The sequence below is a fragment of the Mycobacterium sp. OTB74 genome (genome assembly GCF_029892685.1).
Lineage (GTDB): Bacteria > Actinomycetota > Actinomycetes > Mycobacteriales > Mycobacteriaceae > Mycobacterium.
The window spans coordinates 283,947-341,617 of the sequence record NZ_JARXVD010000002.1; the positions used below are offsets into that span (position 1 = coordinate 283,947).

Annotated in this window: 53 protein-coding genes and 2 pseudogenes (2 of these 55 cut by a window edge); 25 read left to right on the forward strand and 30 right to left on the reverse strand. The window is 65.7% G+C overall.

Annotation, left to right across the window (positions count from 1 at the left end):
* A protein-coding gene (locus M2432_RS04510; RefSeq protein ID WP_280825555.1) for an MT-A70 family methyltransferase crosses the window boundary here: on the forward strand, window positions 1-792 show its 3' portion. Its footprint begins 72 nt before the window's first position; only the last 792 of its 864 coding nucleotides appear in the window; its start codon lies beyond the left edge, outside the window; its stop codon occupies window positions 790-792.
* A gap of 71 nt (window positions 793-863) precedes the next feature.
* Here the strand turns inward: M2432_RS04510 and M2432_RS04515 are convergent, their stop codons facing one another.
* The 4 genes from M2432_RS04515 to M2432_RS04530 form a co-directional block, all read right to left on the reverse strand.
* Window positions 864-1,706 carry a glycoside hydrolase family 16 protein gene (locus M2432_RS04515; RefSeq protein WP_280825746.1) on the reverse strand — a complete coding sequence of 281 codons (843 nt, stop codon included), beginning with the start codon at window positions 1,704-1,706 and terminating at the stop codon, window positions 864-866.
* Between the two features lie 341 nt (window positions 1,707-2,047).
* Entirely contained in the window at window positions 2,048-2,494 is a 447-nt protein-coding gene (locus M2432_RS04520) for a hypothetical protein (RefSeq protein ID WP_280825556.1), read from the reverse strand.
* Window positions 2,495-2,527: 33 nt separating this feature from the next.
* Window positions 2,528-2,788, reverse strand: a complete 261-nt coding sequence (locus tag M2432_RS04525) for a hypothetical protein (RefSeq protein WP_280825557.1) — start codon at window positions 2,786-2,788, stop codon at window positions 2,528-2,530.
* A gap of 113 nt (window positions 2,789-2,901) precedes the next feature.
* Window positions 2,902-4,908 (reverse strand): Hsp70 family protein, encoded by a 2,007-nt coding sequence (locus M2432_RS04530; protein ID WP_280825558.1) that lies wholly within the window; start codon window positions 4,906-4,908, stop codon window positions 2,902-2,904.
* 146 nt (window positions 4,909-5,054) lie between these two features.
* On the opposite strand from M2432_RS04530, the gene M2432_RS04535 reads away from it, so the two are divergent.
* The gene (locus M2432_RS04535; RefSeq protein ID WP_280825559.1) at window positions 5,055-5,516 is read left to right on the forward strand and encodes a nuclear transport factor 2 family protein; all 462 of its coding nucleotides are present in this window, start codon (window positions 5,055-5,057) and stop codon (window positions 5,514-5,516) included.
* 46 nt (window positions 5,517-5,562) lie between these two features.
* Here the strand turns inward: M2432_RS04535 and M2432_RS04540 are convergent, their stop codons facing one another.
* Both M2432_RS04540 and M2432_RS04545 read right to left on the reverse strand, forming a co-directional pair.
* Window positions 5,563-6,216 carry a L,D-transpeptidase family protein gene (locus M2432_RS04540; protein ID WP_280825747.1) on the reverse strand — a complete coding sequence of 218 codons (654 nt, stop codon included), beginning with the start codon at window positions 6,214-6,216 and terminating at the stop codon, window positions 5,563-5,565.
* 63 nt (window positions 6,217-6,279) lie between these two features.
* Entirely contained in the window at window positions 6,280-6,975 is a 696-nt protein-coding gene (locus M2432_RS04545) for a phosphatase PAP2 family protein (RefSeq protein WP_280825560.1), read from the reverse strand.
* 255 nt (window positions 6,976-7,230) lie between these two features.
* Here M2432_RS04545 and M2432_RS04550 point away from each other — a divergent pair.
* From M2432_RS04550 to M2432_RS04560, 3 genes and pseudogenes are all read left to right on the forward strand, one after another.
* Window positions 7,231-8,061 (forward strand): annotated as a pseudogene (locus M2432_RS04550) (hypothetical protein); the annotation flags it as partial.
* 24 nt (window positions 8,062-8,085) lie between these two features.
* Complete coding sequence (locus M2432_RS04555; protein WP_280825561.1) at window positions 8,086-8,571, forward strand: hypothetical protein; 486 nt, start codon at window positions 8,086-8,088, stop codon at window positions 8,569-8,571.
* A gap of 30 nt (window positions 8,572-8,601) precedes the next feature.
* Window positions 8,602-9,321: a CoA pyrophosphatase gene (locus M2432_RS04560; RefSeq protein ID WP_280825562.1), complete on the forward strand. Its 720-nt coding sequence runs from the start codon at window positions 8,602-8,604 to the stop codon at window positions 9,319-9,321.
* Window positions 9,322-9,366: 45 nt separating this feature from the next.
* Here the strand turns inward: M2432_RS04560 and M2432_RS04565 are convergent, their stop codons facing one another.
* Window positions 9,367-10,140 carry a trans-aconitate 2-methyltransferase gene (locus M2432_RS04565; RefSeq protein WP_280825563.1) on the reverse strand — a complete coding sequence of 258 codons (774 nt, stop codon included), beginning with the start codon at window positions 10,138-10,140 and terminating at the stop codon, window positions 9,367-9,369.
* A gap of 51 nt (window positions 10,141-10,191) precedes the next feature.
* Here M2432_RS04565 and M2432_RS04570 point away from each other — a divergent pair, with 51 nt between their 5' ends.
* The 3 genes from M2432_RS04570 to M2432_RS04580 are packed head-to-tail and all read left to right on the forward strand — an operon-like array spanning window position 10,192 to window position 14,082.
* Window positions 10,192-11,058: an amidohydrolase family protein gene (locus M2432_RS04570; RefSeq protein ID WP_280825564.1), complete on the forward strand. Its 867-nt coding sequence runs from the start codon at window positions 10,192-10,194 to the stop codon at window positions 11,056-11,058.
* On the forward strand, window positions 11,055-12,848 hold the full coding sequence (locus M2432_RS04575) for a glycosyltransferase family 39 protein (RefSeq protein WP_280825565.1): 1,794 nt from the start codon (window positions 11,055-11,057) through the stop codon (window positions 12,846-12,848). Before M2432_RS04570 ends, M2432_RS04575 begins: the two co-directional genes overlap by 4 nt.
* 31 nt (window positions 12,849-12,879) lie before the next feature.
* Window positions 12,880-14,082, forward strand: coding sequence for an alpha/beta fold hydrolase (locus M2432_RS04580; protein WP_280825566.1), 1,203 nt, complete (start codon window positions 12,880-12,882; stop codon window positions 14,080-14,082).
* On the opposite strand, the gene eccE is transcribed toward M2432_RS04580, so the two are convergent.
* From eccE to M2432_RS04650, 14 genes are all read right to left on the reverse strand, one after another.
* A complete protein-coding gene (gene eccE / locus M2432_RS04585; RefSeq protein ID WP_280825567.1) occupies window positions 14,075-14,983 on the reverse strand; it encodes a type VII secretion protein EccE in 909 nt (302 codons plus the stop codon). The two genes, M2432_RS04580 and eccE, sit on opposite strands and share 8 nt — an antisense overlap.
* On the reverse strand, window positions 14,980-16,338 hold the full coding sequence (gene mycP, locus M2432_RS04590) for a type VII secretion-associated serine protease mycosin (RefSeq protein WP_280825748.1): 1,359 nt from the start codon (window positions 16,336-16,338) through the stop codon (window positions 14,980-14,982). The genes eccE and mycP overlap by 4 nt, the downstream gene beginning before the upstream one ends.
* 17 nt (window positions 16,339-16,355) lie before the next feature.
* Entirely contained in the window at window positions 16,356-17,771 is a 1,416-nt protein-coding gene (gene eccD, locus M2432_RS04595) for a type VII secretion integral membrane protein EccD (RefSeq protein WP_280825568.1), read from the reverse strand.
* Window positions 17,749-18,621: an ESX secretion-associated protein EspG gene (locus tag M2432_RS04600; protein WP_280825749.1), complete on the reverse strand. Its 873-nt coding sequence runs from the start codon at window positions 18,619-18,621 to the stop codon at window positions 17,749-17,751. Before M2432_RS04600 ends, eccD begins: the two co-directional genes overlap by 23 nt.
* A 56-nt stretch (window positions 18,622-18,677) precedes the next feature.
* Window positions 18,678-18,965, reverse strand: a complete 288-nt coding sequence (locus M2432_RS04605) for a WXG100 family type VII secretion target (protein ID WP_280825569.1) — start codon at window positions 18,963-18,965, stop codon at window positions 18,678-18,680.
* Window positions 18,966-19,010: 45 nt separating this feature from the next.
* A complete protein-coding gene (locus tag M2432_RS04610; protein WP_280825570.1) occupies window positions 19,011-19,304 on the reverse strand; it encodes a WXG100 family type VII secretion target in 294 nt (97 codons plus the stop codon).
* A 64-nt stretch (window positions 19,305-19,368) separates the two neighbouring features.
* On the reverse strand, window positions 19,369-20,913 hold the full coding sequence (locus M2432_RS04615; RefSeq protein ID WP_280825571.1) for a PPE family protein: 1,545 nt from the start codon (window positions 20,911-20,913) through the stop codon (window positions 19,369-19,371).
* 1 nt (window position 20,914) lies between these two features.
* Window positions 20,915-21,223, reverse strand: a complete 309-nt coding sequence (locus tag M2432_RS04620) for a PE family protein (RefSeq protein ID WP_280825572.1) — start codon at window positions 21,221-21,223, stop codon at window positions 20,915-20,917.
* A complete protein-coding gene (eccCa, locus tag M2432_RS04625; protein ID WP_280825573.1) occupies window positions 21,223-25,218 on the reverse strand; it encodes a type VII secretion protein EccCa in 3,996 nt (1,331 codons plus the stop codon). Before eccCa ends, M2432_RS04620 begins: the two co-directional genes overlap by 1 nt.
* Window positions 25,215-26,822 carry a type VII secretion protein EccB gene (eccB, locus tag M2432_RS04630; RefSeq protein WP_280825750.1) on the reverse strand — a complete coding sequence of 536 codons (1,608 nt, stop codon included), beginning with the start codon at window positions 26,820-26,822 and terminating at the stop codon, window positions 25,215-25,217. The genes eccCa and eccB overlap by 4 nt, the downstream gene beginning before the upstream one ends.
* Window positions 26,823-26,884: 62 nt before the next feature.
* Entirely contained in the window at window positions 26,885-28,789 is a 1,905-nt protein-coding gene (eccA, locus tag M2432_RS04635) for a type VII secretion AAA-ATPase EccA (RefSeq protein ID WP_280825574.1), read from the reverse strand.
* Window positions 28,789-30,513, reverse strand: a complete 1,725-nt coding sequence (locus M2432_RS04640; protein WP_280825575.1) for a PPE family protein — start codon at window positions 30,511-30,513, stop codon at window positions 28,789-28,791. Before M2432_RS04640 ends, eccA begins: the two co-directional genes overlap by 1 nt.
* Window positions 30,514-30,901: 388 nt before the next feature.
* A complete protein-coding gene (locus M2432_RS04645) occupies window positions 30,902-31,795 on the reverse strand; it encodes a class I SAM-dependent methyltransferase (RefSeq protein WP_280825576.1) in 894 nt (297 codons plus the stop codon).
* Window positions 31,796-31,856: 61 nt separating this feature from the next.
* On the reverse strand, window positions 31,857-32,759 hold the full coding sequence (locus M2432_RS04650; protein ID WP_280825577.1) for an oxygenase MpaB family protein: 903 nt from the start codon (window positions 32,757-32,759) through the stop codon (window positions 31,857-31,859).
* A 75-nt stretch (window positions 32,760-32,834) separates the two neighbouring features.
* Here M2432_RS04650 and M2432_RS04655 point away from each other — a divergent pair, with 75 nt between their 5' ends.
* On the forward strand, window positions 32,835-33,491 hold the full coding sequence (locus M2432_RS04655; protein ID WP_280825578.1) for a TetR/AcrR family transcriptional regulator: 657 nt from the start codon (window positions 32,835-32,837) through the stop codon (window positions 33,489-33,491).
* Here the strand turns inward: M2432_RS04655 and M2432_RS04660 are convergent.
* Window positions 33,466-34,056 (reverse strand): VOC family protein, encoded by a 591-nt coding sequence (locus tag M2432_RS04660; protein ID WP_280825579.1) that lies wholly within the window; start codon window positions 34,054-34,056, stop codon window positions 33,466-33,468. The two genes, M2432_RS04655 and M2432_RS04660, sit on opposite strands and share 26 nt — an antisense overlap.
* Window positions 34,057-34,184: 128 nt before the next feature.
* On the opposite strand from M2432_RS04660, the gene M2432_RS04665 reads away from it, so the two are divergent.
* The 8 genes from M2432_RS04665 to M2432_RS04700 all read left to right on the forward strand — a co-directional run bounded on the left by M2432_RS04665 (window position 34,185) and on the right by M2432_RS04700 (window position 42,627).
* Window positions 34,185-34,805: a TetR/AcrR family transcriptional regulator gene (locus M2432_RS04665; RefSeq protein WP_280825580.1), complete on the forward strand. Its 621-nt coding sequence runs from the start codon at window positions 34,185-34,187 to the stop codon at window positions 34,803-34,805.
* Window positions 34,806-34,811: 6 nt separating this feature from the next.
* On the forward strand, window positions 34,812-35,954 hold the full coding sequence (locus M2432_RS04670; RefSeq protein WP_280825581.1) for an alpha/beta hydrolase: 1,143 nt from the start codon (window positions 34,812-34,814) through the stop codon (window positions 35,952-35,954).
* 197 nt (window positions 35,955-36,151) lie between these two features.
* Complete coding sequence (locus M2432_RS04675) at window positions 36,152-37,102, forward strand: 2-hydroxyacid dehydrogenase (protein ID WP_280825751.1); 951 nt, start codon at window positions 36,152-36,154, stop codon at window positions 37,100-37,102.
* Window positions 37,103-37,207: 105 nt separating this feature from the next.
* Window positions 37,208-39,388, forward strand: a complete 2,181-nt coding sequence (locus tag M2432_RS04680) for an acyl-CoA dehydrogenase (protein ID WP_280825582.1) — start codon at window positions 37,208-37,210, stop codon at window positions 39,386-39,388.
* Between the two features lie 86 nt (window positions 39,389-39,474).
* Window positions 39,475-39,798 carry a hypothetical protein gene (locus M2432_RS04685; protein WP_280825583.1) on the forward strand — a complete coding sequence of 108 codons (324 nt, stop codon included), beginning with the start codon at window positions 39,475-39,477 and terminating at the stop codon, window positions 39,796-39,798.
* A 56-nt stretch (window positions 39,799-39,854) separates the two neighbouring features.
* Window positions 39,855-40,832 (forward strand): carbohydrate kinase, encoded by a 978-nt coding sequence (locus M2432_RS04690; RefSeq protein WP_280825584.1) that lies wholly within the window; start codon window positions 39,855-39,857, stop codon window positions 40,830-40,832.
* A 68-nt stretch (window positions 40,833-40,900) separates the two neighbouring features.
* Window positions 40,901-41,656 carry an SDR family oxidoreductase gene (locus M2432_RS04695; protein ID WP_280825585.1) on the forward strand — a complete coding sequence of 252 codons (756 nt, stop codon included), beginning with the start codon at window positions 40,901-40,903 and terminating at the stop codon, window positions 41,654-41,656.
* Complete coding sequence (locus M2432_RS04700; RefSeq protein ID WP_280825586.1) at window positions 41,653-42,627, forward strand: sigma-70 family RNA polymerase sigma factor; 975 nt, start codon at window positions 41,653-41,655, stop codon at window positions 42,625-42,627. Before M2432_RS04695 ends, M2432_RS04700 begins: the two co-directional genes overlap by 4 nt.
* A 25-nt stretch (window positions 42,628-42,652) precedes the next feature.
* On the opposite strand, the gene fadD2 is transcribed toward M2432_RS04700, so the two are convergent.
* The gene (gene fadD2, locus M2432_RS04705; protein WP_280825587.1) at window positions 42,653-44,362 is read right to left on the reverse strand and encodes a long-chain-fatty-acid--CoA ligase FadD2; all 1,710 of its coding nucleotides are present in this window, start codon (window positions 44,360-44,362) and stop codon (window positions 42,653-42,655) included.
* An 87-nt stretch (window positions 44,363-44,449) separates the two neighbouring features.
* Here fadD2 and M2432_RS04710 point away from each other — a divergent pair, with 87 nt between their 5' ends.
* Both M2432_RS04710 and M2432_RS04715 read left to right on the forward strand, forming a co-directional pair.
* Entirely contained in the window at window positions 44,450-45,697 is a 1,248-nt protein-coding gene (locus tag M2432_RS04710) for a DNA polymerase domain-containing protein (RefSeq protein ID WP_280825588.1), read from the forward strand.
* 192 nt (window positions 45,698-45,889) lie between these two features.
* Window positions 45,890-46,345 (forward strand): STAS domain-containing protein, encoded by a 456-nt coding sequence (locus M2432_RS04715; protein ID WP_280825589.1) that lies wholly within the window; start codon window positions 45,890-45,892, stop codon window positions 46,343-46,345.
* 172 nt (window positions 46,346-46,517) lie between these two features.
* On the opposite strand, the gene M2432_RS04720 is transcribed toward M2432_RS04715, so the two are convergent.
* Window positions 46,518-46,976 carry a PPOX class F420-dependent oxidoreductase gene (locus M2432_RS04720; RefSeq protein WP_280825590.1) on the reverse strand — a complete coding sequence of 153 codons (459 nt, stop codon included), beginning with the start codon at window positions 46,974-46,976 and terminating at the stop codon, window positions 46,518-46,520.
* Between the two features lie 60 nt (window positions 46,977-47,036).
* Between M2432_RS04720 and M2432_RS04725 the strand changes: the two genes are divergently transcribed.
* Complete coding sequence (locus tag M2432_RS04725) at window positions 47,037-47,444, forward strand: MerR family transcriptional regulator (RefSeq protein ID WP_280825752.1); 408 nt, start codon at window positions 47,037-47,039, stop codon at window positions 47,442-47,444.
* Here the strand turns inward: M2432_RS04725 and M2432_RS04730 are convergent.
* Window positions 47,407-47,979, reverse strand: coding sequence for a TetR/AcrR family transcriptional regulator (locus tag M2432_RS04730; RefSeq protein ID WP_280825591.1), 573 nt, complete (start codon window positions 47,977-47,979; stop codon window positions 47,407-47,409). The two genes, M2432_RS04725 and M2432_RS04730, sit on opposite strands and share 38 nt — an antisense overlap.
* Window positions 47,980-48,147: 168 nt before the next feature.
* Here M2432_RS04730 and M2432_RS04735 point away from each other — a divergent pair, with 168 nt between their 5' ends.
* Both M2432_RS04735 and M2432_RS04740 read left to right on the forward strand, forming a co-directional pair.
* Window positions 48,148-48,384 carry a hypothetical protein gene (locus M2432_RS04735; RefSeq protein WP_280825592.1) on the forward strand — a complete coding sequence of 79 codons (237 nt, stop codon included), beginning with the start codon at window positions 48,148-48,150 and terminating at the stop codon, window positions 48,382-48,384.
* A gap of 91 nt (window positions 48,385-48,475) precedes the next feature.
* On the forward strand, window positions 48,476-50,794 hold the full coding sequence (locus M2432_RS04740) for an amino acid permease (RefSeq protein ID WP_280825593.1): 2,319 nt from the start codon (window positions 48,476-48,478) through the stop codon (window positions 50,792-50,794).
* 1 nt (window position 50,795) lies between these two features.
* Here the strand turns inward: M2432_RS04740 and M2432_RS04745 are convergent, their stop codons facing one another.
* On the reverse strand, window positions 50,796-51,329 hold the full coding sequence (locus M2432_RS04745) for a hypothetical protein (RefSeq protein ID WP_280825594.1): 534 nt from the start codon (window positions 51,327-51,329) through the stop codon (window positions 50,796-50,798).
* 391 nt (window positions 51,330-51,720) lie between these two features.
* Here M2432_RS04745 and M2432_RS04750 point away from each other — a divergent pair, with 391 nt between their 5' ends.
* Window positions 51,721-52,791: a hypothetical protein gene (locus M2432_RS04750; protein WP_280825595.1), complete on the forward strand. Its 1,071-nt coding sequence runs from the start codon at window positions 51,721-51,723 to the stop codon at window positions 52,789-52,791.
* Window positions 52,792-52,965: 174 nt separating this feature from the next.
* Window positions 52,966-53,214 carry a hypothetical protein gene (locus tag M2432_RS04755; RefSeq protein ID WP_280825596.1) on the forward strand — a complete coding sequence of 83 codons (249 nt, stop codon included), beginning with the start codon at window positions 52,966-52,968 and terminating at the stop codon, window positions 53,212-53,214.
* A gap of 91 nt (window positions 53,215-53,305) precedes the next feature.
* Here M2432_RS04755 and M2432_RS04760 read toward each other — a convergent pair whose 3' ends face one another.
* Window positions 53,306-54,013: a hypothetical protein gene (locus tag M2432_RS04760; protein ID WP_280825597.1), complete on the reverse strand. Its 708-nt coding sequence runs from the start codon at window positions 54,011-54,013 to the stop codon at window positions 53,306-53,308.
* A 407-nt stretch (window positions 54,014-54,420) separates the two neighbouring features.
* On the opposite strand from M2432_RS04760, the gene M2432_RS04765 reads away from it, so the two are divergent.
* Window positions 54,421-55,875, forward strand: coding sequence for an LCP family protein (locus tag M2432_RS04765; protein ID WP_280825598.1), 1,455 nt, complete (start codon window positions 54,421-54,423; stop codon window positions 55,873-55,875).
* A 13-nt stretch (window positions 55,876-55,888) separates the two neighbouring features.
* On the opposite strand, the gene M2432_RS04770 is transcribed toward M2432_RS04765, so the two are convergent.
* The 3 genes and pseudogenes from M2432_RS04770 to M2432_RS04780 all read right to left on the reverse strand — a co-directional run.
* A complete protein-coding gene (locus M2432_RS04770) occupies window positions 55,889-56,353 on the reverse strand; it encodes a hypothetical protein (protein WP_280825599.1) in 465 nt (154 codons plus the stop codon).
* An 84-nt stretch (window positions 56,354-56,437) separates the two neighbouring features.
* A pseudogene (locus M2432_RS04775) lies at window positions 56,438-57,153 on the reverse strand (MgtC/SapB family protein).
* Window positions 57,154-57,300: 147 nt separating this feature from the next.
* Window positions 57,301-57,671 carry the 3' end of a hypothetical protein gene (locus M2432_RS04780; RefSeq protein ID WP_280825601.1) on the reverse strand. It continues 886 nt past the right edge of the window, so only the last 371 of its 1,257 coding nucleotides appear in the window; the start codon falls outside the window, past its right edge; it ends in the stop codon at window positions 57,301-57,303.

Sequence of the window (57,671 nt, forward strand, 5' to 3'; positions counted from 1 at the left end):
CCACTGCCGACTATTGAGGGTGGCTGGAAGACCGTATTGGCTGATCCCCCTTGGCGTTTCACCAATCGCACCGGCAAGGTCGCGCCCGAACACCGTCGGCTGGACCGGTACTCCACGCTGGATTTGGAGGCCATCTGCGACATTCCGGTGTCCACTGTGGCCGCCCGCGACTCGCATCTGTACCTGTGGGTCCCCAACGCGCTGCTCCCCGAGGGACTGCGGGTCATGGAGGCCTGGGGCTATCGCTATGTCTCCAACGTCATCTGGGCCAAACGCCGCAAGGACGGCGGGCCGGACGGTCGAGGCGTCGGCTTCTATTTCCGCAACGTCACCGAGATCGTGCTGTTCGGCGTCCGCGGCAGCATGCGGACGCTGCCGCACGCCCGCAGCCAGGTCAACATGATCGAGACTCGCAAACGCGAGCACTCGCGCAAGCCGGACGAGCAGTACGACTTCATCGAGGCCTGCTCCCCCGGCCCGCACCTGGAGCTGTTCGCTCGCCATCCGCAGCCGGGCTGGACTGTCTGGGGCGACGAGGCGGCCGAGGAGATCACCCCGCGTGGCCGGGTGCACAAGGGTTACGCCGGCGGCGCGATAGAGCTCCCCAAGGTCACCAAGCATGTCCGGTTGGACCCCGCGACCGCCGAACGCATCGGCAAGGAATTACGCATCCGATACGAGAACGGCGAGAGCATCCGCCAACTCGCCGATGAGACCGGCTACGGCATCACCCGCGTGCGCGGACTGTTGGAGCGCGCCGGCACCACATTCCGCGGGCGTGGCCCGCAGTAAAGGCAAGGGCAGTCAGGCAAGGACGCGCGAACGGCCCCAAAAAAAGAGGCCCTGACGCGTCCGTCGCGGGTCTACCAGACCCGTACGTAGTCGACGAGCATGTCCGCGGGGTAGCTGCCGCCCTTGGGGTCACCACCGCCCGAACCGGCCACCGCCAGGTTCAGCACCGGGAACACCCGGTAGTCGGGCAGGTTGAACGGCCAGTCGTCGATCGAGTTGGCCGGCACCTCGAAGTACGGCGGCAAGCCGTCGACGTAGTCCTGCCAGAAGGACATGCCCTGGTCGTTCCAGGCGACACGCCAGCGATGCCAGCCGCCATCGATGGGGTACGGGTTGGTGGCGAAGGAGGTGCCGTCCGAGCGGGCGTGCACAGTGGTGCCCGAAGGCCACTCGCCATTGCCGTACCACTCGGCCAGATCGATCTCGCCGCCGACGACCGGGTGGTCATTGGACAGCCACCATGCGGGCCAGCAGCCCAGGGTCAGGCAGTCGAACTTGATCCGGGCTTCCCAGGTGGTGTTGATACCACCCCAGAAGGTGCCCTTCACCTTGCCGCTGGTGTATCGCCCGTTGCCGTCCCGGGTGGCGCGGATGACCAGATTGCCATTGCCGTCCAGGAAGACGTGGTCGCGGTCGTCGCGGTATTGGCCCATGTTCTCGGGGCGGTCCCAGAACACCGGTTTCTTGATGTACTCGCGGTGCGTTGCGATGTTCCACTTCGACGGGTCCGGTGGCGAACCGGCGGGGCCGTCGAACTCGTCATGGAAGATGTAGTTCTGCGACTGCGCGGCGGGCGGCGCCAACGGTGGCGTCGGCCGGCCCGTACCGGGCACATCAGCGTGGGCCTCAGCGGTTGGCATCGCAGCCGCGAGGAGGCCAATTCCCGACATCAGCATCATGTTGCGTCGATCAATTTCCGGCACGTGCAACATGAAAGCCGTTGAGTCGGCCATTGCGCAACTCCCGACATGCCGAACATCACTGGCCACACCCGCCTCAGCGGCGCAATGGGCACCAATGCAGCAAACACCTACCGCTCACACTTAGCAAAGTTCAAGACAAGACAGTCGCATTTGCACCATGCGGAGCAAATACAGCAAAACGTCAGGCACGCCGGTGACTGCGCAAAACAATTCCGTCTCGCCCGCCGGGTAGCGGGCGAAATGAACCCGAAATCGCAAGGACTCCCGAAATGGAAAAAGACGGGTGGTCACGCCTCGCGTGACCACCCGCTCAGATGTACAACCAGGAAGGATCAGCCGCCTTGGCCGGCAGCCGCAGCTGCCTCCGCAGCCGCCGCGGACTCCGACGCCGCGACAGAGGCAGCCGACGCCGTCAACGACACCGCGGCCTGCGAACCCACCGGGCTGCCCGCCGAATTACCCGGAGCCTCCGCCGATGCCACGATGTTGTCGCAGTTCAACGAGACCAGCACCTGATTACTCGATGAGCCGCTGCTGTTCCGCGGCGCGGCGACCGACCGGGTAACCTGGCTGGTCACAATGCAGTCCGCCCATTGCTTGTGGTCGCCCACGGTGGTGGACACAATCGGGGTGTAGCCCGCCGCACTCAGGTAGGACTGCGCGTCGCTGTACTTGTGACCGACTACGTGGGGCGGAGTACCGGCCCATGCCGCGCCACTTCCGATCAGGGCAGCGGCACTCAGGGCAACCGACGTGGCAACGCCCAATGCAAGCTTCATGCCTCTCATATTGCCTTAATGCTCAACTGTGCGTCAGTGCTTGATGGGCGGAGTCGCGCTCATGGTTGCCTCGGTGGTCGCCGGCGGCTCCCAGGTCGCGGTCGCGCCTTGGGTCATCCCCGGCACATTGGGCTTGGAGTACACGGTGTTGGTGGGCGAGTCACCCGAACCGGCCACGGCGCTGCCGCTCGGTTCCTCGCTCAGCGTTGTGACCAACGCAGCCATTGCCACCACAGCTGCGGCACCGAGTAACGCCAGTGCACGGACACGCGTTTTTGTCTTGTTCAACTGCATTAGACAACTGTCCCGCATGCCCGCATTCCGCGGCAAACTGCACAGCGCAATATTTACTGTGAACTATCTGTGTACCGCTGGTTCAACAACCGGAGCGCTGGCGGTTGTGGCAGCTAGTAGGGATATTGCGGCTGGTATTGCGGATATTGCTGCTGGGGGTACAGCTGCTGCGGGTACGGCTGTTGTTGCGGGTATTGCTGATACGGATACTGCTGCTGACCCGGGTAGTACGGATTCGTCGGAGCCTGCGATTCGGACGGTTGATCCGGACCCTTGGGCACCTGAATCGGAATGGGCACCGGGACAAACGGCACCCGGATATAGCTCGTCGTCATCGTCGGTGTCTCAGAGGTCGTGGTCACCGGTGACGGCGGTGGGGATGGGGGTGGCGCGGTCGTGGTGACCGGAGGAGGTGTGGTCGTCGGCGCATGAGTCACCGTGGTGTGTGGCGCCGCCGGCGGTGCCGTGTGCGTGACCGTCACCGGAGCTTCGTGAGTCGGCGGCGGAGGGGGTGGCGGAGGTGGCGGCGGCGCGGGCGCCAGTACCTCGCTGGTCACCGTGACAGTGCTGGGCGGCGGCGGAGGTGGCGGCGGAGCCTGCGTGGTCACCGGCGCCGGTGGGCGGCTGGTGACCGGCGGTGGCGCCGGAGCCGGGGCTTCGTTATTGCTACTGGTCAGTGCCACGGTCACACCCCCGACGGCGGCGATAGCCGCGACCGCAGCAATGCCGAAGACCGCCAACGGAAACCGCTGCCAGGCCTTGGAGGGCCCCGCGGTCACCGACCCGGCCGGTCGTACATATTTCGCGACCGCTCGGGTCGTCGTGGTGTCGAGGTAAGGGTCCTGGCCGGTGTAGGGCAACGGTTCGCCGGTGGCGTCGTCATCCTGGGACCAGGCCAGCGCTGCGCTGCCGGCTTTCACCGCACGATCTGCTGCGGTATCGGCAGGCAGGTCCAGGTCGGCCAATGCGGGCGCAGTCGCCGGCCCGGTGTCGGGGCCCAGTTCAGCGACCGCCATGGCCTGGGTGCCGTCCAGCAACACCGCGGGTGCCATCCCGGTGCGGGCATCGGCGTCGGCCCCGTACACCGCGAACAGTGCGGCACCGACCGCTGCATCGAGCGCTGGCTGCCCGGTGGTCACCACCGCACTGCCCACCCGCTTGGCCCGCACATGTTCGGTCAGCAGCCGGGATACCAGCGGAACCCGTGCCCCGCCGCCCACCGCCACCACCGAGGTGATGTCGTTCCAGCCAATGCTGTTGCGCTGCAACAGGTCATCGAGTTCGTCGAGGACACCCTGCAGCGGTTCGGTCAGCAGCGAATCCAACTCGGCCCGGCTGATCTGAACCGTGTCGCTATGGGCCGGGATGTCCACCGGGATGGTCGCAGTCTCGTCGTCGGACAGTTGTTCCTTTGCCGCACGGCATGATTCGCGTAGCGCCTCCAGTGAGCTGACGGCCGCGGTGCCTTCGGCGTCGGCGGCCCCGGAACCCGCCGAGATGCCGTCGAGAACATGCCCCATCAGCAGCTGGTCGACGTGCGCACCGGAAAACTCGGTGTAGCGCTTGGTCTCGATGGGCTCGAACGACGACGCGGCATCGGCCAGCGTGATGCTGGTACCCCCACCGCCGAAGTCCAGTAGCGCCGCAAAGCCGGTATCCGACAGCCCCGGGTTGGCGTGTAGCGCGGTCAGCGATGCGACCGCGTCGGATACCAGACGAGCGGGAATCCCGTTGGGCGCCAAGGCTGGATTCGAGCGCATCACGTTCCGCATTGCCCGCAGAGTGGTGGTGTTCCAGTACGCCGGAACGGAAATGGCCAGCTGCCCTGCCGGTGGTTCACCGCCGGCGGCCTCGACCAGCGCGTCGAGCGCCTCGGCGACCAATTGGTCAGCGTGATAGGACGTGCCGTCGGGCGCCACCAACGGAACCGGGTCACCGACCCGGTCGACGAACCCCTTGAGGGTGACCGCCCCGTTGGCGGACCCATTGCAGCAGATACCAACGGTCGGCGCGCGGTCGCTGAACAGACTCAAAACCGCGCGCCGCACAACAGGTGGATCGCCGACACGTGCCGCAACCAGGTTGGTCGTCCCGATCGACAACCCCAGCGGGTCGCTCATAACGCATCCACCCTAGCGCCGCGCGGCGTTACCGCTGGTCCGACACACCACGAACGCCCTTCTCGCAGATTGCTTTTGGTTTGCTGTGCCGGCGCTGTGCACGAAACCAACCGACCGTCGGCACTGGGTGTGTTGCAATGTGCGGCATGAGCGACATCGATGAGATCAAGCAAGTCAAGTACCGGTACCTGCGCGCGCTGGACACCAAGAACTGGGACGAGTTCGCCGCCACGCTCACCGAGGACGTGGCTGGCACGTACGGGTCGTCGGTTGGTGACGATCAACTGAACTTCTCCGATCGGGAATCGCTGGTGCGGTTCATGCGCACCTCGTTGGGGCCGGAAATCATCACCGAGCACCGCGTCACCCATCCTGAGATCGAGGTCGACGGCGACGAAGCGACGGGCACCTGGTACCTCCAGGACCGCGTCATCGCAGCTGACTTCAACTTCATGCTCATCGGCGCCGCCTTCTACCACGATCGCTACCGCCGCACCGCTGACGGCTGGCGCATCTGCGCCACCGGCTACCAGCGCACCTACGATGCGACCATGTCTCTGGAGAACTTGAACTTCAAATTGAAACCCGGTGCCGCCCTTCATATTTGATCCCCCGGCGGGACTTCGTCCCGTCGCCTTCCAACCCTCGCCAGCCCTACTTGGAGACCGCGATAAGTGCACCGGGCTGCAACCACTTCATTACCTTCACCAGTGTGTCGTCGTCGATCGCCACGCATCCGGCAGTCGGACTGCCATCGGTGACGTGCAGGAAGAATGCCCCGCCGTCACCGGGCACCCGCTGCGGGTTGACGCCCATCACCACGGCGTGCTTATAGGGCGCGATGTCCAGGTTCTCGGTGCCGCTCGCCGGGTCCGTGTTGAACGGACATTGCGCCTTCTTACACACCTGCATGGTGTTGTAGGTCGGGCTGTGTACATCACCGTCCCACCAATGGTCGGGCGTCACCTGCACGTACTGCAGGCCGGTTCCAGGGTTGGGTGCAGTGCCGAACGCGAACGGCAGGGTGAAGATGCCCATCGGGGTGGCGCCGTTGCCGTCGTGGCTCTGCGGGACCATGCCGTTGGAGCCGATCTTGGCGGGGATGCCGATGCCGATGGCGTCCCAACCGGCCGCGCCTTTCTGGTACACGTCCATCTTGGCCGACGAACCACCAACACCCACAACGGAAATCACCTGCGTAGCGTTGCCGACCGAGTTCGCGAACCAGGGCGTGACGGTGGCGCTGGCGAACGGCGCCAGCGATACCGCCAGCCCGGCAGCACACAGCAACGCAAGCAGTCGGCGCACCCGTCCATGGTCTGGAACGGTCATACGGGGGTCAAGTCAGGGCGGGTCAAGGTTTAGACACGATCAGGATTCGACGGTGGTACCGCCATCAGGATTCAGCTGGTTCCGGGCGTCGTCTGAAGCCGGCTCGGGCGGCGCCGACGTGACGCGCGAGCCCAGGATCGGCAGACACACCAGAAACCACGTGTAGCCCAGCAGCCATCCGGCCAGCACGTCGCTCGGATTGTGAACGTTCAGAATGACTCGCCCCGCTCCGACCAGCAGCACCACCACGACGGCACTGACGGCGACCACCCGGCGCCAGGTCAGGCCGAGCAACGGCAACAGCACCGCACACAATCCGAGCGCCCCGGCCATGGTGCCCAGAGCGTGGCCGGATGGGAACGACCAGGACGGCTCATGCACCAGCGCGGTCAGCGGTCTGGGCCGTCGCGCGATGTCCTTGCTGATCTCGGTGACGACGCCAGCGAGAGCCACCCCCACCAGCAGGAAGACCGACCGTCGCCAGTGCCGGCGCGCAAGTTCGACAGCCCCAGCGACGACACCGACCAACTCGAAGATGCCCGGGTGGAACACGTCGCACAGCAGATTCCAGCCACGTACCCAGCCGTGATGCGCCATCCCATAGCGGTGCGCCGCGTCCAACAGTGCGTTGTCGAACCAGTCCAGCCAGGACCAGTGCTGCACCCAGCCCAGCCACAACAGGCCGTAGCCGAGCACCGCAGCAAGCCCGGTCAGCCACCTGGTCCGGGTAGTCATCGGCGCTCTCCTCTCCCTACGTCTGCGTCTTCACTCTGCCGCCACGGCGCAGTCGTTCGAGTAGCGGGCACCGTGAACGCAGCCTCAATGGCAGGGGCACACCCCATTGCCAGTCGGAACGTGACCGTCACGGACTAGAAACAATTGACCCATAGCTTCGCTAAACATGACCCAGGAGCTCAGTCGCGAGCGGCAGGCCAGCGAAGTGGCCGATACCGAAACCCTTGATCACGACCAGCTAACCGCCACCAGGGAAAGCAGATCGTCGGGCTGTTCCTGGCCGTGTACCTGATCGCCCATGTCGCCGACAGCGCCGGCGTGGCGAACCAGCCGGTGCACCAGTTCCTGGAGATCTACGACAACTTCCTGCCCCGCTGGCTGGCTTTGGTGCTCGCGGTGACGCTGGTGGTGATCAGCCAGATCAAGATCAACGTGACCAACGCCTACTCCGGATCGTTGGCCTGGACCAACTCGTTCACCCGGGTCACCAAGCACTACCCGGGCCGGGTGGTATTCCTCGGGGTCAACCTGGCCATTGCGCTGATCCTGATGGAAGCCAACATGTTTGACTTCCTGAACACCATCCTCGGGTTCTACGCCAACTGCGGTATGGCCTGGATCGTGGTGGTGGCCAGCGACATCGTCTTCAACAAGTTCCTGCTGAAGCTCTCACCCAAGCAGCCGGAGTTCCGCCGCGGCATGCTGTACAACGTCAACCCGGTGGGCTTCGGGTCCATGCTTCTCGCCGCGGGCCTCTCGGTCGTGGCGTTCTTCGGCGGACTCGGTGAGGCATTGCGGCCATACTCGCCGCTGGTGGCGATCGGGCTGGGCCTGGTGCTGCCGCCGCTGCTGGCCATCGCGACCAAGGGCAATTACTACCTGCGGCGTACCGACGACGGCATTGACCTGCCGATGTACGACGAGCACGGCAACCCGTCCGATGCGCACCTGCTGTGCGGCCATTGCCACCACGAGTACGAGCGACCGGACATGCTGGCGGACCCGGCCAACGACGGCGGATACATCTGCTCCCTGTGCCTCTCGACGGACAAGACCGGCGCGCACGTGCTTCTGGCGCAGGACTGAACCCAGCGGGCGTAAGGTGCGGCTATGGCCGTCCTGCTGCGCAAGATGCTGGGCATCGGAACGCTGCCCGAAGACATCCGCGATCAATTGCGGGCCGAGGGCATCATCCATGTCGCTGAGTTCGTGCCGGTGACCTTCCGGCTCGCCGGGCACGTGCCGGGCAAGGTCGCCAAGAACACCATCCGTAGCTTGGTCGGCGCGCTCGTGCTGACCGAGAAGCGGGTGCTGGGCACGCTCTCTTCGGTGCCCAAGAAGGGCGCCAAGACCGTCGACCATGCATGGGACAGCCCGCCGGGAACCATGGTGCGGGCCGAGCTCGACGAGACCGGCCTGCTGCTCGACGCGCCGGACATCTCGCTGATCGACCCGTGCTTCTCGGGCTCGATGTCGTTGCGCTACAAAGCTCCGCTGCCTGAGCCCGTCATAGCTGCCCTGCCGGTGCGCGAGTTCACCTTCAACGTGCCGCACAAGTACGTCTATCTGGCCTGCGGCATGCCTCCGACCGCTTGAGCCGCACGGCCCGGCGTAGTGTCCGGAACCGTGACCATCCCTTACGACGACGAACTGCGCGAGCGGATCCGCTCCCACCTGGCCGGGCACCGGCGTCGGGTGGTCGACGACCCGACCAAGCGGCACGCCGCGGTGGCCGTCGTGCTGGTGGACTCCGAGCCGGGCGAGGATCGGATCGATCCGGCTCCGGTTGACGACTGGATCGACGGACGGGAGATGCCCGAGCAGGGCTTGGACGGCCGCATGGTCGACGTCGCCGGTGGCGCGGCATTCCTGTTGTGCCGCAGGACATCCCGATTGAGCTCCCATTCCGCCCAGTGGGCCCTGCCGGGCGGCCGGCTGGATCCGGGCGAAACAGTGGTGGAAGCGGCGCTGCGCGAACTGCACGAGGAGGTCGGCACCGAGTTGCCGGCCGACTCCGTGTTGGGCCTGCTCGACGACTACCCGACCCGCTCTGGCTACATCATGACGCCGGTGGTGATGTGGGGCGGCGGCCGGCTCGACCCGCGCCCGGCGCCCGATGAGGTGGTGGCCGTCTACCGGATCGGGCTGCACCAGTTGCAGCGCGCGGACTCCCCGCGGTTTGTGTCGATTCCCGAGAGCCCTCGCCCGGTGGTGCAGATTCCGTTGGGCAACGACCGGATTTTCGCGCCCACCGGAGCGATCCTGCTTCAGCTGCGCTGGCTGGGGCTGGAGGGCCGCCCTGACCCGGTGGACGAGCTGGAGCAGCCGGTCTTCGCCTGGCAGTGATTTGTGCACGATTTTCGGCGCTCACCGCACCAAATCGTGCACAAATCACGCTTTTGCGGGCACCTGAGCGACCACGAAGATGCGGCGGAACGGGAAGAACGTCGTGCCGTCGGGCTGCGGCGGATATGCCTCTGCCAGCACCGGGATGATCTGTCGCCGATACTCCTCCCAGGCGTCATCGGTCAGCCCGGCGCGCACGTCGGTCAACGCTGTGCCGGTGATCCAGTCCAGCACCGGCGTCGGCCCACTCAAATGATGTAGGTACGTGGTCTCCCACGCATCGACCGCGCAGCCCTCGGCGGTCAGCAGCGCGGCGTAGCCCGCCGGGTCCTCGACCACCTTGCCTTCGCGGAACGTGAAGTCCGCCAATGCGCCGGCAAACGGCTCCCGGCGGGCCACCTCCCGCACTGCCCGATGCGACGGCGAGTCGAAGTTGCCCGGCACCTGGAACGCCAACCAGGCGCCTTCCGGCAGCGCGGCGACCCAGCGCCGCAACAGCTCGCGATGATTCGGAATCCATTGCAGCACAGCATTGCTCACCAGAACATCGGTGTCCGGGCACGGCGACCAGTCGCTCGCGTCGACCACCTCAGCGTCGATTCCTCTGGCGCGTGCCGCCGCCACCATCTCCGGTGAGCTGTCCAGCGGTTCGAGCGCCGCACCCGGCCACCGCTGCGCCAGCGTGGCGGTCAGATTGCCCGGCCCGCAGCCCAGATCCACGACCCGCCGCGGCATCTGCGCACCGACCCGGGCCAGCAGGTCATAGAACGGTCGCCCACGGTGGTCGGCGAAGGCCAGGTACACATCTGGGTTCCACACACGTCCATCCTGCCGCGGGCGGCAATGCGTGGCCTGCCATTCTCTTAGGTGATGGACGAGTCAGTACGCGAAATTTGGCAGTCACTGGGCCTTCCCGGCCTGGTAGATGTGCACACCCACTTCATGCCCAAGCCCGTCATGGACAAGGTGTGGAAGTACTTCGACGACGCCGGGCCGCTGGTCGGGCGCACGTGGCCGATCACCTACCGCACCGAGGAGCAGCACCGGCTGCAGACCCTGCGCGGGTTCGGGGTGCTGGCGTTCACCTCGCTGGTCTATCCGCACAAGCCCGAGATGGCGGCGTGGCTGAACCAGTGGGCCGCGCAGTTCGCCGCCGACACCCCGGACTGCCTGTCCACTGCGACGTTCTTTCCTGAACCCGGTGCGGCCGCCTATGTGACCGACGCCATCGCCGGCGGCGCCCAGGTGTTCAAGGCGCATGTTCAGGTCGGCGGTTACCACCCGTCCAACCCTCTGCTCGACGACGTCTGGGGCACCATCGACGACGCCGGTGTTCCGGTGATCATCCACTGCGGCTCCGGACCGCAGCCCGGTGCGCATACTGGGCCCAAACAAATCCGCATGGTTCTGGACCGGTACCCCGGCCTGAAACTGATCGTGGCGCACATGGGTATGCCCGAGTACAGCGACTTCCTTGACGTGTGCGAGCAATTCGACGAGGTGCGACTGGATACCACCATGGCGTTCACCCCGTTCGTAGAAGAAACCATGCCATTCCCGCCGGCCGAGATGCCGCGGTTGCAGGCGCTTGGCGATCGCATCTTGTTCGGTAGCGACTTCCCGAACATCCCCTACCGATACGCCGACGCCATCGGGGTGCTCACCGAGCTGGTCGACGATGACTGGTTGCGAAAAGTGCTGTACCACAATGCAGCTGACCTGTTCGACTTGACGTGACGAAGCTCCGCACGCACGGCGCGCTCGTCGTACTCCTGGCAGCAACCGCGGTGCTATATCTGTGGGGGTTGTCAGCCAGCGGTTACGGGAACACCTACTACGCCGCGGCGGCGCAGGCCGGCGCGCAAAGTTGGTCGGCGTGGTTCTTCGGATCGCTGGACTCGCAGAACTTCATCACGGTCGACAAGCCACCGGCGTCGCTGTGGCCGACCGGACTGGCCGTTCGGGTGTTCGGACTGAGCAGCTGGTCGGTGCTGGTCCCGCAGGCGCTGATGGGTGTGGCCGCGGTTGGTGTGCTGTATTCGACTGTGCGACGGTCGATCTCCGATCCGGCCCTGGCGCGGGCGGCCGGACTGCTGGCGGGTGCGACGTTGGCCTCGACCCCGGCCGCGGCCCTGATCTTCCGGTTCAACAATCCAGATGCCCTGCTGGTGCTGCTGCTGACGGCGGCGGCGTATGGCATGACCCGTGCGGTGGCCGCCGGTTCGTGGCGGTGGCTGACAGTTTCCGGATTTGTCTTGGGCACCGCGTTTCTCACCAAGATGCTGCAGGCGGTACTGGTTCTTCCCGGGTTCGTATTGAGCTACCTGCTGCTGACGCAGCTCAATTGGCGACGGCGACTGCAGCATCTGGCCATCGGTGCCGCTGCCCTGGTTGCCGGGGCCGGTTGGTGGGTGCTGATCGTGTCGCTGATCCCGCCGGGCTCGCGCCCGTACGTCGGCAGTTCCCGGAACAACTCGGTGCTGGATCTGGCGTTTGGGTACAACGGGCTCAGCCGGATGGTCGGTCAGGCCGGTACCACGGTCGCAACGTTCCATGCGCCTGCCGCCGCCAGCGGCCTAGCGCGACTGTTCAGCTTCGAGATGGGCAACGAAATCTCTTGGCTGCTACCGGCATCGGCCGTTGCGCTGATCTACGGCGGCTATCTCGCCGGTCGTGGCCGGCTCGACCGCAACGAGCAGGCTTCCCTGCTGCTGTGGGGTTGCTGGCTCGTGGTGGCCGCGCTGGTGCTCAGCTACATGACCGGCACCATCCACCCGTACTACAGCGTGGTACTGGCACCGGCGGTCGCGGCGCTGTGCGCCCTGGCCGCGGCCTGGGCATGGCGCGACCGCACCCGCGTCGACGGCCGCCTGGCGCTGGTGCTGCTCGCTGCCGCGGCCACCGTCTGGCCGGCAGTGTTGTTGCACTACAATCACTTCGGACCTGGTTGGCTGCCGTGGGTGATTGTCGCCGTCGCGGTGGGCGCGGCCGCTGTGGCCGCGCTGTCCGGGCGGTCGGCGGTGGCACTGGTCGCGGTGTTGGCCGTGCTTACCGCACCGCTGTCGTACTCGGTTGCCACCGCCCGGACTCCACACCACGGCGCGTCACCGGTTGCCATGCTCCCCTCCCACGTGCGCGACGCCGGTTGGCCGGGTGAGGATGCCGTCAGTCCAGAACTGGCCGAGCTGCTTCGGGGGACCCGCACTCAATGGTCGGCCGCCACAAACGGTGCGCAATCAGCGGCGGCGCTCGAGCTCGCGTCAGGTACCGCGGTGCTGGCGGTCGGTGGCTGGAGCGGCGATCCGGTACCCACGCTGGACCAGTTCATCGACTACGTGCACGCGGGACGCATCAGCTACTACGTAGAGGCCGGCAAGGGCGGATCACCGACCCACGGGAAGGTGCTGCGGGCGCCGAACCACAGTGCGGCTCATACCCGTGAGATCGCAGACTGGGTGGCCGCGCACTACCCGTCGCAGACCATCGGCAACTCGCTGGTCTACCGATTGACCCCGGATTTCGGCTGACGTGGCCCACCGCCGCGGGTTAGCATCGCGCGTGCCCAGTTCGCCGCACAACGACGCGTTCGACCCGCCCGTCCCGGTTCCCGATGTCCGGGGCGCCGACGCCACCGCCCGCGGGCTACCACGGCGAATCGACCTCACCTGGCAGCAGAAGCTGATCGTCGACTCATCGGCCATCGCCGATCTCGGCCTGCGCACGGCAATTGCCTCCGTGGTCGGCGCCGCCATGTTTCCGCGCCTTGCCGGAGCGGTGTTGCGACCCGACGACGTGCGTGCGGAACACGAAGCCATGCGGTTCTATGCCGAACTGGCGGCAACCAAAGACCCGCAGATCTGCTTCCCGGCACCGAGTAAGTCACCGCGAGTGGCCGCACGAACCGCTAATCCGGTGGCCGAGTGGGTGGCTCACGGCCAGGTCCAGAACATCTCGTTCCGAAGCAGTTACGAGGCCATCTACCCGGGGATGCGGGAGCGTCGTCGGAGCTACACCCGCAACAACGTCGTGCACGCCCAGCACTGGAAACACGATGACGGGCCGCACCCGACGCTCTGCCTGATCCACGGATTCATGGGTTCGGCCTACCTGTTCAACGGTCTGTTCTTCGCCCTGCCGTGGTTCTTCCGGTCGGGGTACGACGTGCTGTTGTACACGTTGCCTTTTCACGGTCGTCGGGCTGAGAAGAACTCCCCGTACAGCGGATACGGCTTCTTCATGGACGGTTTCGCCGGCATGGCCGAGTCCATGACGCAGGCCGTGCACGACTTCCGTTCTGTCCTGGACTATCTGGAACACACTGGTGTCGATCGCATTGCGCTGACCGGGATGTCGTTGGGCGGCTACACCTCAGCACTGATCGCCGGGGTCGATGACCGCATCCAAGCGGTCATCCCCAACGTTCCGGTGGTGGCGCCGGACCAGACCATCGATGAGTGGTTCCCGGCAAGCGTGCTGGTGAAGCTGGCCAACCGGGTGTCCCACACCGATCAGGAGCTGGCCGCGGCGGCCGGTCTGTATCACTCGCCGTTGAACTACGCGCCGCTGGTGCCCAAGGACCGTCGGTTGATCATCGCCGGTCTGGGCGATCGACTGGCACCGCCACAGCAGGCCGAAATGCTCTGGGAACACTGGGATCGCTGTGCTTTCCACTGGTTTCCCGGCAATCACATCTTGCATATCAGCCAGCCCGATTATCTGCGCCGTATGACCCGCTTCCTCGGCGAGTTCATGTTCAACTGACCGCGACGGAATCCTCGGCGTTGTGCGGTGCCAGTGCGGCAAGCAGTGCCGCGGTGACCGCTGTCGTCGGCGTTCCGAGACCGCCGGGCGACGCCGGAGCCATGGCCTGCATGAGCGGACGCTGGCGTCCGGGCTGGCACACCAGACCGGACAGCGCCGCGGGTGCGGTGGCCGTCCGCACGGCACAGGCCGCCGAGATCACCGAAGTTGCTGCTTCTCTAGAGAATTCGAGTACCGACCAGCGCTCGGTGTTCGACGCCAATTCGGCTAGGCAGTTCGCTAGCCGCTGGTCCACGGGCAGCCCGTAGGCGGTCAGGTAGCCGTCGCTGTCCCGTACCGCGCGCCATTTCTCGCGGGCGCTGGGCTGCAGCAACGTGGGAGCCGAATCGGCAGCGAACACTTGCAACCCGGCCTCACGCAGTTGGTCGGCGAGCCGACGGGCTACCTGCTGCGCAGCGTCAGCCAGCGGGAGTTCCGATGATCGTGCTTGCAGCGCGGCGATGTTCGGCTCTGCGGCGATGGTGACGCTGACCCAAGCCTGATGCGTGTCGTCCACCTGATGCTCGGTGACCCGAACGGACTTACAGCGGATGCCGTAGCGGTCCACGTACGCGGCGATCAACGGCAGGGTCTGATACGGGAATCTGTCGTCGGTCTGGACCTTCAGCACCACGGTCATCGCGTCAGCAGCTGACGTGGCCTCCCCAGCCAGATTGCGGCGCCACACCGCGAATCGCCTGGCCAGCATGGTGGTGACGAAAAGACCTCGCCACCAGGCAAACACGATCACCAGTACGCCGGCGGCAATGCCCAGCACCCACTTGTGCGTCGTGGTGTGCCACGGGTAGGTCATGACTGCGGGGACAATGGCCAGCAATGCCAACGTGATTCGGGCCGTCATCGGGCTCCGTCCTTCCTTCGGTACGCGACGAGCGCGAGCAATGCGACGACCGCCAGCCCCGCGACTCCGGTGAATGCGATAGTCCGCGGCGTGGTGTCCGGCTGGGCCGGCTCCGGTGGCGGAGCCACGACAACGGCCTTCGGGGGTGCGCCCGCCGCCGGCAGATTCCAGGTCAGTGCGGCAACCGGATCGACGATGCCGACACCCACCAGATTGGACGGCGAGCGCGCCGCACCGTGCGCGGTGGCTGTCAGCCGGTGCTTGACTTCCGTGGCATTCAGTGCGGGAAATCGACTGCGCACCAATGCCGCAACGCCGGCCACATAGGCAGCGGCATAGCTGCTGCTGCGCAATGCGAACAGGTCGCCACGCTCGTTGGGCAGGGCATTGGCCAAGCCACCCGCCGCGTTTCCGATCGACGTGATGCCCTCCCCCGGTGCGGCGATGCCGACCCACGGACCGGGCATGGTGAACTCTGACGGTTGCCCGGCCGGATCCAGAGAACCTACCGACAACACATACGGCTGCCACCACGACGGGATCGACACCGACTTGACGCCGGCCCAGTTGCGCGGATCAGTACGCTGCCCGGGATTGTCCAGCGGGTTCGCCTGACACGCCGGACCCCCGGCCAGTCCGGCCTGAACATTGCCGGCGGCCGCGATGATCACCGCATCCTTTTCCTGCGCAGCGTATTTCAGTGCCGCGCCGAGTTCGCTCTGGTCAATGGGACGATCAGCGGGCAGACACGCAACCGCTGTCACCGCGATCACCCGTGCCCCCTGGTCCGCTGCCCGAACCACCGCCCGGGCCAGCGACGCCACCTCGATGGCCGCGCGCGATGCCGCTGGGTCATCGCCGGAACCACGCGGTGAGTACCGCTCGGAGGTCTGCCGGATCGCAATGATCCTGGCCGCTGGGGCGACGCCGGAGAAACCGTCCGGCCCCGGCTGCCCGCCGATCAGGCCGGCCACCAGGGTGCCGTGTCCATCGCAATCGGTAAGTCCGTCAGTGTTTTCCACGAAATCACCGCCGGCGTGGACATTGGGCAGCCGTGGTCCGGGATGTACCCCGGTATCGATCACCGCCACGGTCTGGCCCTCGCCCTTGCTGTAGGTCCGAGCGTCGGTCAGGTTGAGCATCGCCTGCCCCGGTCCCGCGCCCGGGCTGCTGCCCGGCAACACTCCGGCTGTGACGCACGGGCCGCGCTGCCCCATCGGAGCGACCGGACCGGTACCGCCGGACGGCGGCGCGGCGTGTTCGTCGACATGCGGTGGCGCCACCGCGCCCGCGGTCGGCACAGCGCTCGCCGAGACTGTAAGAACCGTTGCCAGCAGCGAGATTCCGCGGCGGATGCGGGTTGCCACGACCGTCACCGGGTGATGACCCAGGTGAACAGGCCCACGAGGTAAGCCAGCACCGGGATCAGCGAAGCGTCCAAAGCGGTAGCGGCGAAGCCGACCAGTCGGCGCATCGGCAGCGAGTAGGTCTGTGGCTCAGCCACCTGCGGGTACAGCGCGGCAACCGCCCACACCAACACGAGCACGGCCAGAGCACCCAGCGCCCACGACGCAGCCGAATACCGACCGGCGGCAACAAACACCGAAAGCAACACTGTGGCAACCAGATACGGGTGGCTCAGCAGCCATGCCTTGCACGGCACCGAATCCCAGATCCGGGCCCGCAGCGTGGTCGCCAGCGCGGCGGCTGCCGCCACGTACCAGGCCCACGGTGACGGATGCGCCCCGGACACCAGGACCACCGATCCGGCCGTCAGCACCAGCACGGCACCAGCCAGGAACCCGGTCTGATGCGCGTCACACACTCGGACGCGACGCGGCAGATCGGCCAGCACGGAACGCGGCAGGGCCGACGGCGTTGGATCACCCGGGGCAGGGATGTTAGGCAGCGGGAATCGCGCCCACACCGTCGACAGTTGCGCAGCCTGGACCATGGCCAGTAGCGCGAAAACCACCAGCACACTGCCGATCACGGTGTTGCTGAGCTGCCACATCGAGGCGGCCCCACCGACCACGGCACCGGCGATGCCGATCACTGTCGTCGCGGTGAAGGCTGCGACCGCCTGCTGACCGACGGCAATGCTGATGATCGACCACGCCGCTACCGCCGCGGCACCGAGCAACAGTCGGGACGGGCCGGAATGGCCGGGTACCGCCAGCGCGAAGGCCGTCCCGATCGGCAGCAGCGCACTCAGGCTGAGCGCCGTCGACAGCCGCGGCTCGGCCGGTTTGGCCAGCAGCGTGACCACCACCGTCAGGACGGCCACCGCGCTCACCGTGGCCAGCCCGGCGAAGTGGCCGGTGTGAATCTGCACGAGGGCCGCCAGCGCGGTGGCCAGCACCACCAGAGCGACCAGGGCCCACGCGGCACCGCGACGAATATGTGTTTCGCCCCAAGGCTTCTCCCGCGCCGCCGAGAAGATCGCGGCGGCATCGGCGATGTCCTCGACGATGCGCGGCGCCGGCGGTCCGGCGGGCACGGGCTGCAATGCGAGCAGGTCACCGTCGACGACGCCAACCGTGTCCAGGGTGGCGTCCAAGCTGTACGGGGCGCCACCGATCGGAGCCAGAGACAGCTCCTTGAGCTCTGTGAGCTCGGCAGCCGGGGTGACGATGCGGCGCACCGCGGGCACGATCTCGCGCAGCGGGAGGCCGGCCGGCAACGCCACATCGGTGAGCCGGCCACCACCGCTATGTGTATCGCCCGCGGCGAGTACCGCCACCCGCACGATGGGCATCGCGGTACTACCAGACGTGTTCTGGGACATGTTCTTTCCGTTCTGCTGTCGAGGTCTCGAAGTCTCGGGTCAGGTTCGCCGTAGGGAACCAGGGGCCGTCCGGCAGGGCCGCGGTCAGCCGCTGCACGGCAGTGGCGATGGCCAGGTCGGTGCCCGGGGTGAAGGTTGAAATCCAGATGCCGTCAGCGGCTTTCAGCGGCGTGACCAACACGCGACCGGCCGCGGTGTCGACGATGCTCACACCGATGTCGGTGCTGATCCGGTGGCCGTCCCTGTGGTCTCCCGCGACGATCTCCACGTAGCTACGCCCGGGCGCGAACGCAGCCCGGACGACGGCATGCGCCGCGGGCGGGATCCCGAGGTATTCCATGACCTCGTCGAGGGTTTCGCCGCGGCGTAATCGTTCGTCGGCCCGGGCCCCGATGTGAGCGGGCACCGTGAACTCGGCGAAGCGCGCGGCGGCTCGACCGGACAACCCGGCGGTGAGTACCGGCACCATCGCCTCCGGATACCCGATCGCCAGTTCACTACAGGTCACGAGGTCTTCGCTGCGCAGGGCCGCCACGGTGGCGTCGCCTCGACGGGCGAGCAGTCCGCGCAGCATGGCGCCGGACCCGGACACCCAGCGCAGCTCAAGCCAGCGTCGCGGTCGACATACGGTGCGAATCCATTGCGCGACTGCGGGATTCACCGCACCATCAGCGCTCAGCACAGCCATCCGGGTCAGCGTGGCGACCTGCTCCGCTTCGAAGCCGGCCCGATCCGAGGGCTCACTGTACGGCTGAGTGATGGCCAGCACCCACGGAAAGCTCACGGCGCCGAGGCGATCCGCGAGAAACCAGGCCTGCGCTGCGGTCAACTCGCAGGCCGTGGGCGGGATTTCGGCGCGCTCCGTTTCGCCTATCGATACGGACCGCGCCGAAATCGCGGAAGAACTCAGACCCACTTAGCGCCTTCGGACTGGTCGCGCGAGCTCATCGAGAGGGTGTTGGTTTCGTGGGTGCTCGCCATGGCGCGGTACGCCTGCACCAGCTCTTCCATCGCGGTGTTCCACTGCGCCTGCCAAGCCTGGTAGCTGGTCCCGGTATCACCCTGCCAGGCGCCGGCAAGGGCGGCCTGTTCGCTGGCGATGTCCGCACCAACAGCGTGCATCGCCCCTGCGTAAGAGGTCATTTCACCGGCGTGCGCCAGCATTGCCGGGTAGTTGTACATGATCTGAGACATGGGTACTCCTCGATTCGGTGTGGGTTCGGGGCGCGCGGCGGCTGGTTAGACGGACGTATACATGCCTGCGGCGGCGCTGTCCTGCGCGACGTAGGTGCCGGCCGCGTCCCCGAGATTGGCCTGTGCCGTATCGAGCAGTGCATTGACCCGCATCGCGACCTCCATGAAGCGGGCGTGTGCGGCCTGGAACGCAGCGGCCGAGTCGCCCTGGTGGAAGCCCTGCGCCGACTGTGCCGCCTGTTCGGCCTGGCTGATAGTGCTGCGCATCAGTGCCGCCTTCGCCGAGAACGCCGCCTCCGAGGCGACCAGCTGTGGGATGTGTGCGTCGAGCATGCTCATTGTGATTCCTCTCGCGATTGTCCGGATTTGTTTTGATGGTCAAAGGTTTTGCGTCGGCGCGTGGTCAGCGTTCGGTACCGCCTTCCGAAAGCCAGGTGCCGGGCAGCATGGGTTCGGTGGCGCCGTCGCCGGACCCGCCAGCGGTCATCCGGGCCAGCCCAGCGGCATCTAGCCGCTGCTGGGACACGGTGCCGGTGAATCCCATGGGCCCGGCGCTCCGGGTCGATGCCTTTACCTCGGGCCTGTCATCAGATTCCGGGCCGAAGTCCGGATCGACTTCAGAGTTCATGTCCATGTACTCGTCCCGGAACCCACGTTCTTTGGCAGCCCGGCGGCGCCGGGCCCGGCGCCGCTCCGCCGCTGACGCCGCATCCGAAGCCAAAGCAGCAGCAGCGATCCCGGACGCCGGGGCCTTGGCACCACTGCCTTCACGCAGTGTCGGGGTGAACCCACCGCCGGGATCGTCGACGGCCACCGCATACGCCAACATGAGTGCAGGGGCAGGGACGGGAGCGGCAGCCGGCGCGGCCGGGGCGGCCGACACCGAACTCGCCGGGACCCCTGGAGTGGTCGGCACTGTGGGTGCCACGCTGACCACCGGCATGGGGTTGGAGTGCCCGACCCGCAGTTGTGGGGGCGGCTGGAAGGCGTCGGCGACGGCAGGGTCCGGCACCACGTCGGGCTGGATCAGGGCCAACAGGCCCAGGCTGGACAGACCGACCGCGATCAGAGCCGGTCCCCACAGCGGGGTGCTCAGCGCGACCCCCCAGGTGGTCCACCCGACGGGCTGGAAGAACGCTTGGTAGCCCAGCGCGAAAAGCAATGGCCCCCAGGTCGTCAACGCCTCCGACGGGTTGCTCATGAAGTCGAGGAACATCTGTTGGAGCTGACCGGCAGGGTCTTGCAGGAACTTCCAGATCAGGTCCCCACCGGGCAGTGACTCGATGTAGTTCTGCAGGTAGTCGGTGATTGCATCCGAGCTGTCCAGCGACGAGCCCGCATCCGCAGCCTGCGCCTGGGCCGACGCCTGCTGCGCCCCCGCCGTCGCTTGCCCCGCCTCTCCGACTCCCTCGGCCAATACCGTCGGCGCCGTCGTCGTCGTGGGCGCCGCGGCCACCGCCGCCGCTGACACCGCTTGGTAGGTGCTCATCACCGTCGCGGCCTGCAACCACATCCGGGTGTAGTCGGCCTCGTTGAGGGCGATTGGAATGGTGTTGATACCAAAGAAATTCGTAGCCACCAGCGCAGCGTTCGCCACGTGGTTCAGCGCCAATTCGGGCAGCGACGGCATGGTGGCCAGTGCGGTGCCGTAGGCGGCCGCGGCGGTCTCGTGTTGCACCGCATTTGCGGCGCTGTTGGCGCTGGCTTGTGCCAGCCAGGCCAGGTACGGGGCATGCGCTGTCACGTACTGCTCAGCGCTCGGACCCTGCCAAGCACCGGTCTGGACATCACCCAACAACGCGGTGAGTTCAGCTGCAGCCGAGGCATATTCGGCGCTGAGCAACTGCCATGCGGCGGCCGCGGACAGCAGCGATCCCGGACCGGGACCGCTGGACAACAGCGTCGAATGGACCTCCGGCGGTAGCGCCATCCAGATGGGTGCGGTCATCTCAGCCCAGCACGGTCAGGTAGGTCTCAGCAGCGGCGGCATCACCTGTGGCGTAACTGATTCCGGACTCGCTGACTCCGGTGCCGGCGCGGCCGAGTTCGGCAACACCCTGTGCGGCGACCGCCTGATGTGTGGTGCCGTGGCTGCTCAGACCTGCAGTCGTCTGCATGGAAACCGGATCGGCGGCCGGTGGAACGACGGCGGTGACCGCCGGTGCGGCCGCAGCATGTGCCGCCGCCAACCTGGCAGTGAGCGCTTCGACCGCAGCACCCGCCGCGGTCAGACCTTCGGGAACGACGCGCAATGTCATCAGTGGAACTCCCGTCCGTGTCGAGTGTTGGAACTGCCGTGAACCGCTTCAGCGGGCTCGGCCGCCAGCGGGTTGATCAGTTGGATATAGGTGGCCTCGTCGGTGTCGCTGAGCACCATGGCGCGGCCCGCCGGCAGCCGGCTGAACCGGTGCCCGCGAATCCGACCGCTGTCCTGCGGATTACCGGACAGCATGACGGTGGTGGCCTGCAACTCGTTGAGCCTGCGCAGTAGCGGGGCGGTCAGGACCGCATGTGCCGCTCCGGTGGCCCGGGCCGTCACGATCACCCGCAGCCCGAGTTCAGATGCCTGGGAGAGCAATCCGAGCAGGGACGACCAGGGCCGCTGTCCGACGAATGGGCCACTGACCGCGGGGGCGTCCGGAATCTGGTCGACGTCGTCGACGATCAGATAGTGGATGTGGTTGTCCGGCCCGTTCCGGTACGACCAGCCGCTCAGCTCTGCTGCGCTCAGACCCGCTGGGGGCCTGCGCTTTTCCAACAGTCCGGCCAGACCCAGCATCGCTGGGGTGACGCGGTCGATATTCGGCGTGTACTCGTTGTCCGCGAACAGCGGTTCGTCGACCAGGTGTAACCGGCGGTCGATCACGGTGAATGCCACCGATTCCTCTGTCGCGTTCTCCCGGATGGTCCGGATGACGTGCCGCAGCAGCGTGGTCTTACCGGTCTTGGCGTCGCCCAGCACCATCACCAGCGGGTTGGACGCGAAGTCCACCGACACCGGTTCAAGGTCTTGCTCGCGCTGCCCGATGACGACTGCCTCGGACGCCCGGAACAGCGGCGCCAGGGCAGCCGGTGCCAGGTCGGTCGGCAACAGCCGCACCGGCGGCGCAGCCTGCCCCTGGTACTTGGTGTTGATCGCCGGGATGGTGCTGAGATCCGGTGCGGCGAAAAGGAAGTGCTCGGCTGCCATGGTCAGGCCCCGGCCCGGCTGGTCGGCGGGCACGCTGTCAGCCGGCCGCGTCAGGGCGGCCACGCCGGCACTCGCAGTCGCCCGCACATTGCTGTCTCGCGGATCGGCCAGCTTGAGCTCGAGCCGCAAACCCAGACCGTCGCGCATGGCCAACGGCACTTCGAGCCAGTTAGGCGTGGTGATCACCACGTGGATGCCGTACGTCATGCCGGTGTTGACCAGCTCGGTCACCTTGGCCAGCAATGGGTTACGTGTATTGAAGGCGTCGGTGTTATCTCGGCTGAACGCGTACAGGTTGTCGATCACCAGGAACACGTCGCCGTAGCCGTCATTGCGGATATCGAAGTCCCCGGAAGCGGCGCGGGCCTGCCGAGCGGCCAGTAGCTGCTCGAGTTCGCCGAAGGTGCGCCGGATCCGTTCGGGCTCCAGCGGCGACGCCACGCTGCCGACATGGGCCAGAGGCTTGAGCGAGCGCAGCCCGCCGCCGCCGTAGTCCAGGCAGTAGAAGGTGACTGCGCGAGGTGAGTGCGTCGCTGCTGCCGACAGCATGAACGTCTGCAGCGCAGTCGATTTGCCCGACTTCGGGCCACCATGGATCAGCAGGTTGGCCGCCGCCGACGTAGCGTCGAAGATCAGCGGATCACGGCGCATCTGGAACGGCCGATCGATCTCGCCCAGCACCCAGCGGCCGTGGCCGACCGGAATGTCGGTGCCGGCCACCAACTCCGACAGCTGAATGGGCTCGTCGAGAGGGGCCAGCCACAAATGCGGCGCCTGCGGCCCGTAGTGCGCCAGTTGCTCGCCGATGGTGCTGACCAGCTTGCGCGGTGCGCGGGTATCCGGCACAGCGTCGGTGACGATCACCGTGTCCGGCGTCGGCGCGACGTATCCGGCCGAGAACAGCTGAGGCTGTGGAATAGCATGCACCACAATCGATTTCTCGGCGCGTGGCGGGTCGTAGATCCCGTCGACGTAGGTGCTTCGGAACTTGACCGGCACGGCACCAGGGGTCGGTACCAGGAAGCCCTCGCCCTTGTGTTCGGGACCGGCCTCGATGTGATACGCGTCCTCGACGCCGATGATCTGCCGGCTGATCGACGGGCTCGCCACCTTCAGACCGATGCGATACGAGGTGTTCTTGTCAATGTCCTTGATCCGGCCCACGTCCAGCGTCTGCGACGCGAAGAGAATATGGATGCGGAACGAACGGCCCTTGCGGGCAACATAATCGAACAGCTCCGCGTACTCCGGATGGTCGGCGATCATCAACGAGAACTCATCGGCGACCACCAGCAGCGTCGGAATCGGCGGCAGGTCATGCCCAGCAGCGGCTGCCGCTTCATACTCCAGCACCGAGTTGAAGGCGCTGCCCTGAACCCGGCGGCCGGCCTCCATCAGAAGCTGTTCGCGGCGGGCCACCTCACCGCGCAGGGTGTCGGCGAACCGGTCGGCAAGCGAGCGCTTCTCGGCCATGTTCGAGATGACTGCGACCACCTGCGGGAAATCCCGGAATATGTCGGCGCCGGCCTCACCCTTGAAGTCGGCGTAGATGACGATCAGCCGATCGGCCGAATGAGTCGTCAACAGCGACAACAGGATCGACATGAGGGTCTGAGATTTACCCGAACCCGTCATCCCGATCATCAGACCGTGCGGCCCCATCCCGCCTTCGGCCTCGTCCTTCAGGTCGAACATCAGAGGCTCGCCGGTGGCGGTGACACCGATCGGCACCCGAAGCTCGTCGGCCCGGCTGCGCGGCGCCCACAGGCTCGCGATGTCCAGCGCGGCGGCATCCTGGATGCCCAGCAAGGTGCTGAAGGTGGCCAATCCCGCACCGGTACCGCGAGTCCGGTTCGGGTTGGAGTCCCAACGTGCCAGACCACGCGCCAGGTGCGCTGCGGAACCAGGTGAAAGTTGGTCGGCTACATCGAAATAGGGCTGCCACCCGCCTGCCGACCAGCGCTCGATGCGACCGTCGGCCACCCGCAGCACCGGTCGCTCGGGATCCGGGTACGGCGGCAACTCCGTGCCACGCTGCACCACCGTGACACCTGCCAGCCCGGCCCGCGGCACCAACTGGTCCAGATCGGCGTCCGGATCGTCCACCACGATCAGCAGGTGCCGAGCCGTCGCCGCATCGTCCGATCCGAACGGCTCCCGCTCGGCGATTTCGTCAGCCAGGAGTCCACGTAACTCGGGGACTCCGACGGCCAGGTACCGGGCCGGGCCTACGCCGTCGACCTTTCCGGGAACATCACTGTGCGGCAACCACTTCAGCCACGACCAGAAGTCGGACTCCAGCGCATCGGCATCCGCCGCCAGGGCAACGCCCAGCAGGGCGGGGTCGTGCCAGGTGACCGATTGGGCGATCCAGGCGCGCAGAGCGCCGCGCACCTCGTCAGCATCGCCGAGCACGGTGATGCGAGACACCTTGCTCAGGTCGATTCCCGAGGGGACTGCCGGGACGGTCCGCTGGACATCGAGCAATCCGCGTAATGCGCTGTGCGACACCGGTTCCAGGTCGATCTCGCCAGCGGTGTCCTTGACCTGCAGCACGGTCTCGAGACGAGCGTCGCGCAGTCCGGCGCGCACCACCAGGAAGTCGGCGTCGTGCGGATCACGCTCCCACTGCCTCCGGCTCCCGGCGACGGTGGCCAGCTGTTCAGGTGCCGGGTGGGACCACGTGCAAGCGGCTCGCTGCTCGGCGGCCTGAGCGCGAACGTTGTCTCGGACCACCGACAGGTAACGCAGGTAGTCCGCGCGCTCGGCGTCGACCTCCTCGGTCCGGGTCTTGTTGTCCGAACCGCGGTAGAACGCGGTAGCCGCCAGCAGCAACACGAACGGGAAGAACAACGTCTGTGGCGAGATGACCCGCATGCCAGTAGCTACCAGCGCCACCACCATTCCCACGATCAGGATCACGATCAGGAAAGGCAGCACCCGGCGCAACAGGGACGGCGGCACCAGACGCGGCAGTTCCGGCGGCGCCTCGATGGCGATGACGCCCTTGCGGGACGCCGGCACAGGCAGGCGGCGCCGCGCCTCGAAGATCAGTCGACTCACGGGTTCTCCCTCAAGACAGCGGGTGCGGATGCGGCAGCGGTCGAGTTCTGCGCGTCGGGCCCCAATGCCGGGGTCTGCAGAGCGTCGTTGCGGCCCAACGTCGGCCCCGGGGCGAACTGGCCGAGTACCGACGACGGCATCGGCAGCGGCGCTGAGGTAAGACCAAGCGCCGCAGGAGTTTTTCGGTTTCCGTCGGCAGCGTCACCTTCGGTCGAGATGCCGTACCGGACGCCGGTGTCACTGACCCAGTAGCTGGACAGCGTCGGCGTCGATCCGGCCTGCCCGGTGGCCTGGACGAAATATCCGGTGCCGGGTGCGAGCGCCACCCGATTGGCAATGCCGCTCGACCCCCCGCCGACCAACGGCACGGTGTGCCGGCCCTCCGGCAGGGGCAGCGTCGCACCGGCAAACAGAGTCAGCGAATTCGTGGTGGCACCAGCAGGTTTGGCCCACCCGGCACAGGTCAGCGGCGACGTGGCCGGATCCACCAGGGTCACTGGGTTCTCCGGGTACGCCGCGGTGTCAATGGCGGTGGAGACCGGGATGCGGGCGATCTGGTCGGCGCTGAGCCGCGGCGGCTGATCCAACCCGTGTGAATCAGTGTTGCGCAGGATCGCAGCGACCACCTGTGAAATCGGTTGCAGGCCATCGTCGAGCACCGCGTAGTACCCGACCGCGTTGTCGGTGTCGACCTCGGTCCGCACCGCAGTGACCACCGCTCCGATCGGAGCGGTGACCGGCATCGGGTACGACGTCGGCTGACCGGCGTTGGCGATCGGCGGCGCGGCAAGCGGCGGGGATTCCGGAATAGCGTTGAACAACCCGCCGGCGACGGCCCGCGGCTGCGGCATTGCAGTTCCGTTGGCGCCCAACCCGAGTGCCGACGTGACCGCCCGGTTGCCCAGGTCGACGGAACTCCGGCGGCCATTCCACAGCAGCCAGGTCCCGGGGTTCGTCGCACCCACGACGTCGGCACGGACCAGCACGGCATCGTGCGCACCCAGCGCGGAGGCGTGCGACCCGCCTTCGGTGATCGGTCCCCCGATCACCGTGACGCCTGCGTCGGTACCGGTGGCCGTGTCGCACACGGTCCAGTCAGCATCGCGAGAAGTGTTGGGCACCATACGTTCCGGGGCCCCTGGGATACCGATCAGGTTGCCCCGGCTGAATTTGTCCAGCTCGGCACTCGGCACCATGGTCGGGTTGTCCGGCCGGCCGGCGATCAGCCGGGCTGAGGTCAGGTTGAGGACAGGGTGCAGTTCCTGCCCCAACCGGACGTACAGCGCTGCGGTATCTCGGTCGGCCAGGATGGTGTTGGTGCCGGGCACCCCGGCGGGCCGAATCAGTGAGAAGACGAAGCACCCAGCCAGTCCGGTGACCAGCACCAGAGCGCCGACCAGAACCGAGCGGCTCTGGGTGCGCAGCGGGTCGACCAACATCCTGGTGTCGTGCAATGCGACACCAGATGCGATGCGCCGCCTCAGGAATCGCCACCCCGACACCTGGTGGCGGGTGACGAACCCACGGCGGTATTCAACCTGGTCCGGATTGTCGTTGGCCGGAGTACGTGAGCTGAAAATTTTCCGGTCCGCATGCTGGCTCATGCGCGATCCGCCTTCGGCTCCTCGCTCGTTCATGCGCGATCCGCCTTCGGCTCCTCGCTCGTTCATGCGCGATCCGCCTTCGGCTCCTCGCTGGAGGGCACCTCGAGTCCCAGCCCGCGCAACAACGGGGCAGCCGAGGCACTGACGTCATCGGCGGTGATGGTCATGAGTTCGTCATCGGTGAAGTCATGCTCGGCAAGGTGATCGAGCCGGTACTCACGTTCCTCCTCGGAGCGCTCCACCAGGTTTCGCACGAACCGGCCGTTACCCGCTATGTCCAGACTGCGCCGTGCCACCCCGGCCGCATCCGGAGTCGTCGCGGTAGCCAGGTGCCCGAACAGTCGCTCCATCTCCGCCTCGGCGTCCAATTCGAAGACGCTGTCCCGCTTTTCGGCCATCCGCATGGCGATCTCCGTCAGCTCAGTGGCCGAGTAGGACGGGAAGTCGATGCTGCGGGTGAACCGCGACCGCAGACCTTCGTTGGTATCCAGGAACATGTCCAGGTCCTTGCGATATCCGGCGATGATCACCACGAGGCGGTCGCGGTCGTTCTCCATTCGCGCCAGTAGGGTGTCGATGGCGACCAGGCCAAAATCGTTCTTGGCGCCGGTGGACACCAGCGCATACGCCTCGTCCAGGAACAGCACGCCGTCCAGCGCGCTGTCGATGACAGCATTGGTCTTCGCTTCGGTCTCGCCGATATGCTGGCCGATCAGGTCGGCCCGGTGTACCTCGCGCACCGTCTCCTTACGCAGCAGGCCGAGGCCACAGTAGATCTTGGCGACCACCCGGGCGATGGTGGTCTTACCGGTGCCAGGCGGACCGGCGAACACCAGGTGGTTGGTGCGCTGGGCCACGGCGAGGCCGCGCTCTTGCCGCCGAATCGCCATGGCCACCGAGCTTTTCAGTCGTGCCACCTGATACTTGACCTCTTCGAGGCCAATGAACTCGGCCAGTTCGGCTTCGGCCTCGACCAGCAGATGCGCCTTGCGCGCCTTGGCATCCGGGTCGACGAACTCGGCCTCGGTGGGTTCGGTCTCCGGATCCCACGGGTTGTGCCGAGCCTCGATCCGCGCCGCGGTGGTCGGTTCGATACCAAAGCTGGTGTCGGTCAACGCATGTTCGGCGTCGGTGTTCTCGGGGTGTGCGGCGTACAACTCGGACAGCACATCGGTGGCCTCGTCGTCCTCGCCCTGCGCCCGCAGTGCCAGCGCCTTGACGAAAGCCCCGTCCATGGCCGCTACGGCGACGGGCCCGTCGGGCTCCTCCAAGTGCGACAGGGCAGGGGCGAACATACCGAGATGCGCCAGTGCGATGCCCAACGCGACTCGCGCGGCGTGCGCAAACGACGAGTCCAGCGCCGGGTCGTTCACCACCGGCGTCAGTTGGCGAATCACGTCGGACCAGCGACGGGTGCGGTGATACATGGCCACCCGCACCCACCGGGCCGGCAGCCAGCCGGGCCTGCGGTTCAGTAGTTCACCGACCAGCTCATTGGCCTCGACGTATGCGCCCGCATCGGAAAGCGTTGCAGCGTAGGCCAGTTGGAATCCGTCGCCATCGGCGGCCCGGAACTGTAGATATAAGCCGCTGTCGTAGCTGAATCCGAGGTCGCCGTCGGCCAGGTCCAGTGCGCGGCGCAGCACACCCGCTGTGTCCGCCGTACGCCACACTGCTTCGACGACGTCGGGCGTGGCGGCTGACGCAGCTGCCAGACCGGTCCACGCATCGCAGTGCTCACGAGCGATCCGGGTCAGCGCCGTGAATCCGTCGCGCGCAGCCGACAGATCAGCGGGGCGACGGCGATCGTGGACGGTCAGGCCCAGCGCCAGGCAGCTTGCCGAGAATCGGGTGAGCACGTCACGATCCACCCGGCCCGCGGACTGCACCCGTTCGGATTCGGCACTCACGCGCGAATTCCCCTGCACCGCAACGGTGCCGATGGCACTCGCGTTGCTGAGACTCATCAGTTCCCTTCCAACGTTGACGACTCGTCGCGCACAGCGGCTGTCCCTGTTTGATCGGTCCGGCCCGGGTCACTACGCCAATTGCTCGGCAGCAGGGGTACCGCGGTCCCAGCGGCGAACAATCCCCCGCTTCGGGTGGTCATCCCCATCGGCTCAACGCCTTTCGCGGATATCCCGCCCCGCACGTCAGCGCCGCGCTCCGAGGCGCGCGTAATGTCCTCAGGCCGAAGGACCGGTGCCGCGTCAGCCTCGAGGTACTCGTAGCGATAGCTGCGATCCTGGACAGTCCCGCCCCGCCGACGACGTGCCCGGGCTTTCTTGGCCGCGGTCGCCGCAGCGGCGGCTTCCTCGCCGACTGCTTCAGCGGGCGCTGCCTCCCGCGCGTTGCGTGAGCGCCGACTGGTTACCTGGCTCTGCGCCGATGACCGTGCCGCGCTGACGGCGTAGATCGACGTAGTCGGACCCGCCCCAACGGACGGTCCGCCTCCCGGTGGTGTGCCGGTGGGTGCTGGTGAAGTTGGCGCCGGACTGGACACACTTGACGCGTGCGACAGACCCGGCGCAGCGGTGCTCGGGACCGTCGGACTCACCGTCGTCGCCGAAATCGCAGGCGCGGGCGCAGCGACTGCCGGCGACGGCATGGCGACCGGCACATCCACCGGATGCGGAACAGCGACGCCAACGATTCCCAACGCCGTCGCCGTCCCACCGGCCGCGGCAGCCACCGCGGCAGCTGGGCCGGCCGCCACAATCGCCCCCACCACGGACAGTTCGAGCGTCGACTGCGCGATCGGCCAGATCACCATGGCCGTGTGGAAGGTGGCCCAGGACAGCGTCGTAACCAGAGTGGGATTCAGAAACGGGAAAGACTGCGTCAGAAGTGCTTTCAGCCCGTTCACGAAGGCGAACCGGTCTATTGGGAAGCCGTTGGGGTTCAAGTCGAATGACACCGGAGATGCGAAATTGTTGGTGTACTGCTGGATCACCTGGGCCAGCTGGAGCTGGAAATTGTTCAGGAAATCGTCGAGTTGCTGCAACCCGCTCGATCCGGAGTCCGTTGCGCTCGCGGCCTGTTGTTCGGTCGACGCCGCGTCGGCTGCGTTGAGGTGAGCACCTGAGTCGGCCGCCGGCGCCTCCGCTGCAGCTGAAACTGCCGTGGTCGCCGGGACAGTGGCTTCAGCGGCGGCCGCTAGGATCTGCGGCGCCGGAGTGGTGACCGGCAGTGCAGCCAGGGCAGCCCCCGAGACCGATTGATAGACGGTCATCGTTTCGGCCGCCTGGATCCACATGCGGGCATAGTCGGCTTCGTTTACGGCGATCGGAATCGTGTTGATACCAAAGAAATTCGTGACCAGAAGCGCGGTATGCACCGCATGATTGATCGTGAGCTCTGCCATGCTGGGCATCGCAGCCAGCGCTACGCTGTATGCCGCTGCCGCGGTTTCGTGTGTCGCCGCGGCCGCGGCGCTCTTTTCTGCGCTGTTCAGCAGCCAACTCAGGTATGGCGCGTTTGCCGTCACGTACTGGTCGGCGCTAGGTCCCTGCCACACGCCGACTTCGACATCACCGGCCACCGCGCCGAGTTCAATTGCAGCCGAGGCGTATTCGGCGCTCAGCGCCGACCATGCCGCGGCCGCGGCCAGCAGTGACCCCGGACCGGGGCCACTGCTGAGCAAGCTCGAATGCACTTCCGGTGGTATCGCGAGCCAGATCGGCGCGGTCACGTTTCGGACCTCTGAAGCACCTGCACCTAGAGATAGTCGGCGCCCGAGGTCGGCTGGTTCCCCGCAGATCGAGATTCGACATACCGGCCCGTGGAGGCGGGAGTTCAGGATCGGTGACTTCGACGGCGTCCTGCCGAAAGCCCTGCGACGGGACCTCCCGCGCGCAGGCCCCATGGGTGCGGGCGAGCTGCAGCAAGCACCGCACGTGGTGACCGCATCGTGGTGGACCGCTGCGAATCCGACCGATGTTCCACTACCCATGCCCGTGTTCGCAGGGGCACACAGGCCCCCGCCATCTCCTTAAGTATGCCTAAGCTAACTTGCTGAAGTTAGCATTGCATAACTTAAGTGTCGAGATGCACCCTAGCCACCAGCCCGGTGACGACGGTCACTCTTTGATGGCAGTGACCAGGGTGTTCGATTCGATCATGGTGGCCGCATCGGGATTGGTCGGGACCGGGCGTCCCACTTCTCGCATGTAATCGGCCAGCCTGGTGGGCTCAGCCCGCCAGCCATGGGCGCCAAACCAGTCAGCGGCCGGCGCAATCTGCTCGTTGTAAATCAGGTTGAAGAACACGTCTCCCGGGCCGGATGCCCTCTCCTGTGCGCGCTTGGCAGCAAAGACTTCTGCGGGCATCGGCGCGCCTTCCTCAACCGCCACCCAGCTACCCGGCGAAGCCAGTTTGTCGATACCGGTGAACAACTGCTCCTGAGCGGACGCCGGCAGGTAGATCAGCAGCCCTTCGGCAATCCACGCCGATGGTCGATCGGGGCGGAAGCCAGCGGCGATCAGCGCCGACTGCCAGTCGTCACGCAGATCGACCGCAATCTCGCGGCGTTCGGCCTTCGGTTGAGCTCCCTTGCGGGCCAATACCTCTCGCTTGAATTCCAGTACCTGAGGCTGGTCCAGCTCGAACAGCACGGAGCCCGCCGGCCAGTCCAAGCGGAAAGCCCTGGAGTCCAGACCCGCCGCCAGCAGCACCACCTGACGGACTCCCGACGCCGCCGCATTGGCGAAGTAGGCATCGAAGTAGCGGGTCCGCGAGCCCTGGAAGTTGATGAACGGCGGGCCGAATTCCGGTGCCGCCAGGCGATGTTCCGGAGCTTTGCCATCGAGCACGTCGGCCCACTGGCCGCCCACGGCCCGGGCGAACAACTCGGCGTAAGGGTCTACCGCCAACGGGTCCGGCTTGGCTGCCTCAAGCGCCCGTGCCGCCGCGACCATCAGTGCGGTCGATCCGACGCTTGTAGTGATGTCCCAGCTGTCGTTGTCTGTACGCATTGGCGCGAGGGTACGCCCGGTTGCTGAACATTCAGCCCACGGCGCGGGATCGTCTCAAAAATCAGATCAACGGTCGCCCGGTGCGGACTCGCCAGTCCAAATCCTTGAGCAGCACGTTGAATGGGAACTGGCGCACCGGCGAAGGTACGAGGTGATTGACCGTCCTCAGCACAGACATCAATCGATCAAACCTCTTCTGCCGCTTACTGTCCCAGGGCAGCCGCATCTCATCGCGGAATCGCTGCGGCAGAAAACCGGTGGTGATCAACTGCGAGACGGATTCCAGCCGACGCTGCACCGCACCCGGCAGCGTCACGCCCCGCATCCGGCCCACCGCAATGGGATACAGGTACTCGCGGGCCGTGTCGTCGATGTGAATCTGTTCCAGCATCTTCTGCCAGTAGGCGTCGAACGCCGCGCGATCCGCGGGCCACATCGAGGCCGGCACCTGCAGCGTGGTGCCCAGCGTGATGCCCTCACGGTAATGCCGCTCGGCGGTCTCGTCATCCATCTCACCAATGAACAACCGATAGACGTCGACGGCGCCTTTGTACAGACAGGCCGCTACCCACATCTGCAGGTTCTTGTCCATGGCGTGGTATTCCACCGGGCTCTCGTCGGTCGAATAGACCTGCGCGTGGGCCTTGTTCACCGCCCGCCGGAAGGCCAGCTTCTGCGCGTCGGAGCCTTTGGTCGCCACGGCCAGATAGGTGAACGTGGTCCGCGCGCGCTTGATCGGGTGCCGGTCGACGCGCCCACTCTCCACCCGGCTCTCCATGACGCCGTACGCGACCGGTCGCAGCGCCAGCTGCATCACCACATTGGCCGGCCCTGCCAGCAGGGCGACGCCCATCAGGCCGTCGTCGATACCCGCCCCATGCCCCAACGACGCACGCCGCGGAGCCGTCGACCATTGGGCACTCACCGGGACATCAACCGGGTTCACCCACTCACTGACCGTCATCGACCCCTCCCGCAAAAGTGAGAACAATTGTTTCCTGATATTGCCGCGGCGCTCGACAGGTGTCAAGATGTCTTGGTGTCACAGGTACGGCCCTACCGCGGAGTCGACGCCTCCCAGCGCCTGGCGCAACGGCGTGCTCAGCTGATTGCGGCGGGTCTGGACCTGCTGGGCGCCGCCGCGCCCCTGCCGGATCTGACGGTGCGGTCGGTCTGCTCGGCATCCGGGCTCGGCGTGCGCTACTTTTACGAAAGCTTCACCGACAAGGACGATTTCGTCGGCGCGGTGTTCGACGCCGTCATCGCCGACCTGGCGACCACCACGCAGGCGGCGGTGGCGGCCGCCCCAGCCCGGGAGCGCAACCGCGCCGGTATGGCCAACATCGTCAATGCCGTGGCCTCGGATCCGAGGGTGGGCCGGTTGCTGTTCAACGCGCAACTCACCAATGCCGTGGTGGCCCGCAAGCGCGCCGACTCTGCCGCATTGCTGGCGACGCTGTACTCAGCCGATCTGGGTGCCGCACTACGCCTTGAACAGAACGAGCGGATCAAGGCCACCGGTTACTTTGCGGTCGGCGGTGTGGGGCAGACGCTGAGCGCCTGGCTGTCGGGCGAAATCACTTTCACACCGGACGAATTGATCGACCATCTGGCCACCATGCTCGACGAATTCGCTGACGCCCAGTTGCACAGCCCAGCCGGCGGCCAGCTCAGATCGCGTCCGCAGCGGCGGTGACCGCGGGGCGCCGGTCGGCCGCGGTCCGGGGTGCCGTCACGGTGTCCGCGTCAGTGAATTCCTTGGTCCAACAGGCGAATTCCAACGTGATGCCATCGGGATCCTGGAAGTAGAACGACCGCACATAGACGCCGGGATGCACAGTCGGCGAGGCCTGCATCGGGCTCTCGTCGTGGTTGAGCACCGGACCGACTCGAACACCCTTGTCCTTCAAGCGTTGCCGGTATTCGTCGAACTTCTCGGCCGGCACATGGAAGGCCAGATGGTTGAGCGAGCCGACGGCACTGATGAATTCGCCGACCCCGGGCAGTGTCGCCGGTTGCGAAATGCCCGGCACGCCGTCCGGAGCCTGCGTGAACCAGAAGAAGGCGACACAGTCCCCGTTTCCCGCGTCGAAGAAGAAGTGCTGACCCATACCACGAGGTAGATCAAGGGATTTCACCAGCGGCATGCCCAGCACATTGGAGTAGAAGTCGACGGTCCTGGCCATGTCGGAGCAGACCAACGCGACGTGGTTGATACCACCGAACTCGAATTCGGAATTGCGGTTGTCGGGCTTGATCATCGCGGGCACTCCTGCCGAATGGGGTCTGGCCAATGGCCGAATCTGAATCTAACATCAGATTCAGATGTGATCAACGACTCCGGCGCTTCACTTACCACGGCGTCCCCAAGGCCAGGAAGGACGCAGCCGTGACCGTCCCGCCGCGCGGCCAACTCCCCACCATCCGGGGACGCCAGACGCAGGCGGCCATCGATACCGCAGCCCGGACCGTCATCGCCCGGAAAGGCATTCTGGCAACAACGATCTCGGACATCACAGCCGAAGCGGGCCGGTCGACGGCGTCGTTCTACAACTACTATGACTCCAAGGAAGCGATGGTGCACGAGTGGGCCCAACGCTTCCGCGACGAGGCTCGCGACCGGGCCCGCGCTGCTGCCGAGCCGGACTTGACCGATCAGGAGCGCTGCCACCGGGCGGTCACTGCACACTGGGAAACCTACCGGCACCAACTCGCAGAGGTAATCGCCATTTCCCAACTGGCCATGGTCAACGACGAATTCGCCGAATACTGGGCCGAAATCTGCGAGCTACCCATCACGTTGATTACAGAGATGTGCAGACACGCCCAACGCCAAGGGTTCTGCCTCGACGACGACGCCAGGTTGGTGGCCGTGGCACTGGTGTCGATGCTCAACCAGTTCTGCTACACCCAGCTGTCCGGTGACGGGGCTGCCACTGCCGACGACGCGGCCTGCATCGACACCCTGGCCAACATCTTCTACCGCACCGTCTACCACAAGGAGTCCTGAGCCCACATGACCGAACAGCAAGGGAATTCGGACGCTGCGGGGGTGATCCGGGAATTCATCGGAACGGACTCCCCGACCGCACCGCGCGCCGGCTCGGGCGGCCATCCGTGCCAGGGCATCTATTACCGGAGTGCGGGCCGTAAACCCACGGTGGCCATGATCGCCACGCACTATCAAATCGACTTCTCTGAACACTATCTGGCCGAGTACATGGCCACCCGCGGCGTCGGGTTCCTGGGGTGGAACACCCGGTTCCGTGGCTATGAGGCCAACTTCCTGCTAGACCACGCGCTGGTGGACATCGGTGTCGGTATGCGCTGGCTGCGCGAGGTCGCGGGCGTGGAAACCGTCATCCTCCTTGGTAACTCAGGTGGTGGCTCGCTGATGGCGGCATACCAATCGCAGGCGCTCGACCCACACATCACCCCATTGGGGGGCATGCGACCGGCAACCGGCCTCACCGAGTTGCCACCGGCCGACGGCTACGTCTCCAGTGCCGCTCATCCGGGACGCCCGGACGTACTCACCGCCTGGATGGACGGTTCGGTCACCGACGAAAATGACGCTCTGGCAACCGATCCCGATCTCGACCCGTTCAATGACCGCAACGGCCCGGCATTCTCCGCCGATTTCGTCGAGCGCTACCGCAACGCCCAGATCGCCCGCAACCACGCCATCACCGACTGGGTCGAGAACGAATACAAACGCGTCCGGGCAGCAGGGTTCCTGGACCGGCCATTCACCGTCATGCGCACCTGGGCGGACCTGCGCATGATCGACCCCACCCTGGAGCCGACCAAACGCCAGCCGAACCTGTGCTACGCCGGGGTGCCGGCGCGGGCCAACCGCTCGGCGAACGGCATCGCCGCGGCCTGCACCCTGCGCAACTGGCTGGGTATGTGGAGCCTGCGGCACGCCCAGACGCGGGCCGAGCCGCATCTGGCGCTGGTCGACAGCCCCGCTCTGGTCATCAACGCCGAACAGGACACCGGCGTGTATCCCACTGACGCCCAACGCATTTTCGATGCACTGGACAGCACCGACAAGACGCTGTGCGCCATCGACTCCGACCACTACTTCACCACACCGGGCGCCCGCGATGAACAGGCCGACACCATCGCGTCCTGGATTGCCAAGCGATGGAACTGAATTCGCCACCGCGCGGGCACGCGCAAAATTCAACACCGCGCGGGGACGCGCAAAATTCAGCACCGCGCGGGCACGCGCAAACTTCAGCACCGCGCGGGCACGCGCAAAATTCAGCACCGCGCGGGCACGCGCAAAATTCAGCACCGCGCGGGCACGCGCAAAATTCAGCACCGCGCGGGCACGCGCAAAATTCAGCACTGCGGGTGCTGGCGCACTTCACCCCCGGCCCCAGAGTCACCGAATTCATCGCACCCCTGACCGATCTGGTTGACGTCCGATTCTGCGCCGAGGACGACGACCTCACGTTCTACCGCGGGCTGGCCGATGCCCAGGTGCTCTGGCATGTGCTGCGTCCAGTCAGTGCCGCCGATTTGGTTCGCGCGCCGCAGCTGAAACTGGTCCACAAGCTCGGCGCAGGCGTCAACACCATCGACGTCGAGGCCGCCACCTCGCTGGGCATCGCGGTGGCCAACATGCCTGGGGCCAATGCGCCCTCTGTGGCCGAGGGCACCGTCATGCTGATGCTCGCCGCGCTGCGGCGCCTGCCCACCCTCGACCGCGCCACCCGCGCCGGCTGCGGTTGGCCGACCGACCCGACTCTGGGCGAGACGGTCCGCGACATCGGCAGTTGCACCGTCGGATTGATCGGATACGGCAACATCGCCCAGCGGGTGGAGACCATCGTGACCGCCATGGGGGCCACCGTCGTACACACCAATTCCCGTGGCGCACAGGGACACCCCGGCTGGCGCACGCTCGCCGAGCTGCTGGCCGAAAGCGACATCGTCTCACTGCACCTGCCCCTGACCGAGCAGACCGCCGGAATGCTCGACGCCACGGCGCTGGCCCGCATGAAACCCGGGTCGGTACTGGTGAACACCTCCCGCGGCGCCGTGATCGACGAGCCCGCCCTAGTGCAGGCGCTGCACGGCGGCCCACTGTCCGCCGCCGGTCTGGACGTCTTCGCCACCGAGCCCGTCGACCCGGAAAATCCATTGCTGACCATGGACAACGTCGTGGTCAGCCCGCACGTCACCTGGTACACCGCGGACACCATGAGGCGCTACCTCACCGTTGCGGTGGACAACTGCCAACGGCTGGCTGAGGGCCGACCACTGGCCAACGTAGTGAACGAAGTGAACCTCTAGACAACCCACACCGTGGTGTGAGTACGCTCGGACCAACCCACCGGTTATTTGACCCGACTCGGGTTACGGAAAGCTCAATGCGGAGCCCGGTCACAGGAGGCAACCATGCCCATCGCGATCACGTCCGAGCACAACGACCTAGCCGACTCGGTCCGGTCACTGGTAGCGCGGGTGGCGCCGTCGGAGGTTCTGCACGAGGCGCTGGAGACGGCGATCAGCAATCCGCCGCCGTACTGGAGTGCCGCGGCCGAACAGGGCCTGCAAGGCCTGCATCTTTCGGAAGCCGTTGGTGGACAGGGCTTCGGCAACCTGGAACTGGCCATCGCCCTCGCAGAGTTCGGCTACGGAGCCGTGCCCGGTCCGTTCGTGCCGTCGGCCATCGCCAGCGCGCTGATCTCGGCGCACGACGCCGAGTCAGCCCTGCTGCAGCCGCTGGCCTCGGGCGCGACGATCGCCGCCTACGCGGCCGAATCCGGTTTGACTTCCACCAAGCAGGGCGATGCCCTGGTGATCAGCGGCGAAGCCCGCGCGGTCCCCGCCGCTGCACAGGCCTCGCTGCTGGTGGTGCCGGTCGACGGCGGCGCGCACTGGGTGGTGCTGGATGCCGACCGTCTCACCGTCGACGCGGTACAGAGTGTCGATCCACTACGCCCCATTGCAAACGTGCGCGCTGACGCCGTCGAGGTCGCTGTTGATCGGGTGTTGACAGGACTGAGCAGTGCCCGCGCTCGGGCCCTGATCACCACGCTGCTGTCGGCCGAATGTGTCGGTGTGGCGCGCTGGGCTACCGACACCGCCGCCGAGTACGCCAAGATCCGCGAACAGTTCGGCCGCCCGATCGGACAGTTCCAGGCCGTCAAGCACAAGTGCGCCAACATGATCGCCGAAACCGAGCGGGCCACTGGCGCGGTCTGGGATGCCGCGCGGGCCCTGGACGACGCCAGCGAATCGGACACGCACTACGAGTTCGCCGCCGCGGTCGCGGCCACCCTGGCCCCGGCCGCCGTCCAGCACTGCACTCAGGACTGCATCCAGGTGCACGGCGGCATCGGCTTCACCTGGGAACACGACACCAACGTCTATTACCGTCGGGCCATCGCCCTGGTAGCTGGGTTCGGTCGTGCCGCTGACCATCCGCAGCAGGTGGTGGACCTGGCCACGAGCACCGGAATGCGGTCCATCGACATCGACCTGGATCCGGACACCGAGAAGTTGCGCGCCGAAATCCGCGCGGAAGTCGCCGCACTCAAAGCGATTCCGAGTGGCCCCGAGCGCAAGACAGCCATCACAGAAGGCGGCTGGGTGCAGCCGCACTTGCCGACTCCCTGGGGCCGGGCAGCCCCGCCGATCGAGCAGATCATCATCGCCCAGGAATTCAGCACCGGCAGGGTGCGTCGGCCTCAGATGGGCATCGCGGCCTGGATCATTCCGTCCATCGTCGCGTTCGGCAGCGACAAGCAGAAGCAGGATTTCCTGCCGCCGACGTTCCACGGCGACATGATCTGGTGCCAGCTGTTCTCCGAACCCGGCGCCGGCAGCGACCTGGCCGGCCTGACCACCAAAGCCGTGAAGGTCGACGGCGGCTGGCGCATCACGGGTCAGAAGATCTGGACCACCGGCGCACAGTACGCGGAATGGGGCGCGCTGCTGGCCCGCACCGACTCGAGCGCCCCGAAACACCAAGGGATCACGTACTTCCTGCTCGACATGAAGAGCCCCGGCGTAGAGGTCAAACCGCTGCGTGAACTGACCGGCAACGCGATGTTCAACACCGTCTTCATCGACGACGTGTTCGTGCCCGACGACTTGGTTCTCGGCCAGGTGAACCGCGGTTGGGAGGTCAGCCGTAACACCCTGACCAACGAGCGAGTGTCGATCGGCAGCAGCGAACCGCCGTTCCTGGCCAGCCTGGACCAGTTCGTCGAATTCCTCAAAGACGGTCAGTTCGACGACATTCAGCGGTACGAGGCCGGCCGGTTGATCGCCGAAGGCCACGCCGCCAAGTTGCTGAACATGCGCTCGACCCTGCTGACGCTGTCCGGCGGCGATCCGATGCCCGCAGCCGCCATCTCCAAACTGCTGTCGATGAAGACTGGGCAGGGCTATGCCGAATTCGGCGTCGCATCATTCGGCGGCGAAGCGATCATCGGTGATCCGCAACAACTTTCGGGACGCTGGGACGAGTATCTGCTCGCCGGTCGCGCTACCACGATCTACGGCGGCACCTCCGAGGTCCAGCTGAACATCATCGCCGAACGCCTGCTCGGCCTACCCCGCGACCCGTAAGCCCGCGCGATACGGAAAGACCGGCGACCCAGCGCCGCCGCGTCCTCCCGCGTGCAGTGCTACCGTCGAAGTAGGTGGTGGTTGGTATGCCAAACTGGATTCACCGCTCAGCGGTGGGCTGGATTCACCGCTCAACGGTGGTGCGAACACAAGACCTACTACGTCCGGCCTTCGCAGGCGCGGTAGCAGCCACTTTCGTCATAGCGCCTATCGCGCTGACGCACAGCACGACCAGGTTCGAATCTGACGATTGCGTCAACGGCGTCATCCCATGGAATCCCTATGTGGTGAACTGCAACCTGCCGCCCAGGACCATCCCCAAGGTGCGCGGCGCCGCCCCCGACGCCGGCGCCATTATCGCCTGCCGGAACAAGCCCGGCTGTCTGTCCTGGTATGTCAACGGGCCGTAGCAGCGTCGTTCAGCCGAGCCTCCACGCGAACACAGCGTCCGTCATACGTTGAGGGCATGACACCCGTGCCGTTGAGGTCTGAATTGCCGTCGGCTCGGGTACTGAGTCTGGGCGAAGCCTTGATCGACGTCGTCATCAGGGCCGATTCCACCCAGGAACACGTCGGCGGCAGCCCGCTCAACGTAGCGGTAGGTATGGCCACGTTGGGGCAGCCGACCTGCCTATGTGCGTATTGGGGCAAAGATTCTCGCGGTGAGGCGGTACGTGGCAGGGCCGAGGCCGCCGGCGTCGAGATCTGCCCGGGCACCGATACCGCGGACCGGACACCGGTGGCATATGCACACATCGACGACAAGGGCCGCGCCACTTACGACTTCGAACTGACCTGGGCGGTGCCGCACCTGCCCGATCTGTCCCGGTTCGGGCACCTGCACACCGGCAGCATCGCTGCGACGCTGGAGCCGGGCGGCTCGAGCGTGGTGGACGCGGTAACCCGGATGCGGGACTACGGCACGGTGTCCTACGACCCGAATATCCGTCCGGCCCTGATGCATTCACCCGAACTGGTCGCCGAGCGGATCGAGCATCTGGTCGCCATGTCCGACGTGGTGAAGGCCAGCGACGAGGACCTGTCCTGGTTGTATCCCGGGGTATCCGCCACGGACACCATGAGGCGCTGGGCGCAGGCGGGCCCGGCCCTGGTGGTCGTCACGCGCGGTCAACTGGGCGCCGATGCTCTGCTGGCCAGCAACCACGAGTTGCTGCACCTGGACAACATGCAGGTTGAGGTCGCAGACACCGTCGGCGCCGGCGACTCGTTCATGGCCGGACTCCTGACCGGATTGCTGGACGCCGGTCTGCTGGGCTCTGCCCAGGCGCGCCAACGATTTTCGCAAGCCGAATGGCCTGATGTGCAGCCCGCGCTGCACCGCGCGTTGGCCACCAGCGCACTGACTGTCAGCCATTCCGGGTCCTACGCACCGGCCATGGCAGAGGTCGTCGCGGTTCTGGCCACTGATCCGCTGCTTCGGTAACGCCCTGCGACGGATTTCCCGGCTCCCGACGGTCTAGATCAATACCAGACCGAAACAAGGGAGCACCGATGCCCAGCACAACAACACCCAACGCACTACCCACCGCCATCGTCACCGGCGCCAGCCGTGGCTTCGGCCGGGCTATTTCCACCGCACTGGCCGCCGCCGGCTGGCAGGTCGTCGGGGTGGCGAGGACCGCCGCCGATCTCGAATCGGTGCACGCCGAGGTCGGTGAGCGCTTCGTGCCGGCACCCGGCGACGGCACCGACGAGGCCCTGGCCACACGGCTGATATCTCAATTCCACCCCAGGTTGCTGGTGCTCAACGCCGGTGCGACCCCACACACGGCGCCGCTCGCCAAGCAGACCTGGGCATCGTTCAGCGAAAACTGGCACACCGATACCCGCCATGTGTTCGGCTGGATCAAAGCAGCCCTCAATGCCCCCCTCGCCCCGGGAAGCCTGGTGATTCCGATGTCCAGTGGCGCCGCCTTGCGTGGCTCACCGCTCAGCGGCGGCTATGCCGGCGCCAAGGCCATGGTGCGGTTCATGTCCAACTACGCCGCCGAGGAAGCCGAGCGAGATGGCCTTGGCATCCGGTTCGTCACGCTGTATCCGATGATGTCGCCACAGGGTGTCGGGGCCGCGGGCGTCAGGGCATACGCCGATCAACTGGGCATTGACACCGAAACATTCTTGGCGCGACTGCAGCCGGTCCTGACCCCAGACATCGTGGCCAAAGCTGTCATTGAACTGGCCACCGGCGACGGCGAAACGGCACCGGCCTACGTACTCACCGGGACCGGCGCGGACCCGGTGCAATGAGGACCGAATTCGATTCTTTGACAGCGCAATTCCGCCCGGAGCTGCTGGCACACTGCTACCGCATCCTCGGCTCGATCCACGATGCCGAGGATCAGGTGCAGGAGACCTACCTGCGGGCCTGGCGGGGCTTCGACCGTTTCGAGGGCCGTTCGTCGGTGCGGCGGTGGATGTACACCATCGCCACCCGAACCTGCCTGACCGCCGCGGAGAACCGGGCCCGGCGACCGCTCCCGTCCGGGCTGGGGCCGCCGGCCGAGGACCACCGCGTAGCCCTCGGCAGCCCGATCGAGCGGGATACCGAGATTCCCTGGCTCCAGCCGATCCCGGATGCGCTTGTCTCACCAAGTGACCCGGCAACGGTAGTGGCTGAGCGCGCCGATCTGCGACTGGCCCTGATCGCGGCACTGCAGCACCTGCCGGCTCGGCAGCGGGCCGCGCTGACCCTGCGTGACGTACTCGCCTTCTCTGCCGCCGATACCGCCGAGATCATGCAGACCTCGGTCGATGCGGTGGATGCTCTGCTGCGCCGGGCCCGCAGTACCCTGACCCGGGCCGGCGTCAGCGCCGACGACGTCCACGAGCCCGACGATCGGGGCACCCAAAAGCTGTTGCAGCGCTATGTTGATGCGTTCAGCCGGGCTGATGCGAACGAATTGATCGAGCTGCTGCGCGCCGACGTCGAATTCGAGATGCCGCCCATACCAACATGGTTCAGCGGCAGCACCGCGGTGATCGGCTTCCTGTCCAACCGGGTACTACGTCGCCCCGGCCAGTGGTACGCGGTTCCGACTCGGGCCAACGGTCAACCAGCGTTGGCCTTTTACACTCGCGGCGACGACGGTGGTCTGCGAGGCTACGGAATTCAGGTATTGACCTTGCGACAGGGACGCATCGCACGCATCACCGCGTTCAACGATCCCTCACTGGTGCCGTTGTTCAGCAACCCGCCGACGCTCCCTGTCAACCACTGAGATCGGCCGGTGAGAACGACTGCAACTACTCCGAGTCGAAGTCCATCTCACGGAGTTCGCGCTTGAGAATCTTGCCCGTGGGGTTGCGTGGTAATTCGTCCAGGAAGATCACCTCACGCGGAACCTTATAGCGCGCCAGGTGATCTCGCACGTACACCTTTATCTCTTCCTCGGTGACGGAGGCGCCCTCCACCCTGACCACGAAGGCGCGCAGCCGGGCTCCGAAATCCTTGTCGTCCACGCCCAGCGCGGTGGCCTCGATGACTTGCGGGTGTCCGCTAATCAAGTCCTCGACCTCGGCCGGGAACACATTCTCTCCGCCGGAGACGATCATCTCGTCGTCCCGTCCGCTGACGTACAGCAGCCCGCGCTCGTCGAAATATCCGACGTCGCCGGAGGACAGCATTCCGTCGATGATCTGCTTGCCACCGCCACCGGTGTACCCCTCGAACGGGAACGTGGTGCCCACGAAGATCCGTCCGACGCTGCCTTGCGGCAGTTCGTTGCCGTCGTCGTCGAGGATCTTGACGCGAACCCCCTTGACCACCGGGCCGACGGTGGCCGGGTTGATCGAAAGATCCTTGGGTCCAGCGATGGTCGCGAAGGAGATCTCAGTGGAGCCGTACAGGTTGTAGATCACCGGGCCCAGATCTTTGAGGGCCCGGGTCGCCAGTTCTGCACCGAGTTGCGAACCCGACACGAACACGATGCGCAGGCTCGACAGATTTGGTTTCGGCGACGTCTTGTCCAACTCGTCGAGGATCCGCGACAGCATGACCGGCACCACGACCATGGCCGTGACCCTGTGCCGCTCGATGTCCTGGAGCACGGTGGCCGGCTTGAAACGCCGACGTAGCACCAAGGTGCTGCCCAGCATCATCGCGATGGTCGAATGCAGATATCCCAGCGCGTGGAACATCGGCGCCGGGAGGCTGGTCACCTCACCGGATTTGAACGGGACCGCTGAGAGCACCCCACCGATCGGCGCCAACGACGGCGGTGCACTTCGATTGGCGCCCTTGGGAGTTCCGGTGGTGCCGCTGGTGAGGATGATGATGGACGCCGACTTGGCGACCTTCGGCGGCGGCATGCTGCTGGTGCGGGCTATGACGTCGGCCAAGGTTTCGTCAGTGCTGCCGGACGGCTCCGGCTTGTCTGGGTTATAGCTCAGCGCACGCAGTTTGCCCAACGGAGGATCAGCCATGGACACCGCATCGGTGTACTCGTCGTCGTAGATGACCAGCTTGGCGCCCTCACGTTCGGCGACCTCTTTGATCTGCGGTCCGGAGAACTCGGAATTGAGCAGGATGATGCGGGCTCCGACCCGGGCCGCGCCGTACACCGCGGTCAGGAACCAGCGGTGGTTACGGGCCAGAATGGCCACCCCTTCGCCGGCCTGAACGCCCATGGTGCGCAGTGCATTTGCCGTAGCGCTCACCGCATCGTCGAGCTCTTGGAAGGTGATATCGCCCTCATCGTCGATAACAGCGGTGCGGTGCGGCGTCCGGCGCGCGTTGAGTGCAGGGATCATGCCGATCTCGCCCCAGCGAACGATGTCGGCAAGCATCGCGGCGATGTGCTGGGGCGACTCCAGCTTGAGCGCACCGGCTTCGAACATCTTCCTCGCGTAGTGCAGTTCGGCCGCACCGCGTTCCAGATACTTGCCGACGGACTTCTCCAGCGATTCCTGCAGCGTGGCCGCCACCTGCATTGGAAGGTCAGTCAACTTCGCCATGGGCCAACAATAAGTGACCTTGGCGGCGCGGTGGGATCGCTTCGGCCAATCACTATGACTTCATAGACGGCCAATTACCATGGCCTCATGGGTGACACCCGGTCCCTTGAGGTGGGTGGGCGCGAGGTTGCCGTCAGCAACCCAAGCAAGGTCGTCTTCCCCGGTGCGGACGGACGTGCCGACGTGACCAAAATCGATCTCGTCAACTACTACGTGTCAGTCGCCGATGGGGCCCTGCGCGGCGTGGCCAACCGGCCGATGATCCTCAAGCGCTTCGTGAAAGGCATTGGGCAGGAAGCGATCTTCCAGAAGCGCGCACCTGAGAAGCGGCCGGACTGGATCGGCGTCGCCGAGTTGAAGTACGCCTCGGGTACGTCGGCCAAGGAAGCGGTGATCAACGAGGCGGCCGGGTTGGTATGGGCGGTGAACCTGGGCTGTGTGGATCTGAATCCTCATCCGGTCCGCGCCGACGACCTGGACCACCCCGACGAGTTGCGTGTCGACTTGGACCCGATGCCGGGGGTCGAGTGGCCGCAGATCCTCGAGGTCGCGTTGCTGGTGCGTGAGGTGCTGACCGACTACGGCCTAACCGCCTGGCCCAAGACGTCGGGTTCGCGCGGCTTTCACATCTATGCCCGCATCGAGCCACTCTGGGACTACAAACAGGTGCGGTTGGCCGCGCAGACCGTGGCCCGGGAGGTCGAACGGCGCGCACCCGAACTTGCCACCAGTCGCTGGTGGAAAGAGGAGCGCCAGGGCGTGTTCGTCGACTTCAACCAGAACGCCAAGGACCGAACCGTGGCATCGGCCTATTCAGTGCGGTCCCGCCCTGACGCCCGGGTATCCACTCCATTGTTCTGGGCGGAGGTGCCGGGTTGTCGCGCGGAGAACTTCACCGTGACGACGGTGCCGCAGCGATACACCGCGTTGGGTGATCCGTGGGCCGGAATGGATAAATTCACGGGTTCACTCGATAATTTGCTGGAGTTGGCAAAAGAGCTGGGCCCGGCTGAGTCGGCCCCGAGGGGCACCCACCGACCCGACGGTTCGGGCCGCAGAGTTTCATCAAAACCGCTGATCGAGATAGCCCGCACCAAAACCCGCGACGAGGCGATGGCTGCGTTGGATCTGTGGCGATCCCGCCATCCAGCGGCGTCGGCCGCGCTTGAGCCGGTTGATGTGCTGGTGGACGGCATGCGTGGACCGAGCTCCATCTGGTACCGGGTCAGGATCAACCTGGAGCACGTGCCCACCGAGCAGCGTCCCCCGCAGGAACCCCTGCTCGCCGACTACTCACCGTGGGACAGCTATTCGGGGCCGCAGCGGTATCGATGATCGCACGGCCGCGGCCCTGACACGCTTACTGCCAGTTCTCTGCCAGATGTTTGCTAGCAAGTTTCAGCAAACTTCTTAGCGATGTATTAGGAGTTACTCCCCGGTACCTTAAATTGGCCGCATATCTTCGATTCCGAGCCGAAGTACGACATAGCAGTCAAACGTTCGGCCAACATCGAAGGGAGGCACCTCATGGCTATGGTTACCAGCGAGTCAGCGTCGAAGGCCGCTTTTCGCTACGGCAATCCGGTGGTCGCTTGCGGCGATGCCGGGGTGCGCGCCCAATGCCGCCAACTGGCGACGGTGTTAACCGTTACCGGCGCGATCGACGAATCCAATGTGGACCTGGTCTCGGCGCAGGTGCGTCGGTGCATCCTTCCCGAGAAGCCGTTCATCCTGGACCTGAGCGGGGTGACCTCGTTCGCCCTGTCCAGCATCGAACTGCTCGACGAAGTCAACAACAGCTGCTACGCGGCACATGTCGAGTGGTCTCTGATCACCTCGTACCCGGTCAGCCACGTGCTGCTGGCCTGCGGCGACGACGCAGCATTCCCGACCGCCACCTCCGTAGCCGACGCACTGCACCACTTCTCGGACCATATGTACGAGCGCCGGCGTCTGCTGCCCTTCCTCACCAAGTCCGCCTAAGAGAGGAACTGAATCCATGTTGATCGACATCCGCTGGCTGGGCGCCCTTCTTCACCGTCGCAAGACCGCCCACTCAGCTACGCCGGTTCACTGACACCATCCAAATCTCGCACCCGGTGCCGACACCAGCCATGGTGTCGGCATCGGGTTTTTTCTGCCCCGATCCAGCGGCTTATCTGCTGCCGTCCAGCTCGATCCGCACGATCACACTGTCCGGCCAGACATCTGTGGCTCGCGCACGCCGCAGCTTTTCCCGCAGCGGCAGGCCCCGGTGCACATGGGTGACGCCGGGAATGCTGACCAGCGGTACGACATTCCACTGCCACCCATAGCGGCGGTGCAACGCCCGGTTGGCCTCCTGCGCCTCGACCCCCGACAGGAGCGTGGCGCGCCCGACGAATGTCGTTGCACCGCCCTGGATTTCACCTCGGTAGTCGCACGGGGTCAACTCGACGTCCGGGCGGGTCGTCAGCCGCTTGGTTTTGGGGCCGACCTTGGTTCGAAACACCAGGGCGCCATTGTGGGCTGCCAGCCAGATGGGCGTGTCGACCGGACTGCCGTCTCGGCGATAGGTCCGGAGCAGCGCATACCTGCTGGTGGTCAGGTCAACCTGCCGCGAAAGTCCATGCATGCCACCAGTGAACGACTTAGAGTTGACTCCAAGTCAAGCTGATTCGGAGATGCCATGGCAATGTTGGCCATCGGCGAGTTGGCCCGCCGGGCCGATGTCGCCGCGACAACCCTGCGTTACTACGAGCAGATCGGGCTCATCCCAGCGCCGGCCCGGATCGGTGGACAGCGGCGCTATGACACCGCGGTCGCCACCCGCCTCGAGGTCATCCGGCTTTGCAAGACAGCCGGTTTCACGTTGGACGAAATCAGGTTGCTGTTCGCTGACGACAGACCGGGCCGCCCGGCCAGCCAGGCCCTGGGCGAGGCGAAGCTCATCGAAATCGACGCCAAGATCGCTGAGTTGCAGCGTGCCCGAGAGATCATCCAATGGGGTCTGCAATGCACCTGCCCATCGATCGACAGCTGTACCTGCGGTGTCCACCCCCGCCCTACCGGCGCCGAGCACCCGCCTTTGCCAATGCAGTAATCAGCGGAAGTGTTTGATCAGCAAGGACTTTCGCAGAAACCGGGCAGCCGCGCTGCAGCCAGTCGATAGCCACGCCGACCAGGGCACCGGCCTCGAATGCCGACGGAACGTCGTGTGGCGACTCGGTCTCGTCATGCGGATCAGGTTGTGCGCCCGGATTCTTGACGAGGTAGATGCGCGCGATGGCGTGCCGGCGGATGCGGTCGACGACCCGTGCGCTGCCCTGCGGCCCGGCCAGCGTGCGAATCAGGTTGGCGTGCTCGGCGAAGCTGACGAAAAACATCCGCAGCACCTCAGAGCCGTCGGAGTCGCTCGCATAGTCGGTGCCCACCGACGGCAGCCCATCGATCAGATCATCGACCATCGCCGTGCACGCCGCCTCAGCCAGTTCATGCACGTCGCGGTAATGGTCATAGAACGTCGACCGACTAACCCCGGCGCGCTCGGCCACGTCGGCGATGGTGATACGGGACAGATCCTGTTGCTCCACCAAATCCATCAGCGCTCGCTGCAGCGTGGACCGGGTACGGAGCACACGGCGATCCACTGGCGGCTGTTCACTCTCGGCCAATTCGCAACTTTCCGCACACCCGTACCTTAAACAACATCTGTGTCTTACCCTACACCTGTAGGTCTACGATGATTTTTGTGGCTACTCGATCAGGGCGCTGGGAACGCTCGGCGAGCCGCAGGAGGTACGGCCATGAGACTGCTGATCATCGCGGCAGCGACCCTGACGGCGCTGGTCACCGGCGGAATCGCCCTGGCAAGCCCGGCCACGGCACAAATGCCCTGCAGCAACGCCACCGTGTGGGGCAACGGCGGCGGCCGGTGCGATTCAGGCCAGGCCGCGGACGGCAGCTTCACCCGCTGCGACACGGTCTATGTGCTCGGGATCGGTGGCACCAATTGCTACCGCGTCGAACCGGGGGCACCTTGAGCGCCCAGCCGGATTTCACCCGGGCTGTTCGTTGGCTTGTAATGTCCTGTGAGCCTTTTGGCCCGGGTCCACTGCGCCATAGACTTCCGCGGTGACCCCTCCCCAACCCCGGGTGCCTGAGTCGGTCGGCTATGCCTTCAAGCGCCTGTTTCTCGGCCGGCCAATGGTCAATGAGCAGTTACACGCCGAGAAGCTGTCGAACCCGGTTGCGCTCGGCGTGCTCTCCCCCGACGCCATCTCATCCAGCGCATACGGCACCGAGGAAATCCTGATCGGGCTGCTGCCCTATGCGGGCATGGCCGCCTTCACCCTGCTGTTGCCGATCACCGGCGTCATCCTGCTGATCCTGATTCTGGTTGCCGCCTCCTACCGGCAGGTAGTCATGGCCTACACCCGGGCCGGCGGCTCGTACGTGGTAGCGCGGGAGAACTTCGGGCCGCGGATCGCCCAAATCGCCGCCGCCGCACTGCTGATCGACTACGTGGTCACCGTCGCGGTGCAGGCCGCGGCCGGAACCGTCGCCGTCGCCTCGGCTATACCGGTGCTGGGCCCGTACAGCCTGGAGATCACCGTCGGCATCGTGCTGGTGATCGCCTATGCGAACCTGCGCGGTCTGCGCGAAGCAGGACGCCCGTTCGCGGTACCCACCTATTTCTTCGCCATCATGCTGACGCTGATGATCGTGGTCGGTGTCGTCCGTGAAATCTTCGGTGACCTACCGGTTTACGACGTTGCGCACATGTCCGGCCTGGTGCCCATCGAACACGAGAACGGCATCATCATGGGCGCCAGCGTGCTGGCGGTCCTACGCGCGTTCGCCAACGGCGGTTCCTCGCTAACCGGCGTCGAGGCCATCTCCAACACGGTCAGCGTGTTCCGTAAACCCCAGGGCCCCAATGCCCGCAAGGTCCTTACCGTGATGGCCTGCATCCTGGGCTTCCTGGTGGCCGGGGTGTCGTACTTGGCCTACGAGACCCACTCCGCGCCTTATGACGCCGGTTACCCCTCGGTGCTGTCCGAAATCGCTCGCGCGGTGTTCGGCGACGGATGGATCGGCCACATCCTCTACAACCTGGTGCAGATATCCACCGCGATGATCCTCTACACGGGCGCCAACACCAGCTTCAACGGCTTCCCGACGCTGGCGAGTTTCGTTGCCGAGGACCGGTTCCTGCCGCGACAGCTGACCAAACGCGGCCACCGTCTGGTGTTCTCCAACGGCATCATCGTGTTGACCGTATTGTCGGTGGCACTACTGGTCTTCACCGGTGGATCGGTCAACGCCCTGGTGCCGTTCTACGCCATCGGGGTGTTCACCGGGTTCGCGATGGCCGGCTACGGCATGTCCAAACACCAACTGACCCACCGGGAACCGGGGTGGCGCGGACGGCTGGCGGTCAACCTGTCCGCGGCCATCCTGTCCACCATCGTGGTCGGCATCTTCGCGGTCGCCAAGTTCACCGAGGGTGCCTGGCTGGTGGTCGTCGTGTTCCCGCTGCTGGTCGGTCTGCTGATGCGGCTGAACCGCGAATATCGCGCCGAGGCAGCGATTCTCGAGCATTTCCGAACCAATCGGCCAGACGCGGTGAAGTTCTCCCGGCACCGGGTGCTGGTGATGGTCAACGGTGTCGACCTGGCCGTCCTGGAAGCCTTGCGTTACGGCCGCGGGTTGCGCGCCGACACCATGACCGCGGTGCATTTCATGGTGGACCCGCAGGTTGCCAAACAGCTGCAAAAGAAGTGGGAGTACTACGAACTCGACACCCCGCTGCGTGTAATCGACTGCCCTGACCGCCGATTCGGCCGTGCCGCACAGGAACTCGTCACCAACACGCTGTCGGAATACCCCAACACCAACGTGACCGTGCTGCTGCCGCGACGTAGCTACGCACCGATCCTCGGCCGTGTCTTGCACGACCGCACCGCCGATCAGATCTCACGCGCGGTCAGCCGCATCCCCGATGCAGCGGCCACCATCGTGCCCTACGACGTGCAGTCCCGTATCCGAGAAGCGTTCCCGCACATGTTCGAAGAACGCATCACCCGCCGGGTCGAGCAGATGCGGACCCGGATCATCGGCGGCGACGAACGCCGCCTCGAAAAGTACGAGCACCCCGAGGTCCCGCCTGCCTGCGTGTCGGTGGACGGCCTCATCGTCGGCCAGCGCGCGACGGTGGAAGGCCGGGTCGACGAGGTCGACGAAGAGACCAAGCGCTCGAAGTCCAACCGAGTGGTGCTGCTCGGCGACGAAAGCGGAACGTTGAGAGTGGTTTTCACGCCCGGGCACGGCCGCGACATCATGGCCGGTCAGATAATCCAGATCACCGGCAAGGCCCGGCAGATCGGCAACCGCCCGATCTTCATGGCCGACCCCAGTTATCGGATCATCGAGACGGTCAGCGGTGAATGACTCAGTGCGCCGAATGCCCCGGGGCACTTCCGACTTCCGCCGGTAGCGGCGGAGGCAGCGGGGTGGTGGGCGGCGGCATCGGCGCCCCGGTTACCGGTGTCACCGGTGTGCCGGCCGGCGCCGGGGCCGACGGTGCGCCCGCGGGTGCTTGGGCAACAGCCCCACCCGATTTGAAGTAGGTCATCGGCTCCGATCGGATGACCTGGCTTCCGTCGCTGATGTCGAGCGACTTGGAACTAACTGTGTAGGTGATGCCATCACTGTTCGCAGTGAAGCTGCCACTTGCATTGGTTGTCGCGGTTGCGGTCAGCTTGGCGCCGTCGCGTACTCGTACAGCGCGGTATTGGTACACCCCGGCGGGCGTCTTGCAAATGGCCACCCGCGAGCTGTCAGTGGACCCGAACGCCACTGCGATATCGGGGGCGCTGCAGCGGGCAGTCGAATCGACAAACCCCTGGCTGTCTGTCGCCGGGGTGGACGCGGCCGGGCTGGCCGGGGTCGTGGTGGTGTTCGTGGACGGACTCGCAGCAGCCATCGGCACCCCGACGGGCAAACACAGCAGGCTCGCAGCCATCACAAGGCGCGCGCGTGACATGAGGGTGTACACACCGATACCAGACCACAACACATCCGATTCAGCGAGCGCCCACACTGAACGGTTGCCAAATCGTTGGTGTATCGCCAGGTGATCGGCAGATGTATGGACCTGGAAACGGCCACCAACCACGCTTGGTGAACTTTTGGAAAAATTCAGTTGGATTTCTACTAGTTACTTGGCAAATTGCGCACGAATCCGCAGGTCCGCACACTCCCAGGGCATTCTGAACGATTAGAGCAGTTCAGCACTTTCAGCTATCTTCAGACCGCAACCACGCTCCTGCCTCGTCGAACCCCAGGGATAACTCATGCAAAAGACTCTGCAAGCTGTGCCTACGTCACTCGTGGCGGGAGTGTGCACTGTGTGCGTCGCCGCAACGTTGGCAAACCCGGCTGCGCCACACGCCCTGCCAGCGGTCCACGCGTCCGCGCCGGTGGTCAGCTACACGGAGGGCTACAAGCTCACCGCCGCCGCCGATCCACTGACCATCCTGCTGACACTGGGTGCCTTGCCGTTCCAGAACGGCTACCAACTATTGGGTGCGACCCTCAACGTGCCTAGCGTCGCCATCGCCGGCACGTACTCTTTCGGCCAGAGCACGTTCCCAGCCCCGTTCCCCACACTCCCGGCGCTCCCGACGACGGGCGTCGGCCTCAACACCGCCTTCTCATTCCTGTTCAACGGCAAAGCCTCGCAGATCCCGACGGTCCTCACAAACACCCTTCAGAGCACGATCAATGCGCTTGGCTACCTTCTCCAAACGCCGGGCTCGATCATCGCTTATGACATCCAGACGATCCAAAACCTCTTCGGCATTACTTCGGCGGCGGCTACCGCCGCGTCGATCACCTCGTTGCCCTCCGTCACCTCGCTGGCCACCGCCTTGGTCACCTCGTTGCCCTCCGTCACCTCGCTGGCCACCGCCGCCACCTCGACGGCCGCAGCCAAGCCGCTGGCGATCACCGCGGCCGCGGTGAAGACGTCGACCGCTTCGGTGACTCCGGCCACCAGCACCGGTTCGACCGACACCGCGACCGGCACCGACACCAAGTCGAGCTCGGACACCGCGAAGTCGGATACCACCAATTCGGACAGCACGACCGGTACCGGCACCAAGACCGGCACCGACACGAAGAGCACCTCGGGCACCAAGAGCACCGACAGCACGAGCACCACCGGCAAGAGCAGCAGCAGCACCAGCACCTCCGGCGACTCGAGCTCCACCAGCGGCAAGCACCAAGCCTCCGATGGCAGCAGCACCACCGGTAGCAGCTCTTCCAGCAGCTCCACCGGCGGCAAGCACCGCGCTTCTGCGGGCGCCAGCAGTTCCGGCAGCAGCTCCAGCTCGGGCAGCAGCTCCAGCTCCCACGGGTCGGGCTCGTCGGGCGGCCACCACTAATCAGGTCGGCTACGCCGACACAACAACACTGAGGGCTGTGGACCGTACGGTCCACAGCCCTCAGTGCTATCCGAGGCCTGCTTCAGCAACACCCGGTCCGGCTGACGGCGTACCCAACTGGTGCGCCGGCCAAGGCAACGCATTTTCGAACGCACGGGCCGCGAACTGCCACGTATGGTGGCCGGGGTACATCCGCAGCGTGCATCCAATGTCTACCGCCATCGCGGCAACGCACAAGTTCGGCAGGGCGCCTTTCTCACGGAACACCTGTTCTGCGTCGTGGCCGCCGAAACCTATTGGCGCGTCATCATTTTCGACGTACCAACCGACGATTCCCCAATTCGCCTCACCCTACGCGCCGAAAGTCGAAATCGCGTAAGGCCGAACGTCTTTGGCCAGTTGGTCGGCGGCGTTCCCGCGTGATCCGTTGACACATTCGGTGTCGTTGTTGAAGCTGTTGCTCTATTCGACGAACACCTGAAGATTGGCTGGCTCCCCTCCCCTGAAGAAGGGGTCAGCTACCTGGGACACCAAGTGGCACCTGCGCCGGGGATGTCAGACTCGCGTATTGCAGCGGCATACCGGGTGCCACGGCCGGCGCAGGCGCCAATGGCACACCGCCCGATGGCGCACCCAACGATGGCGCACCCAACGATGGCGCGAATTGCGGTGTCGCGGGAGCCGCACCCGGCAATTGCAGAGGCGAGCCTGCCATTCCGAGCGGCGTACCGGGCAGCCCCGGAAGACCCGGCGGCGTCACCGGCAGACCGCCGTTCATCAACGCCGGGATGTCGCCGTTGGCCAACGCGTTCATGAACGAAGGACATTGAGACTGGATGGCCATCTGCGCGACGGCCCCGGCGATCGGTACCGCCAGACCGCCCTGCCCGCTCATCTGGGTGGCGCCGCTGGCCAGTTGCCCACCGGGCTGGACCAGGAGCGGGCAGATCGAGGTACCCACCTGGGCGATGGCGTTGCTGACCGGGCCGTTGTGTCCGATCCCGACATCGCTGAGGGCATCTCCCACGATGTCGGCATGAGCGCGCGGGCTCCAGACGGTCGCTACCGCGATGACCGCTGCCGCGATGACAACGGGCCGCAGCACGGTGACTGATGCGGCCACCACATCTATGGCCGTAATCTGCGTCCGGCCGGTCCGCGGCTTGGCCGGGCAGTCGTCGACAGCACGACGGCGGTACGTCACTTCAGTGGTTGCAACCATGAGCACGCTCCTATTCCCCGAACCTCCAGCGCCACACCTGGCACTGATTTCACTTTGGTAACGGTGAGCGACAAATGTCACGTTTACAACACGGAGCGATAACTGTTCGAACCCTATGCGTTTCGCTACCTTCACCTGTGAGACCAAAGTGCAATCCTGAGACCTTTTCTTACATCCCCAGCATCATTAGTCACACAGACCTCATTAACCCCATCGGGGATGTCAATAAATTTCGGCCCGCAGGTTCGCCACACGGCGCTTCCCTACCTCGGCGGGCCGCCGTCGGCTTGTACGCTTGTACGACCATTTGACTTTGCGGACGGAAACCCACCGTCGTCCCGACCGGCCCGTCTGGCTGTCCGAGGAGATTCGATGACCGATAAACCGGCCACCGGATATCGCCGCGCATGCGTCAGGTAATCGCGCTTGTCTCCGCTGCCGTGCTGGCACTGACCGGCATCGGCTGGTGGGGCGTGCACGGCGTCATCAACGGCTTCACCATCTCGCATGCCCTGGGCATCGATCTCCCCGGTTCGGGCAATGTCAACGGGCCTATGAACATCCTGCTGATCGGGCTCGACTCACGACGCGACCAAGACGGCAATGAACTGCCACAGGACCTTCTCGACGAGTTGCACGCCGGCGACTCGGACAGCGGTGGTTACAACACCAACACCCTCATCCTGGTGCACGTCACTCCCGACAATCACGTGGTGGCTTTCTCCATCCCGCGTGACGACTACGTGGCCGTTGACGACATCCCCGGCTACCGACACATCAAGATCAAAGAGGCGTACGGCCTGAAGAAGGCCGAGGTCGCACAGAAGCTCAACGACGAGGGCATCACCGACCAGCACGAATTGGAGACCAAAGGCCGCGAGGCGGGCCGTTCCGCCACCATTTCGGCTGTCCGCGACCTCACCGGAGTGAAAGTCAACTACTTTGCCGAGATCAGCCTGGCCGGCTTCTACGACCTGGCCTCGGCGCTCGGCGGGATCGATGTATGCCTGAACAACGCCGTGCAGGACACCGACTTCTCGGGCGCCGACTTCCCGGCCGGTCCACAGACCCTCAATCCGTCGCAGGCGCTCGCATTCGTCCGGCAGCGGCACAACCTGGACAACGGCGACCTGGACCGCACCCACCGCCAGCAGGCCTTCCTGGCGTCGGTCATGCACAAGCTGCAGAGCGGCGGCGTGTTCAGCGACCTCGGCAAGTTCTCCAACCTCATGTCGGTCGCGCGCAAGGATGTTGTGCTGTCCCCTGGCTGGACCAACGACGTCTTTCGGCGCCTTGGGTCCGTCTCCGGGGACAACATTCAGTACCGCACGCTGCCGGTTCTGCGCTACGACACGGTCAACGGCCAGGACGTCAACATCATCGATCAGGACGCGATCCGCACGCAGGTGTCTGCGGCGTTCTCCGACGACCCGGATGCCTCGACCACGCCGGCACCGCCGGCCAGCACCGTCGATGTCATCAACGGCGGCGAGATGACCGGTCTGGCTGCAGCAGTCGCGTCGGCGCTGACCTCGCACGGCTTCACCGCCGGCGACGTGCGCAACTCACAGCCCGGTGAACCGACCGATACCCAGATCGACTACGGCCCCGGATCCGCTTCGGACGCCAGACAGGTCGCCGACCAGCTGGCGATCACGGCGACGCCGACACCGAGCGACAAGGAACAGCCCGGCCATATCCGCATCATCCTGGGAAACTCCTACGATCCGCCCGCGGCCATAGCCGATGCGCAGTCTTCAGGTGCCACACCGGTCGGCGCGCCCTCTTCCGGCAACCAGGACTCCGACGCTCCCGATCAGGGAAAGCCGATGAGCGGCAACGGAATTCCCTGCGTGAACTGACCTCAAGCTTGTTTCACTGCTTGGCCGAGTCACTGTCCGGTGGGGCGGTGCTCTTGGTTACCGCCGGCTTCCAGCCCACATAGGTCAGGTACAGCCCACAAGCCGCCAGCACGCCGAAAACCACCCAGATGAATGCGTCGGCACCCGAGGCGTACACCGAGTTCCCGGCCTTCTTGTAGACCGCCGGAACGGTCAAAAGGACGATGCCGCGGATCAGCATGATCCAGCCGACCACCGAGATGATGATCGCCGCAGGGCCACGCCAATACTGATGGAACGCGATGACGATCAGACCGAACACCAGCAAGATCGCGCCGAACAGCCAGGGCCACATGGGGTTTGCCTGGAACTCGTCGAACAACTGCTTCATGTACTCGCTGCGGACGGCCACGGTCGTCGGCACGATGCAGAAGAACGGCCCAAGCACCCGTGCGAAGTTTCGGGTTCGGGTCTTTGCCAGCTCCGATTCGGTTGCCATGTAACTACGCTAGGCCGGTGCTGATCCGTCGACAAGGGAGCCTGCCTGCCGGCCAGCGCATCTCAATGCAGTAGCCCACGACAGTCAGTCGGCCATACCCAATTCATCAGCAGTCCAACGGACTGCGGTGACCTCGGGTACCTTGATGACGTCCGCGAGCACCCTCTCGATCCGGCGGTCATCACGTTCGTCAGCGATCATCGACGCGGTGATCTGCACCCCTTGATCGTCTGGAAGATCCACCGCGGCAATCGATTGCAGAGTCAGGTCGGGCCCCGAGACGGCGTCGAAAACCAGACCGCGGATCTGCATCTCGGCGCGGGTGGCACAGCGGACCTCGATCCGGTACTCGGCCGACCCCGACTCTTCACCACCCGGCGGATGCAATCGGTCCAGGCCACGCCCGAGCGGACGCAGAAAGATGTTGGCGGCCATCACCGCAGCGGTTCCGATGAGTGCTTCCTTGATCATGCCGCCACCCGCCAGCGCACCTACCGCGGCGGTGGCCCACAGGGTCGCGGCGGTGTTCAGACCCGAAATATTGGCGCCCTGTTTCATGACGACGCCAGCGCCAAGGAAACCTATGCCCGAGGCGACCTGCGCCGCCACCCGGGTCGGGTCGGCCTCATGCATACCGCTGAACGTATAGCCGCCCATCACCACGAACAGTGTCGCGCCCAGGCTCACCAACGCCGCTGTGCGCAGACCGGCATTGCGGGAACGCCACTGCGTTCCAGCCCGGCGAGCGCGCCCAGGCCGAGGCCCAAACCGATCCGGATCGATACATCGAGCACGTCAATCATGGCCGGCACTCCTCACCTTGTCTTGCCTCCGCGAGGGTACGGAGGGTTGCCACCGTGAACCCTCCCGCGAGCATCGCGTGACCTGATGTTCACTGGCCATTTGACAACCGGGAACTGTTCGGGCGCAACGTCCCTAGCCGACCGTTACCCCAGACTTCCCAAAAGCGTGATCAAGGCACTCTCTTCATCCGCAGGGGCCGGATGGGTCGCCCGGACTGATCGTAAGACCGCGTCGATCTGCCGGTCGACAGCCGACCACGCGGTGGGTGCGGCCGACTGCAACGTGGCTTGCTTGTTGTCCCAAGCGGTTTCGAGATCCGTGACGCGAACCATGGCGCCGGCTTGATCGCCGGCCTTCACCTTCGCCAACGTGTCCTGGGCGATGGTCCGAAACTGCGCCATGTCCGCGGCCGGGAGAGTGGCCCTGGCCTGCCCCGGATTGAGCGGCGCCGATGCCGGGGGCACGGCGGGCATGTCGTCGTCACCGGCGGCCGTCACTGAACGGTGCGGCTGGC

Excerpts from the sequence above, each read along its gene's own strand:
- M2432_RS04765 (WP_280825598.1), top strand. The coding sequence starts at position 54,421 with ATGCGTCAGGTAATCGCGCTTGTCTCCGCTGCCGTGCTGGCACTGACC.
- M2432_RS04615 (WP_280825571.1), bottom strand. The coding sequence starts at position 20,913 with ATGACCGCACCCATCTGGATGGCGCTACCGCCGGAGGTCCATTCGACG.
- M2432_RS04770 (WP_280825599.1), bottom strand. The coding sequence starts at position 56,353 with ATGGCAACCGAATCGGAGCTGGCAAAGACCCGAACCCGAAACTTCGCA.
- M2432_RS04570 (WP_280825564.1), top strand. The coding sequence starts at position 10,192 with ATGGACGAGTCAGTACGCGAAATTTGGCAGTCACTGGGCCTTCCCGGC.
- M2432_RS04680 (WP_280825582.1), top strand. The coding sequence starts at position 37,208 with ATGCCCATCGCGATCACGTCCGAGCACAACGACCTAGCCGACTCGGTC.
- M2432_RS04545 (WP_280825560.1), bottom strand. The coding sequence starts at position 6,975 with ATGACTACCCGGACCAGGTGGCTGACCGGGCTTGCTGCGGTGCTCGGC.
- eccD (WP_280825568.1), bottom strand. The coding sequence starts at position 17,771 with ATGTCCCAGAACACGTCTGGTAGTACCGCGATGCCCATCGTGCGGGTG.
- M2432_RS04520 (WP_280825556.1), bottom strand. The coding sequence starts at position 2,494 with ATGAAGCTTGCATTGGGCGTTGCCACGTCGGTTGCCCTGAGTGCCGCT.
- M2432_RS04745 (WP_280825594.1), bottom strand. The coding sequence starts at position 51,329 with ATGGCTGCTGCGAGTCCGTCCACGAACACCACCACGACCCCGGCCAGC.
- eccA (WP_280825574.1), bottom strand. The coding sequence starts at position 28,789 with ATGAGTCTCAGCAACGCGAGTGCCATCGGCACCGTTGCGGTGCAGGGG.
- M2432_RS04605 (WP_280825569.1), bottom strand. The coding sequence starts at position 18,965 with ATGTCTCAGATCATGTACAACTACCCGGCAATGCTGGCGCACGCCGGT.
- M2432_RS04530 (WP_280825558.1), bottom strand. The coding sequence starts at position 4,908 with ATGAGCGACCCGCTGGGGTTGTCGATCGGGACGACCAACCTGGTTGCG.
- eccB (WP_280825750.1), bottom strand. The coding sequence starts at position 26,822 with ATGAGCCAGCATGCGGACCGGAAAATTTTCAGCTCACGTACTCCGGCC.
- eccE (WP_280825567.1), bottom strand. The coding sequence starts at position 14,983 with ATGACGGCCCGAATCACGTTGGCATTGCTGGCCATTGTCCCCGCAGTC.
- M2432_RS04610 (WP_280825570.1), bottom strand. The coding sequence starts at position 19,304 with ATGAGCATGCTCGACGCACACATCCCACAGCTGGTCGCCTCGGAGGCG.
- M2432_RS04650 (WP_280825577.1), bottom strand. The coding sequence starts at position 32,759 with ATGACGGTCAGTGAGTGGGTGAACCCGGTTGATGTCCCGGTGAGTGCC.
- M2432_RS04555 (WP_280825561.1), top strand. The coding sequence starts at position 8,086 with ATGGCCGTCCTGCTGCGCAAGATGCTGGGCATCGGAACGCTGCCCGAA.
- M2432_RS04685 (WP_280825583.1), top strand. The coding sequence starts at position 39,475 with ATGCCAAACTGGATTCACCGCTCAGCGGTGGGCTGGATTCACCGCTCA.
- M2432_RS04525 (WP_280825557.1), bottom strand. The coding sequence starts at position 2,788 with ATGCAGTTGAACAAGACAAAAACGCGTGTCCGTGCACTGGCGTTACTC.
- M2432_RS04670 (WP_280825581.1), top strand. The coding sequence starts at position 34,812 with ATGACCGAACAGCAAGGGAATTCGGACGCTGCGGGGGTGATCCGGGAA.
- M2432_RS04690 (WP_280825584.1), top strand. The coding sequence starts at position 39,855 with ATGACACCCGTGCCGTTGAGGTCTGAATTGCCGTCGGCTCGGGTACTG.
- fadD2 (WP_280825587.1), bottom strand. The coding sequence starts at position 44,362 with ATGGCGAAGTTGACTGACCTTCCAATGCAGGTGGCGGCCACGCTGCAG.
- M2432_RS04700 (WP_280825586.1), top strand. The coding sequence starts at position 41,653 with ATGAGGACCGAATTCGATTCTTTGACAGCGCAATTCCGCCCGGAGCTG.
- M2432_RS04660 (WP_280825579.1), bottom strand. The coding sequence starts at position 34,056 with ATGATCAAGCCCGACAACCGCAATTCCGAATTCGAGTTCGGTGGTATC.
- M2432_RS04760 (WP_280825597.1), bottom strand. The coding sequence starts at position 54,013 with ATGGTTGCAACCACTGAAGTGACGTACCGCCGTCGTGCTGTCGACGAC.
- M2432_RS04645 (WP_280825576.1), bottom strand. The coding sequence starts at position 31,795 with ATGCGTACAGACAACGACAGCTGGGACATCACTACAAGCGTCGGATCG.
- M2432_RS04715 (WP_280825589.1), top strand. The coding sequence starts at position 45,890 with ATGGCTATGGTTACCAGCGAGTCAGCGTCGAAGGCCGCTTTTCGCTAC.
- M2432_RS04725 (WP_280825752.1), top strand. The coding sequence starts at position 47,037 with ATGTTGGCCATCGGCGAGTTGGCCCGCCGGGCCGATGTCGCCGCGACA.
- M2432_RS04720 (WP_280825590.1), bottom strand. The coding sequence starts at position 46,976 with ATGCATGGACTTTCGCGGCAGGTTGACCTGACCACCAGCAGGTATGCG.
- M2432_RS04695 (WP_280825585.1), top strand. The coding sequence starts at position 40,901 with ATGCCCAGCACAACAACACCCAACGCACTACCCACCGCCATCGTCACC.
- M2432_RS04710 (WP_280825588.1), top strand. The coding sequence starts at position 44,450 with ATGGGTGACACCCGGTCCCTTGAGGTGGGTGGGCGCGAGGTTGCCGTC.
- M2432_RS04535 (WP_280825559.1), top strand. The coding sequence starts at position 5,055 with ATGAGCGACATCGATGAGATCAAGCAAGTCAAGTACCGGTACCTGCGC.
- M2432_RS04755 (WP_280825596.1), top strand. The coding sequence starts at position 52,966 with ATGGTGGCCGGGGTACATCCGCAGCGTGCATCCAATGTCTACCGCCAT.
- M2432_RS04620 (WP_280825572.1), bottom strand. The coding sequence starts at position 21,223 with ATGACATTGCGCGTCGTTCCCGAAGGTCTGACCGCGGCGGGTGCTGCG.
- M2432_RS04735 (WP_280825592.1), top strand. The coding sequence starts at position 48,148 with ATGAGACTGCTGATCATCGCGGCAGCGACCCTGACGGCGCTGGTCACC.